Here is a 57252-nt window from a genome sequence, read left to right on the forward strand (position 1 = left end):
CGACCCGGCGCAGCGGGATCGTCAGATGGAGGCCAGTTCCCGCGCCTCGACCTGCGTGCGCACGGCCCGGTTGACCGCCGAGACCACTGCCTTGAGCGAGGCCGTCGCGATGTCGCCGTCGATCCCGACGCCCCAGAGGCGCTGGTCGTTCACCTGGAGCTCGACGTAGGCGGCCGCCTCGGCGTCGCCTCCGGCGCTCAGCGTGTGCTCGACGTAGTCGTACAGCGTGACCTCGATGCCGCGCCCGGAGAGCAGGTTGAGGAAGGCCGCGATCGGGCCGTTGCCGGTCGAGGTGCGCTCCTCGACCTGCTCGCCGTCGCGAAGGGCGACCTCGAGGACCACGGTGCCGGTGAGGTCGCTCGACGTCTTCGTGGACTGCAGTTCGAACCGACCCCACTTCGCGTCCGCCACCGTTGCCGGCAGGTACTCGTCCTGGAAGATCGACCAGATCTGGCCGCTCGTCACCTCGCCGCCCTCGGCGTCGGTCTTCGCCTGGACGACGCCGGAGAACTCGATCTGCAGGCGACGCGGCAGGTCGATCGCGTGATCGGTCTTGAGCAGGTAGGCGACGCCGCCCTTGCCCGACTGCGAGTTCACGCGGATGACCGCCTCGTAGCTGCGCCCCAGGTCCTGCGGATCGACCGGCAGGTACGGGACGGCCCACTCGAGGTCGGCGACGTCCTTGCCCTGCGAGACGGCGTCGACGGACATCGCCTCGAAGCCCTTCTTGATCGCGTCCTGGTGGGAACCGCTGAAGGCCGTGAAGACGAGGTCGCCCGCCCATGGACTCCGCTCGTGCACCGGCAGCTGGTTGCAGTGCTCGGCCGTCCGCTTGACCTCGTCGATGTCGCTGAAGTCGATCTGCGGGTCGACACCCTGCGTGAACATGTTGATGCCGAGCGCGACGAGGTCGACGTTGCCGGTGCGCTCACCGTTCCCGAAGAGGCACCCCTCGATCCGGTCGGCGCCGGCCAGGTAGCCGAGCTCGGCCGCCGCGATCGCGGTCCCGCGGTCGTTGTGCGGGTGCAGCGAGATGATGATGTTCTCGCGGTTGGCCAGGTTGCGGCTCATCCACTCGATCGAGTCCGCGTAGACGTTCGGCGAGGCCATCTCGACCGTCGACGGCAGATTGATGATGACCTTGCGGTCGGGCGTCGCCTCGAGGACCTCCACCACCTGGTTGCAGATGTCGACGGCGAACTCGAGCTCGGTACCGGTGTAGCTCTCCGGCGAGTACTCGTAGTAGATCTGCGTCCCGGGGACCGTCGACTCCATCTCGCGACACTTCCGGGCGCCGTGGAGGGCGAGGTCGATGATGCCCTGCTTGTCGCTGCGGAACACGACGTCGCGCTGCAGGATGCTCGTCGAGTTGTACAGGTGCACGATCGCCTGCTTCGCGCCGCGCAGCGACTCGTAGGTGCGTTCGATGAGGTGGTCGCGTGCCTGGGTCAGCACCTGGATGGTGACGTCCTCGGGGATCGCACCCTCGTCGATGAGGCTGCGGACGAAGTCGAAGTCGGTCTGGCTCGCGCTCGGGAACCCGACCTCGATCTCCTTGTAGCCCATCTTCACGAGCAGGTCGAACATGATGCGCTTGCGCTCCGGGCTCATCGGGTCGATGAGGGCCTGGTTGCCGTCGCGGAGGTCGACGGCGCACCAGCGCGGGGCCTCGGTGATCCGACGGTCAGGCCACGTGCGGTCGGGCAGCGAGACGTCGAACTGGTCCTGGTAGGCGCGGTAGCGATGGACCGGCATGCCTGATGGGGTCTGGGTGTTCTTCATGATCCTGGGATCTCCTCGTGGGATTGGGGGTGAGCCAATGACGAACTCCGCGACGAGGGAGGCCTGGAACTAGGACTCGTCGCGGCAGCTAAGGAGGAGCAGACCGGAGAACACGTCGTCAGCATAGCACTCCCCCGGGCGGCCGATCAGGTGACCAGTGAGGCGAGGTCTCGCACGGACACGTCCGGGAGGTACGCGCGCCCGACCGCAATGCCGATCGCCGGCAGGGTCAGCGGGTCCGCGTAGCCGAGGACGAGCGGACGCTCCTCCGGCTGGAACTTCCCCTTGAAGGCGAGGAGCGACCGGAACCCGTACACGGGTTCGAGCACGTTCCCGAGGTAGGTCAGGACGCGGTCGATCCCGTCCGTCTCCGGCTGCTCGGTGCTCCTCGAGCGGGCGAGTGGAGCCCCGGAGAGGCTCATCTCCTCGATGCCGTCCTCCTTGAACCGAGCGGCGGCTTCGGCGATGAGGAACTCCATGACGCCGTTCATGCCGTCCGTCCGACGCCGCATGAAGTCGAGGGTCCAACCGACCAGCTCACCATCGCGCCGCACCGGAAGCCAGCTCGTGACGCCGTGCAGCCGTCCTTGCTCGTCGACCGCGAGCAGGAGCCGGACCTCCTCGTCGACGAGCTCGTCGATCCCGCCGAGGGTGAACCCCATCTCGGGCAGCTTCCGCTCGGCGACCCACTCCTCGGAGATCTCGGCGATCTGCGCCGCGAGCCCGACGCCGAGCGCCCCGTAGGTGGACCAGACGGCGGTGATCCCCGCGCGGTCGGCCCGGTTGACGGAGGACCTGATGTCCTGCCAGCGCTTGCCGACCATGCTCCAGCCCTGCGGGTGCAGGACCGTCTCCTCGGCGACCTGGACGGTGCGCCAACCGATCCGGTGGAGCGCTCCTGCGGTCTGCTCGTCCACGCTGTACAACGCCACCGTCAGGCCCGAGTCCTCGCAGTGCTCGATGAACCGCTCGAGGACCCCCTGCTCGTGGCGGTCCCTCCCGAAGAAGCCGCCCGTGGTGACGGCGACCCCGGCGACGATCCGGTAGGCGACACCCGCGCTGCGCTGCGGGTCGAACCAGGTGAGGTTGCCCGGCCAGGTGGCCATGTGCCCGATGGAGTCGCTGCCCTCGGCCAGGAGCTCGCGCAGGCGGCGCTCGTCGGCCGGCGCGATGGCGTTCGCGACCCGGCTCAGCGGCCAGACCGCGCCGAGCAGGATGATGCTCCACCAGACGGGTCCGACGGCGTGGAACACCACGCCGGTGAGCGGGGCGACCGGGACGAAGCCCGGAAGGACGTTCCGCAGGTACGCGGCGGGGACGAAACGCTCCGGTGCCGCGCGGAGGACCTCCCACACGTCGGGCCTCGGCGAGAATCCCCCGGGCTGGAGCAGGGCGACGACCACGAAGAGCGCGGCGAGCACGACCCAAGACGCGCCGACCAGGGCCAGGTACCCCCAGGCACTGCGCCGGGTGGCCCGCACGGGGAACCCACGACGGAGCACGACCAGGAGCGCCGCCACGACGAGCGGGAGCAGGATCGCCGCCCACAGCGCGATCGCGATCTCGACGGACCGCTGCTGCGCGCCGTGTCCCGTCCCGAGCAGCGACGAGGGGTGCCCCGTCGGGTGGAGCCGCACCCCCGCCCCGAGCGACAGCGCACTCAGGACGGCGAAGGACACCATGATCGCCGTGGCGAACCAGACCGCGAACCGTCTGCCGCGGAGCAGTCCCCACGCTGCGAAGAGCAGGGCGATCAGGGGGACCACCGACAGGAGCACCGCTCCGAAGCCGTCGACGCGTACCAGCGTGAGGTCGCGCAGGCACTGTGCTGACACGCCGACCGTGCGGCATTGCCCGATGACCCGTCCGGCGTCGGGGATGTTCTGTTCGAGCAGGAGCACGAGCGGCGCGAGCGGACCGAGGTGCCGGCCGGACAGGAAGGTGATGAGCGGTCCGACTCCCATCATCGCGACGACGGACGCCAGGAGCACCCGGGTCTCGTGATGCGAGCTCCGCACGCGTCGCACCGACGGGGTGAGCCCGGCGAGCACAATCCCGAGCAGGACGCCGACCAGCGCTGCGAACAGTCGTGCGAGATCCTGCGGGAGTCCCGAATACAGCAGCACGATCAGGGCACCGACGACGACGAACGCGCGGATCCGTCGACGCCAGAGCGGCCCGTGGAACGCACTCGACGCGGCGAGGGCGCCGAGCGCGCCGGCCACCGGGTCGAACGCCACGATGCGGGCGACCTCGCCGCTCCAGAACTCGCCGCCGAGCGTGCCGAGGAGTTGGAGCCCGATGGCGAGCGCGTTCCCGGCGACCGCGGTCACCAGCACCGCCAGGAGCGTCTTGGCGGCACCGAACCGTCGCTCGGCGAGCACGAGTGCAGGGACGCCGATCAGCAGGAAGGCGAGGAGTCCGAGCACCCCGTCGGTTCCCAGGGCGCCGGTCAGGAGTGCCCACCAGTGCCCGTCGACCACGACCTGCTCGTACCCCACGCCGGCCGCCTCACGGATCGCCGACCGCCAGGCCGGGGTCGCCACCGGCGGTGTCCGCCACACGAACGCGCTGACCACGAGCACCAGCGCCGTGATCCCGATGCTCATCGGCACCGACCGGAGCACGCCGGTCACGAGTCGACCGAACGGCGTCGCCCTCCCCGCGCGCATCAGGCGAGCCCGAATCGTGCGGCGATCACGGGGAGCGCTCGGTCGAACACGGTGTGGACGGTGTGCCAGTCGTGCGCCGTCCCGTCGGAGACGAAGGTCGTCGTCCGCATGCCGGCGGCAGAGGCCATCGCGGCCACCCGCCGGACGCCGGGACCGTAGCGACTGTCGTCGCTGCCGTAGCCGAAGACGCCGATGGTGTCCGCATACGGGGTGTGCGCGGCGAGGATCGCGGAGGGGGCCGCAGCCTCGTACGCCGTCGCCGACCCGCCGAAGCCCTGTGCGATCGTCGTCGGTCCGATGGACGGGACGACCTCACCCGAGATGTCGAGGATGCCGCCGTAGCGTTCGGGGTGCGCGGCGCCGAGCTGGATGGAACAGGTCCCTCCCTGCGAGAACCCTGCGATGAACCAGTCCGTCCGCGATGTGGACACCGGGAGGTGCGCCGAGATCCACGCGGGAACGTCGACCGTGAGGTAGCTCGCCGAGTTGCCGAGCGGCCCGTCGACGCACATCGGGTTGCGGTCGGGAGCGCCGAGCTGGTCGGGCACGACCACGATCGGTGCGAGACCCGCATGCGAGGCGGCGAAGCGGTCGAGGATCCCCGCGATCCCAGCCGACGCGAACAGGTCGGCAGGCTCTCCCGGCTGACCGCTGAACGCCTCGACGACCGGCAGTGCCGGCGGGTGGGCGGTCAGCGCGGCCGGCGGCAGGTAGACGAGCGCGTCCCGGTGGGCGAACCCCGATGTCGTGGCCGGGATGTCGACATGTTCGACCCGGCCTTCGCTCGGCAGGTCGGCGGGTCGCTGCCACGTCGTGGTCGTCCCCCGGGCGGCCGGCAGGGCCGAGAACGACTGGTACGGGCTGATCCCCAGAGCCGCCCGCACCGTCGCGAACTCACCGAAGTCCTGGTTCACGCCGACCGCCCCGATGAGCAGGAAGGCGGGGATGGCGAGGCTCGCCACGACGACCCGCCACGCCCGGGTCCGCACGATCGCCGCGATCGCGAGGGCGGCACCGGAGAATCCCACCGCCGCCCACGCACGAGTGATCGGCGTCAGTTCGATCCCGAAGACGTCGAACACGTCACCGAGCAACCAGGCCGTGGCATAGGCGAGGAGCGCTCCACCGCTCGCCACGAGCAGCATCGTCAACCAGCCGCGGACCGTTCGACGCCCGGTCAACAGGATGATCGCCAGGACGACGGCGGCACCGCCGACCCAGACGAGGAGCTCCGGACGATCCAGCCTGATGGCCAGCAACCAGTCGAACACTCGGACTCCTTCTCGCGACCCCGAGGACCAGTATGTCCGCGGGCCCGCGAGCCTGTCGGCCACACGACGGGTTCCACAGCGGGCCCAAAGCAGACACGCAAGTCACGTTCAGGTAACGGAGACAGCCCACACGGATCAGCGCGAGTGCACCGCCCCGGCGGTCGACCGGATCCGGGTCAGAACCCCAGGCGACCGAGCAGTTTCGGGTCGCGCTGCCAGTCCTTCGCGACCTTGACGCGGATGGAGAGGAAGACCCGCGATCCGACGAGTGGCTCGATCCCGGCGCGGGCCCGGGCGCCGACGTCGCGGAGCCGGGAGCCGCCCTTCCCGATGATGATCGCCTTCTGGCTGTCGCGCTCCACGAACACGTTCGCGTAGATGTCGAGCAGGTCGGACCCCTCGCGCGGGATCATGTCGTCGATGGTCACCGCGAGCGAGTGGGGCAGCTCGTCCTGGACGCCCTCGAGCGCGGCCTCACGGATGAGCTCGGACACGCGGTCGACGACCGTCTCGTCGGTGGTGGCCTCGGTCGGGTAGAGGCGTTCCGACAGCGGCATGAGCTTGGTGACCTCGGTGACGAGGATGTCGAGCTGGTCGTCGGTCACCGCGGACAGCGGGATGACCGCGTCCCAATCCCGGAGCTCCGAGATCGCGAGCAGCTGCTCGGCGATCGTCGTCCGGCTGGCGGTGTCGGTCTTCGTGACGATCGCCACCTTCTTGGCGCGCGGGAAACCGTCGAGCGACTCGTTGATGAAGCGGTCGCCGGGGCCGAGCTTCTCGTTGGCGGGGATGCAGAACCCGATGACGTCGACGTCGGAGAGCGTGGACTGCACGAGGTCGTTGAGCCGCTGCCCGAGCAGGGTGCGCGGGCGGTGGATACCGGGGGTGTCGACGACGATGAGCTGGCCGTGGTCGCGGTGCACGACTCCGCGGATCGCGCGACGCGTGGTCTGCGGCTTCGAACTCGTGATCGCGACCTTCTCGCCGACGAGGGCGTTGGTCAGCGTGGACTTGCCGACGTTCGGACGCCCGACGAAGGACACGAACCCCGCTCGGAAGTCGGACGGAGGGGTGGTGTCGTTCATGGGTGCTCCCGGTGGTCGTTGGACGCCTGCTGGGCGTCCTGCAGCTGGTCGTCGCGCTGGGCGATGACGGTGAGGATGCGTCCCCGCCGCCCCTCGACCCGTTCGGCGGTGAGTTCGAGGCCGTTGGTCGACACCGTCGATCCGACGACGGGCAGCCGACCGAGGGCTTTCGCGAGGAGGCCGCCGACGGAGTCGACGTCGTCGTCGTCGAGTTCGAGGCCGAACAACTCCCCCAGCTCGTCGACCGGCAGGCGGGCGTCGACCCGGAACCGTCCGTCGTGCAGGTCGGTGATCTCGGGGGTGTCGGTGTCGTACTCGTCGGAGATGTCGCCGACGAGTTCCTCGATGAGGTCCTCGAGGGTGACGAGACCGGAGATGCCGCCGTACTCGTCGACGACCATCGCGATGTGGTTGGACTCCTTCTGCATCTGCTGCAGGAGCGAATCGGCCTTCTTGGACTCGGGTACGAAGCTCGCCGGCCGCAGGAGTGGCTCGATCGAGCCCACCTCGGTGACGCCGTCGCCACCGAACATCGCTCGCACCAGGTCCTTCAGGTACAGGATGCCGACCAGGTCGTCGATGTCGCCGTCACTGACGGGCGCCCTCGAGATCCCCGTCTCCAGGAACACCTCGAGCGCCTCGCGGACGCTGAGATCGCGCTGCAGACTCACGAGGTCGGTGCGCGGGATCATCACCTCGCGGACGAGCGTCTCGTTGAACTCGAAGATCGAGTGGATGAGCTCGCGGTCGTCCTCCTCGAGGACCGAGTGCGCTGCGGCCTCGTCGACCATGCTCAGTAGTTGCTCCTCCGAGGTGAAGGAGACCGAGCGGGGCAGCCCCGGGGTCACCCGGTTGCCCAGGGAGACGAGGACGTTCGCGACCGGGCCGAGGACCACGCGTGCGGCGCGGATGGCCGGGGCGCTGAAGCGCAGCACTGCGCTCGCGTGGGTCCGTCCGACGCCTCGGGGGCTCGCGCCGACGAGCACGAAGGAGGTGCCGGTCATGATGACGACCGCGAGGACGAGGACGACCCACAACTCGTCGATCGACGAGGCCAGTGCGAGGGTGACGAGGACGGCGGCCGTGGTCTCGGCCAGGATCCGGATGAAGTTGATCGCGTTGACGTGCGCACCCGGATCGGCCGCGATTGCGCGGAGCGCGGATCCCGAGCGGGCGCCCTCCGCCAGGTCGAGGATGTCCGCGCCCGACTGCACGCCGATCGCGGCGTCGGCTGCAGCCATGAGACCCGCGAACGCGACGAGCAGGAACGCGACGATGACGAAGATGGCGACGAGGGACATCAGCTGGTGCGTCGTCTCTCCTGGAGCGCGAAGGCGAGGAGGATGTCCCGCTGGATGCCGAACATCTCCTTCTCCTCGTCGGGCTCCGCGTGGTCGTACCCGAGCAGGTGGAGCACACCGTGGCAGGTGAGGAGCTGGAGTTCGTCCATCGTCGAGTGCTTCGCGGCGGCCGCCTGCGTCTCGGCGACCTGCGGGCAGAGCACGATGTCACCGAGCAGCCCGGGCGGCGTCGGGTTCTCCTCGGTCCCGGGACGGAGCTCGTCCATCGGGAAGCTCAGGACGTCGGTCGGTCCCGGCTCGTCCATCCACTGGACGTGCAACTGCTCCATGGCGCCCTCGTCGACCAGGACGATGGCGAGCTCGGCATCGGGGCTCACGTGCATCGCGTCGAGCGCGAACGACGCCAGGGCGAGGATGCGCGATTCGTCGACGGCGACGCCGGACTCGTTGTTGATCTCGATGGTCATGAGCGTCCTCGCTTCGGCTGGTGGTCTCTGGCTGCGCCGCGACGCTCGGCACGGTTGGCGAACTCGGCGGCCTGCTCGCGCTCGAACCGCTGCGCCTGTCGGACGGCGTCGTACTCGCCGTAGGCGTCGACGATCCGACCGACGAGGGTGTGGCGGACGACGTCCTCGCTCGTGAGGTGGGCGAAGTGGATGTCGTCGACGTCCTTGAGCACGCGGGTGACGAGCCGCAAGCCGGACGCACCGGTCGGCAGGTCGATCTGGGTGACGTCGCCGGTCACGACGATCTTGGACCCGAACCCGAGCCGGGTGAGGAACATCTTCATCTGCTCGGGCGTGGTGTTCTGCGCCTCGTCGAGGACGATGAACGAGTCGTTGAGCGTCCGGCCGCGCATGTAGGCGAGCGGAGCGACCTCGATCGTGCCGGCCGCGAGCAGCTTCGGGACGATCTCCGGGTCCATCATCTCGTTGAGCGCGTCGTAGAGCGGGCGCAGGTACGGGTCGATCTTGTCCGTCAGTGTGCCCGGGAGGTACCCGAGTCGCTCGCCGGCCTCGACGGCCGGGCGCGTCAGGATGATCCGGTTGACCTCCTTGCGCTGCAAGGCCTGCACCGCCTTCGCCATCGCGAGATACGTCTTGCCGGTACCGGCCGGGCCGATACCGAACACGATCGTGTTCTCGTCGATCGCGTCGACGTACGCCCGCTGCCCGACGGTCTTCGCCTTGATCGTCTTGCCACGCGAGGTGAGGATGACCTGCCCGAGCACCTCCGACGGGGAGGCCGAGCCGTCCTGCCCGAGCATACGGGCGGAGGTGCTGACCTCCGCCGGCCCCGGGTCGTGTCCTTCTCGGACCATGGTGATGAGTTCCTCTACGAGTCGTCTGGCGGCGTCGGCCTGCGGCGCCGGGCCGGTGATGGTGATCTCATTGCCGCGCACGTGCACCGAGACACCAGGGTGTTCGCGCTCGACGGTCGTCAGGAGTCGGTCCTGTGGGCCGAGGAGACGGACCATGGCGAGCCCGTCCACCAGGAGGACGTGCTCGACCTCCTCCGTCCGCGCAGCGGCGGGTCGGTCTGGGTTCGAGGACTCAGGCTCCGCCAAGGGTGCCCTCCTGCAGGGAACCGCCGAGGACATGCGCGTGCACGTGGAAGACCGTCTGCCCGGCGGACTCGCCGGTGTTGAAGACGAGTCGGAACTCGCCACCGGTGTGCTCCTTCGCGAGCGACGACGCCACCTCGACCATCTCGGCGAGCAAGGAGGGGTCACCAGCGGCCAGCTCCACGACGTCGCGGTACTCGGCGGTCTTCGGGACGACGAGGAGGTGCACGGGCGCCTGCGGTGCGATGTCGGCGAACGCGATCACCCGATCGGTCTCGGCGAGGAGGGTCGTCGGGATCTCCCCCGACACGATGCGGCTGAATACCGACGGTGCTTCACTCATGTCCACCAGTCTAAGGTTCGTGGCGGCCTCATGCGCGGGCTGGTGGATCGTCACCACCGACCGAGCAGCACGTTGAGCGCGGCGATCGCCGCCGGTCCCGCCGTCGAGGTGCGCAGGACGCCCGAGCCGATCCGGACCTCGATCGCGCCGGCCGCTTCGAGCCGCTCCCGCTCCGTCGGCGAGATACCGCCCTCCGGACCGACGACGAGGACGAGTTCCTCGGCGAGCAGTGCCGACGGGTCGAGCTCCGAGAGCGCGAGTGCCGCACTCGGTTCGAGCACGAGGACGGTCCGGCCGGCGACGATCGTGGCGAGACCACGGGTGTCGACGACCTCGGCCACCTCGGGCACCCGGGCGCGGATCGACTGCTTCGACGCCTCGCGCACGATGAGCTGCCAGCGCGCACGGCCCTTGACCGCTTTGTCGCCCTGCCATCTCGAGATGCTGCGCTCGGCGCCCCACGGGACGATCCGGTCGACACCCAGCTCGGTCGCCGCCTGGATGGCGAGTTCGTCGCGATCGCCCTTGGCCAGCGCCTGCACGAGGACGAGCCCAGGACGGTTCTCCGGGTGCACCACGACCGATTCGACGCGGATCTCCAACTCGCCCGGCTCGCTGCGCACGACCGGTCCGGTCGCGATCAGGCCCCGGCCGTTGCCGATCGAGGTGGTCTCGCCGACCCGCAACCTGCTCACGGCGACGGCGTGCTTCGCCTCGGGCCCGCGGAGGGTCACCGAGTCGCCGACACCGGTCGATTCGAGATCCTCACGGAGGTACAGCGAACTCATTTCAACCGACGCCGTGGAAGCGGTCGCGGATCTTCGCGAACAGGCCCTGCTGGAACTGCGCGAGCGCCGGAGCACCCTGGCGTCGTCCCGAGGCGAAGCTCTTGATCAGTTCGCGTTCCCGGTGGTCGAGCTTCGTCGGGGTGACGACCTGGACGCCGATCTTGAGGTCGCCCCGGCTGTTCCCGCGGAGGCGGGTGACGCCGCGGTCCTTGACCGTGATGACCTCCGAGCTCTGCACGCCCGGCCGCAGCTCGACCTCGACATCGCCGTCGAGCGCGTGGACGGTGACCTGGCGGCCGAGGATGGCGTCGGTCATCGGGACTTCGAGCGTGCACAACAGGTCGTCGCCGTCGCGGCTGAAGACGTCGTGGTGCTTGACCTTCATCTCGAGGTAGAGGTCGCCGTTCGGGCCGCCGGCCGGGCCGACCTCGCCGCTCCCCGGCATCTGCAGACGCAGACCGGTGTCGACGCCGGCCGGGATGTCGACCGAGACGGTGCGGCGGGCACGGAGCCGGCCCTGACCCTGGCACGTGACGCACGGGGTCGCGATGATCGTGCCGTAGCCGCGGCAGGTGCCGCAGGGCGCCGAGGTCATGACGTTGCCGAGCAGCGAGCGGACGGCCCGCTGGATCGAGCCGGTGCCGTGACAGATGTCGCAGGTCACCGGTGAGGTGCCGGGCTGGCAGCAGGAGCCGTTGCAGGTGCTGCAGAGCACGGCGGTGTCGACCTCGAGGTCGCGGTGGGTGCCGAAGATGACCTCGTCGAGGTCGAGCTCGACGCGCAACAGGGCGTCTTCGCCGCGTGCGCGACGGGACTTGGGTCCGCGCTGCTGGCCGCCCCCGCCGAAGAAGGTGTCGAAGATGTCGCCGAAGCCGCCGAACCCGGCGTCGCCGCCACCGAACCCACCCGCCTGCGGACCGAGGTCGTACTGCTGGCGCTGCTTGGGGTCGCTCAGCACGTCGTAGGCGTGCGTGACCTCCTTGAACCGTTCCGAGGCGTCGGAACCCGGGTTCACGTCGGGGTGCAGTTCGCGTGCGAGGCGGCGGTACGCCTTCTTGATCTCTTCGGGCGTCGCCTCCTTGGCGACACCGAGTGCTGCGTAGTGGTCGGGGTAGTCAGCCACTGAGGGCCTTTCGTTCGAGGTGCGGAAGGTGTTGGGGGACGCGACGAGGATGCGTCACTCGGCGTCGAGGATGCGCGAGAGGTACCTGGCGACGGCGCGGACCGCAGCCATGTTGCTCGCGTAGTCCATTCTCGTGGGGCCGAGGACGCCGAGCCGGGCGATTTCGCCACCAGAGGAACGGTAGTTCCCGGCGAGGACACTCGTGGTCTCGAGGCCGAACGACGCGTTCTCCCGCCCGATGCTGGCGACCACGCTGTCGCGCTCGGACTCCATCTCGCCGAAGAGCCGGAGCAGCACGACCTGCTGCTCGATGGCGTCCAGGACCGGATAGATGCTGCCGGGGAAGTCGTCTTCGGTGCGGGCGAGGTTGGCGGCACCGGCCATGACGAGGCGGTCCTGGCGCTGCGCCGAGAGCTGTTCGCGCACCGCGTCGACGATGCGGACGGCCGCCGCGCGGTCGAGGTCGGCGATGTCGGCGGGGACGTCGCCGATCGCGTCGTGGGCGTCGAGGAGTGGACGGCCCGCGACCGCCTCGTTGCACAGCGAGCGGAGCCGCGAGATGAGGTCGTCGTCGACGGGGCTCTCCGTCTCGATGAGCCGCTGCTCGACGCGACCGTTGTCGAGGATGATGACCGCGAGCACACGGTTCGGGGTGACGCTCACCAACTCGAGGTGGCGGACGCGTGCCCGGGAGAACATCGGGTACTGAACGAGCGCGACCTGGTTCGTCAACTGTGAGAGCAGCCGCACCGTGCGGTGCAGGACCTCGTCGAGGTCGCCGGACGCGCCGAGGAAGGTCTCGATCGCCGTCCGTTGGGCGTTGTTCAGCGGACGGCGGTCGGCCAGGTGGTCGACGAACATCCGGTAGCCCTTGTCGGTCGGCACCCGGCCGGAGGAGGTGTGCGGGGCGGCGATGAGCTCTTCGTCCTCGAGCTGCGCCATGTCGTTGCGGATGGTGGCTGCGGAGACCCCGAAGGAGTGGCGGTCGACGATCGTCTTGGACCCGACGGGCTCACGCGAGGCGACGTAGTCCTGCACGATGACCCGGAGCACTTCGAGACCGCGATCCGACACCATCTCGATCTCCTCCCGTCATCCACCTCGGAGCACCGACCATCAGCACTCGAAGACCCTGACTGCCAATCATATCGTGGCCTCCGCCCAGCCGTCCCTTGCGCGGCCCCGTGCCGCGGGAATACCGTTGGCCGCAGGCGTGGGTCCCTGATGAGCGACACCTGGTGCGATACGCTCAGCTGGACCAATTGAATATCACTCTCCGTGAAAGGTGCGAAGATGTCCGATCCGAACGCTCAGCCGCCCGTCGACCCAGCGAAGGGCGGGCCGGTTCCGCCTGCAGGAGACGGCGCGACGCCCCCTCCCGCAGCTCCGCAGCAGCCGCCCGCAGGCGCCTACCCGCCCCCGCCCGCCGGTGGCTACGCGCCGCCGCCTCCCGCTGCCGGCTCCTACCCGCCGCCGCCCGCAGGCGCCCCGCAGTACCAGCAGCCGTACGCCGCCGCTCAGCCCATGAGCCCGTCGGATGAGAAGCTCTGGTCGACGCTCATCCACATCGGTGGGATCTTCTTCGGATTCATCCCGCCGCTGATCGGCTACCTGGTCCTCAAGGACCGCGGCCCGTTCATCAAGGCGCACACGCTCACCGCCCTGAACTTCCAGCTGACGATGCTGATCGCGCTCGTGGTCGGCTCGATCCTGACGATCGTCGTGGTGGGTCTGTTCATCATCATCGCCGTGTACGTCGTCGTGATCGTGTTCAGCATCATCGCCGCGATCAAGGCGAACAAGGGCGAGCTGTACAGCTACCCGCTCACGATCCAGTTCATCAAGGCCTGATCCGTCGAGTCGCACGAGAACAGCCCCGTCCGGTCCGCCGGGCGGGGCTGTTCTACGCCTCGGGCAGGGTCAGTCGCCGACCAGACGGCGGACGACCGCGTCGGCGAGGAGCCGTCCGCGGCGCGTGAGCTCCAGCCGTCCGAGCAGGGCCTGCCGTGCGTCGATCAGTTCCTCGGCGATGAGCCCGGCGACCGCCGTGCGAGCCTCGGGGGCGAGCGTCCGGATCGGGATGCCGTCCCGCGTGCGGGTGAGCAGGAGGATGCGTTCGAGTTCCCGCGTCTCGTCGTCCAGGGTCTCCCGGCCGGCGGCCGGGGACTCCCCCGCCGCGATCCGCTGCGCGTACGCCGCCGGGTGCTTGACGTTCCACCAGCGCACCCCGCCGACGTGACTGTGCGAGCCCGGGCCGACACCCCACCAGTCCTCGCCCGTCCAGTAGGAGAGGTTGTGCCGGGAGCGGTGCGTGTCGTCCGTCGCCCAGTTGCTGACCTCGTACCAACCGTAGCCGGCCTCGGTGAGGAGATCGTCGGCGAGCTCGTACATGTCGGCCTGGAGGTCCTCGTCGGGGGTCCCCACCACGCCTGAGCGGATCTGGCGCGCGAGTTTCGTTCCGGGTTCGACGATGAGCGAATAGGCCGACACGTGGTCCGGAGCGCAGGCGATCGCCGTCTCGAGTGAGACGCGCCAGTCGGCCAGGGTCTCCCCCGGCGTCCCGTAGATGAGGTCCAGGCTGACGCCGAGGCCGGCCTCGCGAGCCCACTGCACGACGAGCGGCACCCGAGCCGGATCGTGCGTGCGCTCGAGGGTGGCGAGCACGCTCGGCACCGCGGACTGCATCCCGAAGGACACCCGGGTGAATCCGGCTTCGGCGAGCGTGCGGAGGTAGGCGGCGTCGACGGAGTCGGGGTTGGCCTCGGTCGTCACTTCGGCGCCGGGCGCGAGGTCGAAGTTGTCCGTCACGCCACGGAGCATCCGGACCAGGTCGTCAGCAGGCAGGAGGGTCGGCGTGCCGCCACCGAAGAACACGGTCGAGACCGGCCGATCGGGGACGGTCGATGACGCCAGGACGGACTTGCCGAAGCGGAGTTCCGCGACCGCCTCGTCGGCGTAGTCCGATTGCTTCGCGCCGCGGAGCTCGGTCGCCGTGTAGGTGTTGAAGTCGCAGTAGCCGCACCGGACTCGGCAGAACGGCACGTGCAGGTAGACCCCGAAGTTGCGTTCGTGGGCACCGACGGCCGCCGTCTCCGGGAGGATTCCGTCGGACGGGGCCGGATCGGCGAGTGGGAGGGCGCTCGGCACGGTCCGTCGCTCAGACGCCGCGCGACGGCAGGAGTGCGCGGAGGTAGGTGTCGTTCATGGTCTTGCGGCGGCGCTTGGAGCCGACGAGCTTCGCGGCACCCTTCGTCGGGCGGAAGAACGAGCGCACGACGATCCAGACGGAGTCGTCCTCGCGCTGCTCGATCGTGAAGGACTGCTCACCGCTCTCCGGATCGCCCTCCATCGTGCCGATGGCCAGGCTCACATGACCCGGCTCCTCGGTGACGGAGATGACGCGATGCGGCCCGACGAGCGGTTCCCCGCCGACGGTGCCGGCGAAGACGACCGTCGTGCCCGGCGTGATGAACGGCGTGCCGTCCTCGGCGAAGCGCTGCTCTTGGTGCGTCTCGATGGGTTCCAGCGGCGTACCGTCCTCGGCGAAGGCGATGCCGCCGTACTGCACGCCCGTGCCGGGGTGCACCTCGGAGATCTCCACGCCACTCGAGCGGTGCAGTCCCCAGGTGAGGAGTGCGCTGCTCGCGAGGGCGAACCGCTCCTCTCCGCTCCCGAGGCGGAATTCGTCCTCCGACGGCACGTAGCCCTCCGGCGGGTACTGCATGAGGTCGGTCCGCTGGGTGGCGCCGACGGCCGCGTAGTCGACCGCTTCGTCCTCGAACGAACTGCGTCGTGCGTTCACTTCTTGTCCTTCGTCTCCACGTCCCCGGAGAGCGCTGCGATGAACGCCTCCTGAGGCACCTCGACCTTGCCGACCATCTTCATCCGCTTCTTGCCCTCCTTCTGCTTCTCGAGGAGCTTGCGCTTGCGGGTGATGTCACCGCCGTAGCACTTGGCCAGGACATCCTTGCGCATGGCACGGACCGACTCGCGGGCGATGATCCGCGCACCGATGGCGGCCTGGATCGGCACCTCGAACTGCTGGCGCGGGATGAGCTTCTTCAGGCGCTCGGTCATGAGGACACCGTAGGCGTACGCCTTCTCGCGGTGGACGATGGCGCTGAACGCGTCGACCTGGTCGCCCTGCAGGAGGATGTCGACCTTCACGAGATCCGCGGCCTGCTGGCCGGAGGGCTCGTAGTCGAGCGAGGCGTACCCCTGTGTGCGGCTCTTCAGGTGGTCGAAGAAGTCGAACACGATCTCACCGAGCGGCATCGTGTACCGCAGCTCGACGCGGTCCTCGCCGAGGTACTCCATACCGAGCAGGGCGCCGCGTCGGCTCTGGCAGAGCTCCATGATGGTGCCGACGTAGTCCTTGGGGGCGAGGATGCCCACCTTGACCATCGGCTCCGACACCTCGAGGATCTTGCCGGAGGGGAACTCGCTCGGGTTCGTGACGGTGACGACCTGCTTGTCCTCCGTCTTCACCTCGTAGGTGACCGACGGCGCGGTGGCGATGAGGTCGAGGTCGAACTCGCGCTGCAACCGCTCGGTCACGATCTCGAGGTGGAGCAGGCCGAGGAAGCCGACGCGGAACCCGAAGCCGAGGGCGACGGAGGTCTCCGGCTCGTAGTTGAGCGAAGCGTCCGAGAGCTTCAGCTTGTCGAGCGCGTCGCGGAGGATCGGGTAGTCGCTGCCGTCGATGGGGTACAGACCGGAGAAGACCATCGGCTTCGGGTCGGTGTAACCCGGGAGTGCGTCGGTCGCCGGCTTCACCGCGGTGGTGACGGTGTCGCCGACCTTCGACTGCCGGACGTCCTTCACGCCGGTGATGAGGTAGCCCACCTCACCGACGCCGAGGCCCTTCGTGGGCGTCGGCTCCGGCGAACTGACGCCGATCTCGAGGAGGTCGTGCACCGCGCGCGTCGACATCATCTGGATACGCTCACGCGGACTCAGCTGGCCGTCGATCATGCGGACGTAGGTGACGACGCCGCGATAGGTGTCGTAGACGGAGTCGAAGATCATGGCGCGCGTGGGTGCGTCCGGGTCGCCCACGGGGTTCGGGATGCGGCCGACGACGCGGTCGAGGAGGTCCTCGACACCCATACCGGTCTTGCCTGACACCCGCAGGACGTCTTCGGGCTTGCCGCCGATGAGGCTCGCGAGCTCCTTCGCGTACTTGTCGGGGTCGGCCGCGGGGAGGTCGATCTTGTTGAGCACCGGGATGATCTCGAGGTCGTTCTCGAGGGCGAGGTAGAGGTTCGCGAGTGTCTGCGCCTCGATGCCCTGTGCGGCGTCGACGAGGAGGATCGCGCCCTCGCACGCGGCGAGCGACCGCGAGACCTCGTAGGTGAAGTCGACGTGCCCGGGGGTGTCGATCATGTTGAGCGCGAAGGTCTCGCCATTGAGCGACCACGGCATGCGCACGGCCTGGCTCTTGATGGTGATGCCGCGCTCGCGCTCGATGTCCATGCGGTCGAGGTACTGCGCCCGCATGTCGCGGTCCGAGACGACGCCGGTGATCTGCAACATGCGGTCCGCCAGGGTCGACTTGCCGTGGTCGATGTGGGCGATGATGCAGAAGTTCCGGATGAACGCCGGGTCGGTCGATGCCGGCTCGAGGGCCTTCACTGCTTGGGGGCTCACGCGTTCCTCGGGGTCAGGGGTGGAATCGGGCAACCCTCATTGTCCCACGGCGGGGAGCACCCGCGCTGCGGTACCCTGGATTGCCAGAACTCAGCCCGACTGGTAATGTTGCCTGTTGGCTTGCGTGTGAGTTGAGACCACACGAGAACTCGCTTGAAGACGCCCTCTTCCGTCCGACGGCACCGAACATCATTTCCTCGAACCGAAAGTTGACCCAACGTGGCAAACATCAAGTCGCAGATCAAGCGCATCGGCACCAACAAGAAGGCCAACGAGCGCAACAAGGCCGTCAAGAGCCAGCTGAAGACCGCCATCCGCGCAACCCGTGAGGCCGTCGTCGCCGGCGACAGGGCTCAGGCTGAGTCCGCTCTCAAGCTCGCCTCGAAGAAGCTCGACAAGGCCGTGAGCAAGGGCGTCATCCACGAGAACCAGGCAGCGAACCGCAAGTCGGCCATCGCCAAGCAGGTCAACGCGCTCTAAGCGACACCAGCTGCAAGGCCCCGGCGTTCCTCGGAACGTGCGGGGCCTTTCGCGTTCCCGGGGCATTCCGTTCCCTGAGCACACAGCGGTCCCTGAGCGCACACGGGTCCCTGAGCGCACACGGGTCCCTGAGCTTGTCGAAGGGCATCCCGCCCGCCGCCACGGCCAGCTCGGCGGGCTACCGCTCCGACAGATCGACCCCGCGTGCCGCGATGACGCCGACGAGCCGCTCGAGTGCGAACACCGGGTCGCGGCTCGCGCCCTTCACGCCGGCGTCAGTCTCGGCGAGCATCTGCACCACGCGGCCGATGCCGGCGTCCGTCCAACCGGACAGGTCCCGACGGGCGCGGTCGACCTGCCACGGTGCGAGGCCGAACTGCTGCGCGATCTGCCCGGACCCGCCGCGTGCCGACGACACCTTGGCCATCGTGCGGATCTTCATCGCGAACGCGGCGACGATCGGCACGGGGTCGGCACCCGAGTCGAGCGCCTGCCGCAGGGCGAGCAGCGCATCCCCGTGTCGTCCGGCGATCGCGGCGTCGGCGACGTCGAACGCGCTCGTCTCGAGTCGACCGCCGTAGTACTTGTTGACCGTCTGCTCGGTGATCTCCTCCGACGCGTCGGCCATGAGCTGACTGCACGCGGCTGCGAGCTCGGCGAGGTCGTCGGAGAAGGCGCCGACGAGCGCCCGGAGCGCCTGGGGCGTGATGCGACGACCGGCCGTCTTGAACTCCGCCGCGGCGAAGTCGGCCTTGTCGCTGTCCCGCTTGAGTTCCGTGCAGACGATCTCGACACCGCCACCGGTGCCTGAGCGGATGGCGTCGAGCAGCTTCTTGCCGCGCACGCCTCCGTTGTGCCGCAGCACGAGGTAGGCGCCCTCCGGCGGTGCTTCGAGATAGCGGATGGCTTCGGTGAGGAACTGATCGGAGCACTTCTCGACCTGGCTGACGCGGACGAGCCGGGGCTCGCCGAAGAGCGACGGGCTCGCCACGGTGAGCAACTCCCCCGGGGCGTAGCTGTCGGCGGCGACGTCGTTGACCTCGAGCGAGGGGTCTTCGGAGACGAGGAAGTCGCGCAGCCGGCGGATCGCCCGGTCCGCGAGGAAGGACTCTGTGCCGGACACCAACACGATCGGAGCCGGGCGGATCTCGGACCAGCCGAGCTGCGGGATCGCCGCCGAGGCCTTGGCCGCCGTCTTGGCCTTGCCGCGACCGGCGGAACGTGGTGCAGCCACAGCGGCTCCTCTCGACCGTCCGAGTCTACCGGCGACCGCCGACGCCAGACGGGTCGGGGACGGCAGCTCACCCGCCGCGCTCCGACCACACGCGGAACCCGCCGCCGTCGTCCGGGCCGAGGACGATGGTCCCAGACTCGTCCGTGCGGAGGACCTCGGCCCCGGTGGCCTCGTAGAGCTCGAGCGCTGAGCGCGTCGGATGCCCGTAGCCGTTGTCGGCCCCGACGGAGACGAGCGCCACCGTCGCGCCCACCCGGCGTGCCAGGCGGTCGCTCTGATCGGCGGAACCGTGATGCGACACCTTGACGATGTCGACCGCGTCCCCGAGCGCGTGCCGTCCGAGCAGCCGGTCCTGTGCTTCCTCACCGAGGTCGCCGAGCAGCAGCACCGATGCGGCGAGGAGGTCGAACCGGACCACCACGCTCGAGTCGTTCCCCGGTTCGACGCCACCTGCCGCGGGGTCTGGCCACAGGACGCGCCACGGCGCCGCGCTCTCCGGATCCCCCAGCACCCCCTGGTCCCCGGCGCCGGCCTGTCGCACCTCCGCACCGCCCGCTCGGAGCACTCGCGCGATGCGCTCGTCCTCCGGGTCGTCGACCGGCCCGAGCAGCACCTCGTCGACCCTGCCGACGACCGCGTCGAGGCCTCCGACGTGATCGAGGTCGTAATGGGTGAGGACGAGCAGCTCGATGCGGGAGACCCCGAGTTCGTCCAAGCACGCGCGGAGCGGTGCGGGGTCGGGCCCGACGTCGACCAGGGCGGTGGCGCCGCCCTGTCGCAGGAGGACCGCGTCGCCCTGACCGACGTCGCAGGCGGCGACGATCCAGTCGCCCGGCCGATGCAGGGCCGGGCCGAGTCCGTCCCCGACCGCCCGACCGCACAGTGCAACGAGCGACACGACCACCGCCACCCCGATCGTCCTCGACCACCGCGGGGGCAGATCCCGACGGAACAGCAGGAGCGTGGCGATCAGGGCCGTCGGCACGGCGACGAGCACGACGCCGAGTGGCCCCTCTGGCCACGGCACCCGCGCAGCAGGGACGCCCTCGAACCACCGGGCCACTGCGGCGATCCACGTCGCGGGCACCCACCCGAGCCATGCGACGAGCAGCGCGAGTGGTGGTGCGAACGGGACCAGCAGGCAGGCGAGCAGCCCGAGCATGGTCGCGGGCGCGGCGGCAGGGCCAGCGAGCAGGTTCGCGGGGACGCCACCGAGCTGGATCGCCGGGTCGAGGAGGACGAGCATCGGCTGGCAGGCGAGCTGGGCGGCTGCCGGGATGGCGATGAGGGCCGCTATCCCCCGCGGCAGCCACCTGCGGAGTACGTCCGTCAGCGGTCCGCTGAGCAGCAGGAGGCCGGCGGTCGCGAGCACCGAGAGCCCGAACCCGTACTGCCCTGCCAACCAAGGGTCGGCGACGAGGAGCACGACCACCGCCAACGACAGCGCGGCGAGGCCACGGATCGGCCGCCCGAAGCCGCCCAGCACCAGGACGAAGGCAGCCATGAGTGCCGCCCGTTGCACGCTCGGTTGGGGCGTCACGAGGACCACGAAGGCGACGAGGCACAGCAGGGCACACGAGATCCTGAGCTTCCGTCCACCACCGACTGCCGCGACCGCCGTGCTGACGAGCCACACGATGACCGCACAGTTCGCTCCGGACACGGCCGTCAGATGCGAGAGTGAACTGCGCTGCATCGACTCCGTGACCGCGTCACTCACCTGGCTCACATCGCCGATCGCGAGGCCGGGTAGCAGCTCCCCGCCCGGGCCGGGCAAGGTGGACGCGAGCCCGACGAGGCCGGAACGGAGCGACGCCGACCAGTCGAGGACCGCCGGCGGCTCCCCCAGCAGCTCGGGTTCCTCCCGTGCGAAGAGCAGCGCTGCCCGCGCATCACCCGGTGCATTCCAGCGGAGCGAGCCGTCGACGTGCCAGCGCTCGCCGATCCTCGGTGCCCGATCCGCCGGGACCGGCGCGAAGACGAGGACCGGGACCGAGAGTTCCTCCAGGGCTCCCCCGTCGTCCGAGACCGTCACAAGGTCGGCTGCGAACCGAACCGTGGGTGCAGCCGTGACCGACCCGGTAGGAACCGCGTCACCGGTCACCACGACCTCGGCATCCACGGGAGCGTTCCCGAATGCTTGCAGCAGCTCCGGCTGCCGGTCAGGAGCGCGTGCGGCGATCGTGGCGGCGACCATGCCGAACAGCGCCGCGGAGCACGCGCAGAGCAAGAGTGTCGTGATGAGGACGGACCCTGTCCGACGCTCCCCGGGGCGATGCTCCGCACGGCGACGCCGGACGACCGTGCTGCACCAGAGGCAGGCGGAGGCGACGAGGAACGCGACCAGTACCCCACTCCAGGCCAGCGTCGGAGCCGCGCTGCCGACGGCCGCACCGACCCAGGTGACCGCCGCCGGGATGAGCAGGCGTGGGAACCGCATCGCGCTCCCACCTCGCCCGGGCGTCGGTCCGGTGGCCGCGTCTGTGGTCACACCGTCGCCGCCGCGCGCAGCCCCTCGAGGGTCTTCGCGCCGATGCCTTCGACCGCGCTCAGGTCGTCGAGGGTGGCGAACGGTCCGTTCGTGTCCCGCCAGGCGATGATGCGCGCGGCCAAGGCCTCCCCGATCCGCGGGAGTGCGGTGAGTTCGGTGGCGGATGCCGTGTTCACGTTGACGAGCTGGGAGCCGGACGGACTCCCGGCAGCCGACCCGCTCGTGCCTCCACCAGGTGGCACCTCGCCGACCACCGGGACGTACAGTTGCTCGCCGTCGTTCACGAACCGTGCGAGGTTCACGGCGCTGGTGTCCGCTTCCGCCATGAGGCCGCCGGCGGAGGCCACCGCATCGAACGCGCGTGATCCGTCCGGCAGCCGGTAGACACCAGGGGCCGCGACCGCTCCGAGCACGTGGACGAAGAGCTCCCCCGTCGCCGCGCCTGCGGGCGCGGTCGATCCCGGTGTCGCGGCGGGCACGGGGCTCGCGTCAGCCGACAGCTCCGCCCCACCGATCGTCCTGACCGCCCCGCCTGAGGTGAACAGCGAGACGAGGATGGCGACGACGAGGGCCGCGATCACCAACACGACGACCGCCCCGGCACGGAACTCCGGGCGCGGTAGCTCACCGAGCGAACGGCGCGTCGACGAACGCCTGGACGGCACCGGGTGGGACGTGGGTTCCGGTTCGATGGTCATCCTCGAACGCTACGAGCCCGGACACCCCGAACCACATGCTCGCCGTCCCCACGGGCACCGAACGCACCGCGACGACCCCTGTGGAGCGCGTTCGCATGGGATGCAGAATGCAGTCAGCTCACCGAGCGCCTCGGTGTTGACCGGTCGTCTTCCGACCGGGGCGTCAGGCCACTCTGGCCGCCTCGGCCCGCTCTCGCGTCGAAGATCGCCCGAACCAGATCCACAGGGGGCGAGCCGTGGCGAGGATGAGCACCGCGAACAGGCTCTGATTGATGACGCCGAACCACGAGAGTCCGCCGAGCAGAACGAAGACGGTCCAGTTCACGGCGATGTCGGCGACGATCACCGCGATGCCGAGCACGATGCCGGAGCGCCGTCGAAGGATGATCAGCACCGCGGTGATGGGGTCCAAGACCGTGAGTGTCACCCAGAACAGCCGGACGCCGGGCGGGAAGCCGCCGTAGACGTCCAACCCGCCGAGGATCAGATCCGCGGTGTGCGTGGTCGTTCCGATTAGGAAGCCGATCACCCACAGGATCTGGAACACGCGGAGCGTTCGTACTGATGGGGCGAGAGCGATCACCCGGTCATGCTACCGAGGAAGCACAGGCAACGGCTCGGGGCCCGATCTGAGAATAGGTTGCCATCGGCTAGGGCATGGGGTCCGACTCGATGGTCGTGCCCGAGCGCCCCGAACGCGTTCGGGGCAGGCCGCAGGGCCCGCCCCGAACCGCATCAACCCTTCGTGGCGATGCTCACCACGCGCGGGGCACGCACCACGACGTTGACGATCTCGCGGTCGCCCACGGAACGCTGCACGGCCGCACTCGCGCGTGCGAGCTGCTCGAGCTCCTCGCCGGAGATCTTCGGCGACACCTCGAGCCGGTCGCGGACCTTGCCGTCGACCTGGACCACCGCGGTCACCTGGTCCTCGACCAACAGCGACCGGTCGGCCTTCCGCCACGGCACCAGCGAGATCGACGGCTGGTAGCCGAGCTTGGCCCACATGTCCTCGGCGGTGAACGGTGCGAAGAGGTCGAGCGCCATGGCCGTCACCTCGGCGGACTCGCGCACGGCGGGGTCACCCGCGCCGGGCCCGGCGTCGATCGTCTTCCGCGTCGCGTTGACGAGCTCCATGAGCCGTGCCACGACGACGTTGAACTTGCCCGCCTCGATGAGCCCGGGAGCCTCGGCGAGGAAGTGATGCGTGACCTTCCGCAGCTTCTCGTCGCCGTCCTTCCAGGCGACGTCGGGTGAGCTGGTGACGTCGTGCGCGACCCGCCAGGCGCGAGCCAGGAACTTGGCCGAACCGGCCGGCGAGACGTCCGCCCAGTCGATGTCGTCCTCAGGAGGACCGGCGAACGCCATCGTGACGCGCAGGGCGTCGGCGCCGTACGACCGCAGCTCCTGGGCGAACTCCACCAGGTTGCCCTTGCTCTTGCTCATCTTCGAACCGTCGAGGATGACCATGCCCTGGTTGAGGAGCGCGCTGAAGGGCTCGGTGAAGCCGACCTTGCCGAGGTCGAACAGGACCTTCGTGATGAACCGCGAGTAGAGCAGGTGCAGGATCGCGTGCTCGACACCACCGACGTACTGGTCGACCGGGGCCCACTTGTCGGCCTCCTTCGGGTCGAACGCGATCTCGTCGGAGGTCGGGTTCAGGAACCGGAGGAAGTACCAGGAGCTGTCGACGAAGGTGTCCATCGTGTCGGAGTCGCGCTTCGCAGGCTTCCCGCACGACGGGCAGTCCACGTTGATCCAGTCCTCAGCCGCCGCGAGCGGGCTCATGCCCTTCGGACGCAGGTCGAGACCCGCGGCATCCGGCAGCCGCACGGGGAGCTGGTCCTCGGGGACCGGCACCTCGCCACAGGCGTCGCAGTGGATGATCGGGATCGGCGTGCCCCAGTAGCGCTGTCGCGAGATGAGCCAGTCGCGGAGGCGGTAGTTCTTCGTCTTCGCGCCGAGGCCGCTCGATGCGAGCGCAGCCGTGACCTTCGGGATCGCGTTCGCCTTGCTCAGGCCGTCGAAGGGGCCGGAGTTCGTCAGGCGACCGTCGCCCGTCAGCGCGACGCCCGTCTTGGCGGGATCGATCGACGGGAGGTCCTCCGGCAGCTCACCGTCGACGATGACCGGGATGGCACCGGTGACGGGCTGGGTGGTGTCCACCACGACGCGCACGGGCAGGTCGAACGCCCGCGCGAAGTCGAGGTCGCGCTGGTCGTGCGCGGGAACCGCCATGATCGCCCCGTAACCGTAGTCGGCCAGGACGTAGTCGGCCGCCCAGATCGGCAGGCGCTCGCCACTCAGCGGGTTGATCGCGTAGCGCTCGAGGAACACGCCGGTCTTCTGGCGGTCGGTCGCGAGCCGAGCGATCTCACTCTCACCCTTGACGCTGTCGAGGTAGGCCTGGAAGCGCCCCTTGACCTCGTCGGAGGTGTCGGCGACGAGCTCGGCTGCGAGCTCCGAGTCGGGCGCCACGACCATGAACGTCACGCCGTACAGCGTGTCGGGGCGGGTCGTGTACACGGAGACCGGCTCGGCACGACCCTCGATGGAGAACGAGACGTCCGCACCGTTGGATCGACCGATCCAGTTCCGCTGCATGCTGAGGACCTTGGCCGGCCAGGTGCCCTCGAGCTGGTTGAGGTCGTCGATCAGGCGGTCCGCGTAGTCGGTGATGCGGAAGTACCACTGGGTGAGCTTCTTCTTCGTCACCTCGGCGCCGCAGCGCTCGCAGTGTCCGTCGACCACCTGCTCGTTCGCGAGCACGGTCTGGTCGTTCGGGCACCAGTTGACCGGGCTCGCCTTGCGGTACGCGAGGCCCTTCTCGAACAGCTGGAGGAACAGCCACTGGTTCCACCGGTAGTACTCGGGGTCGCTCGTGTGGAGCTCGCGGTCCCAGTCGAACGAGGGGCCGTACTGACGGAAGCTGGCCTTCTGCTGCGCGATGTTCGCGTAGGTCCACTCGCGCGGGTCGACACCGCGCTGGATGGCCGCGTTCTCGGCGGGGAGCCCGAACGAGTCCCAGCCGATCGGGTGCAGGACGTTGAAGCCCTGGTGACGCCAGTACCGCGCGACGATGTCGCCGAAACCGAACGCCTCGGCGTGACCCATGTGCAGGTCGCCCGAGGGGTACGGGAACATGTCGAGCACGTACTTGCGCGGACGTTTGTCGGCAGGATCGCCTGCCGCGAAGGGCTTCAGCTCGTCCCAGACGGGAAGCCACTTCTCCTGGATCGCCTGGAAGTCGTACCGCTCGCCGTCTCGGCGGTCGTCGGTGTTGCGCTCGTCTGACACGTCACTCTCAATCACTGCAGGTGCTGGGGGTGGAATCCCGTGGGTTGCTCGCACGGCGCTCGGCCGCAGGATGGACGGGGTGGAACGCACGACGGCGCTCCGTCCAACGGTCAAGCCTACCGGGATTCGGCAGGCGGACGTCCGACGCCGAGTGCCGCCAGCGGGGCCGCCGCCTTGGTCCACGTCTCCTCGAGCTCCTCCCGGGCGTCGGACAGCGCCGTGATGCCACCACCCGTGCCGATCGACGCACCCTGCGGATCGATCACGATCGAGCGGATGACCATGGCGAGGTCCATCGATCCGTCCGCGGACAGCAGGCCGAAGGCACCGGCGTACACCCCGCGCGGTCCCGCTTCGAGGTCGTACAGCAGCTCCATCGCCCGGCGTTTCGGGGCCCCGGTCATCGATCCGGCCGGGAACGCGACCTCGACGACGTCGAGTGCGTCCAGTCCTGTGCGCAACCGTCCTTCGACGGTGCTGACGAGTTGGTGCACCTGCGGGTAGCTCTCGACGTGATGGAGCGCCGTGACCGCCACGGAACCCAGCTCGCAGACTCTGGAGAGGTCGTTCCGCATCAGATCGACGATCATGAGGTTCTCCGCGCGCTCCTTGGGACTCGCGATCAGATCGGCGCGCTGACGGGCGTCCTCCTCGGGATCGGCACCTCTCGGCCGGGTCCCCTTGATCGGCTTCGTCCGGACGCGGCCGTCGGCCGAGACCTCGAGGAACTGCTCCGGAGACGCGCTCGCGAGACTGATCGAACCGAACCGGAGGAAGCCGCCGTGGTGCGTGGGGCTCGTCCTGCGCAGCCGCAGATAGGTCGCGAGCGGGTCGTGGACCCCGTCGACGCGCAGGTGGTTCGTCAGGCACAACTGGTAGGCGTCCCCACGGGTGATGTGCTCCTGGCACCGCTCGACGAGCCGCACGTATGCGGCATCGCTGTGACGGGGCGCGCAGACTCCGCCGGCCGCCCCGGCCACGGGAGGAGGCTCGGTCGCCGTACTCAACCGCTCGACGGTCGTCGCGATCCAGTCGGGATCGTCCGACGAGATCGTCACCGTCCGCGCCGCATGGTCGAACCGCACCTGGTCGTCGAGGCGCAGGAAGAGCGCATCCGGGGAGGCGGCCGCGTGTGCCGGAACCCCGACGAGCCCTGCCCCCGACTCGTAGCCGAACCACCCGACCCAATCGCCCGGGTCGCCCTCCGCGCGCACGGTGCGGAGGGCGTCGAGGATCGTCGTCCGGTCGACCGAGGCGGACACCGGGGTGACTCGCTCCACCGTGCCGAGCCGGACGTCCGCGGCGAGGCGTTCGGTCCCGCGTCCGATGAGACTGACGCCGGTCCTGGCGCCCTGGCCCGAATCCAACCAGGCCGCCCAGGGCTCGTCAGCGAACACGCGTCGGTAGACGTCCTCCGGCTCGAACCAGGCCGGGAGGACGACCTGCCGGCGTGCTCCGGTGGATCGCATCAGCCGACGGCCGCGATCGGCGGCGCGACGATCCGGAGGCGACCGGTCACGAGGTCGTCGGGAACCGGCGTGTGCGAGATCACGATGACCGCACGACCCTCGGATCCCGCGACACCGAGCAGGTCCTCGAGCAGGGCGGTCGCGCGCTCGGGATCGACGTTGGCGGTCGGCTCGTCGAGCACGAGCACGGGGAACTCGCGGAGGAGCGCACGGGCGAGGGCGATTCGTTGCGCCTGCCCCCCGGAGACGAGCGCGCCGTGCTCCCCCACCGGGCGGTCGAGTCCGCCACGTTCGGCGAGCCAGGACGAGAGCCCGACCCGCTCCAGCACGGCCTCGAGCTCAGCGTCGTCGGCCGTGTCCCTGGCGAAGAGGAGGTTCTGGCGGATGTCGGCGTCGAAGAGGAACGGACGCTGCTCGACGAGCCCGACCGACTCGCGCAACGTGTCCGGGCGGAGGTCGCGTGCCTCGACACCGCCGACGCGGTACCCACCCTCGTATTCGAGGAAGCGGACGAGGGCGTGCGCCAGGGTGGTCTTCCCGGCTCCGCTGTCACCTTCGACGAGCAGCCGGTCGCCGGCCGACAGCCGGAAGCTGATCGGCGCGAGAGCCGCCGCCGTACTCCCGGGCCACCGTGCGCTGAGGTTCTCCGCCTCGAGCATGACGCCGTCGAAGGTCGGCGTGAGGATGCTGCCGCTGTCCTCGTCCGGGATCTCGTCGGGTCGATCGCTCGGGACCGCGTCCGCCACGCGCTCGGCGCTCGCGACCGCCTCCCGCCAGGCCCCGAACGCGAGGGGCACCATCGCGCAGACCTCGAACACGGCGAGCGGGACGAGGACGATCACGGTGAGCGCGGGGCCGCCGATCGTCCCCAGCGCCGGCGTGCCTGCCCAGAGCGCCGCGACGACGGACGCCCCGGAAGCCAGGGAGAGGACGGCGCCGGCGACCCCGGCGCCCGCGGCCCGCCGCACCATTGCGCGCGTGAGTGCCGCGTCGGCGTGTTCGATCCGTGCCCGCGCGGCGTCGACCGCGCCGTAAGCGGTCAGCACGTCGAGACCGGTCACGAGCTCGAGCAGGGCTTCCGACAGCGCACCGCGCAGCGGCGCGAGTTCGCGTTCGGCGCGCGCCGCCACCCGACTCACGAGCAACCACGAGACGAGGAACGCTGCGATGAGGCAGACCGCGAGCGCGATCCCGGCGGCCGGGAGCAGCGCGGTCGTGAGGATGACGGAGGCTCCGGCGACGACACCCGACACCACCAGTGGTTGCACGACCCGCAACGGCACGTTCTGCAGCTCGTCCACATCGGTCACCAGGCGGGTGAGGAGGTCGCCCCGGCCGGTCAGCTGCAGTCCGTCGGGAGCCACCGGGATGACGCGTTCGATCATGCCGGCGCGCAGCTGCGCCAATTGACGGAATGCAGCATCGTGGCTCAGCAGGCGTTCGAGGTACCGGAAGGACGCCCGGGCCAGCGCGAACGCGCGCACCCCGACGACGGCGACACCCAGCTCGACGATCGAGGGCTGCTCGGCGGCCTTCGTGATGAGGAACGCGCTCGAAGCGAGGAGGGCTACGGCGGCCCCAGCGGAGAGGATGCCGGCCAGGAGTCCAGGGACGAAGCGGCGCGCCGGCGGCTGCGCCAGTCGGATGATCTGTCGGACGCGCTCATCCATGGAGCATCACCTCGTCGTCCTGGACGCGTTCCGACCGCACGCGGATCTCGAGCACGGCATCCGCGTGTTCGACGATCGACGGTCGGTGGGTGATGACGATGACGGCCGCCCCGGCCCGAGCGGCGTCGCGCGCGGCGTCGATGACGAGCGCCTCGGACGCGGCGTCGAGCGCCGAACTCGGTTCGTCGAGCAGCAGCACCGGCGTTCCGGCATCCGCCGGGGTGCGCCGCAGCCGGTAGAGGGCCCTCGCGATCGCGATCCGTTGCGCCTGCCCACCGCTCACGCCGTCGCCGACCGCGCCGATGGGGTGTCCGAGCGGCAGCGCGGACAGCCCGAGTGCCGACAACGCCTCGACGATGAGCGCCTCGTCGGGTGCGTCATCGCCCAACGCGACGTTGCTGCCGACCGTCCCCGCGATGAGGACCGGACGCTGGGGCGCCCACGACAGCCAGCGTCGTCCGCCGGGCGCGGGCGGCACGCGTCCGCCGTCGTGCAGGATCGATCCGGTGGCGTTCACGAATCCGAGGATCGCCGACGCCATGCTCGTCTTCCCGGCTCCGCTGGCGCCGACGACAGCCGTCACCACGCCGGCCGGGAACGTCGCGTCGAGGTCGTCCAGTACCCGCAGCTCGTCGTACTGCACGCCGAGACCGTCGAGTACCAGGCCAGACGTCCGGCGAGCGGATTCGCCGACCGTTGCCGAATCGCCGACCTGATCAGGAGCCGACGGCGATTCGCGCACGGCCTTCGCTTCGTCGAGGATCTCGAAGACCTCGTCGGCGGCGGTGACGCCCTCGGCAGCCGCGTGGTAGTTCGCACCGACGTTCCGCAGTGGCAGGAAGGCCTCCGGGGCCAGGATCAGGACGAAGAGCCCCGTTCCGAGGAGGAGCGAGCCGTCGAGGAGCCGCAGGCCGATGCCGACCGCGACCACGGCGACGGCGAGACTCGACAGCAGCTCGAGGGCGAAGCCGCTCACGAACGAGAACCGCAGGACCTTCATCGTCTCGACGCGGTACTCCTCGGTGACGGTTCGGATCCGCTGCACCTGCCGGTGCTGCCGTCCGAACAGCTTGAGGGTCGCCATGCCCGCGACGAGCTCTAGGAACCCGCGCGACAGGTGGGCCAGGGTCTCCCACTGGCGCCGCTGCACCGCCTGGGTCGCGAATCCGATGAGGATCATGAAGACGGGGATGAGCGGGAGCGTCACGATCACCGTGATGCCGCTGAGCGGGTCCTGGATGAAGATCACCGCCGCGATGATCGGCATGGCGATCGCCGTGAGGATGAGCTGCGGGACATAGCGACCGAAGTACGCGTCCAGGGCGTCGAGCCCGCGGCCCGCCACGGTCGTCAGTGAAGCTGAGCTCCGACGCGAGACCCAACCCGGCCCGAGCGTCTCGAACGCACCGGCGAGGGCCCGCCGCAACTGACTGCGGACGATCGCGGAGCCACGGGCGTTCACCGAGTCGGATGCCAGGACGGTCCCGGCACGCAGCACCACGATGCCGATCAGCAGCCAGAGCGACGGCAGGAGCTCCTCGACCGGATCCCCCGCGATCGACCGGGACACGAGCTGCGCCACGAACCACGCGAACCCGAGCGTGCAGGCGGTCTGGACGAGCGCGATGACCGCGCCGAGTCCGAGGATCGACCGGGCTCCGCGGGCATAGCGGAGCAGTCGCGGATCGAGGGGGCGCACGATGACAGGTTAGTGCGCGGCGGCTTCGATGTGCTTCCGCGTGATGCGCTTGCGGAACACCCAGTACGTCCATCCCTGGTAGGCGAGGATCAGCGGCAGGAAGATCAGGGCTGTCCACGACATCACCGTGAGGGTGTACTCCGTCGAGGAGGCGTTCGCGATCGTCAGGCTGTTCGCCGGGTCGTTGCTCGCCGGCATCACCGCTGGGAAGAGCGCGGTGAACAGGGTGAGCACGGCCGCGGCGACGGTCACGGCCATGAGCGCGAACGCACGGCCTTCCAGCCCTCGGCTGTTCGCGAACCAGGCGCTGATGAGCGAGACCGCGGCGATGGCCGCGAGGATCAGCACCGGGAGCGAGAAGTGCGCGAGGACGGTCCACCCGAGGAACGACGCGGCGAGGAGGATGGCGACGAGCCCGGCTCGGCTCGCGAGGCGGCGGGCGCGCTCGCGGATGTCGCCCTCGGTCTTCAGCGAGGCGAACACGGCTCCGTGGGCGAAGAAGAGCACGAGCGTCGTGAGACCCCCGAGGATGCCGTACGGGTTGAGCAGGGTGAAGAGCGTGCCGGTGAAGTTGTGGTCGGCATCGAGCGGGACGCCCTGGACGATGTTCGCGAAGGCGACGCCCCAGAGGAAGGCCGGCAGGGCTGAGCCGACGATGATCATGAGGTCGAAGCGCCGCTTCCAGGAGGCTTCCGGCCGCTGGTGCCGGTACTCGAACGACACCCCTCTGATGATGAGCGCGAGCAGGATGAACAGCAGCGGGAGGTAGAAGCCGCTGAACAAGGTCGCGTACCACTCGGGGAAGGCGGCGAAGAGGCTCGCACCGGCGACGATCAGCCAGGTCTCGTTGAGGTCCCAGACCGGCCCGATGGTGTTGATGAGCATCCGGCGGTCGGTCTCGTCCTTCCCGAGGAAGGGGATGGTCATGCCGACGCCGAAGTCGAAGCCGTCGAGGACGAAGTAGCCGACGAACAGTGCGGCGATGATCCAGAACCAGAGAATCGTGAGGTCCATGATGCGCTCCTAGTAGACCGTGGTCGCGGGGGCGGCGGGCTTCTGCACGCCGTCCTCGTCGGGTTCGGACAGCTCGATCGGGTCGGGCCCGGCCTTGATCGTCTTCTTCAAGAGGCCGAACTCGACGACGAGCAGCGACCCGTAGACGACGGTGAAGGCGATCAACGAGATCAGGACGTCGAGGCCGGTGGTGTTCGGCGAGACCGCGTCCTCCGTCTTCAACAGGCTGAAGACGATCCACGGCTGGCGGCCCATCTCGGTGAAGACCCAGCCCATGGTCATGGCGAGGAACGGCATCGGGACGGCCCAGACCGCGACGCGCCACATCCAGCGCTTCGGCTCGCGGCCCTTGCGGGTGAACCAGAGACCGGCGGCCGCGACGAGCATCGAGGCGAGGCCGAGGCCGATCATCCAGCGGAACGCCCAGTAGGTGACCCAGATGACGGGCGAGTAGTCGCCCGGTCCGTAGAGCTGGGTGTACTGCGCCTGCAGGTCGTTGATGCCCTCCACCGTGCCGTCGAAGGTGTGGGTCGAGAGGAACGACAGGAGGTACGGGATGCGGATCGAGAAGAGCTCGTGGACGCCGTCGGGTGTGCCGAGGGTGAAGATCGAGAACGAGGCGTCGGCACCGCTCGCCGTGTTGTACATCGCCTCCGCAGCGGCCATCTTCATCGGCTGGGTCTCGACCATGGCCAGGCTGAGCTGGTCGCCGGCGAGCATGGTGGCACCTCCCGCGAGGAGCATGCTCCACGCACCGACCTTGAGCGCCGGGCGCATCGCCTCGACGTGCTGGCCCCGGGCGAGGTGCCAGGCGGCGGCGGTGATGATGACGGCTGCGGAGACCATGAAGCACGCGAAGATCGTGTGCGGGAAGGCGGCCAGGGCGACCTTGTTGGTCAGCAGCTCCCAGATGTTCGTGAGCTCGGCGCGGCCGCGCTCCTCGTTGATCCGGAAGGCGACCGGGTTCTGCATGAAGGCGTTCGCGGCGATGATGAAGTAGGCCGACAGCACGGTGCCGAGCGCCACGATCCAGATGGTGGCGAGGTGGAGCTTCGGTGACAGCTTGTCCCAGCCGAAGATCCAGAGTCCGATGAACGTCGCCTCGAGGAAGAACGCGAGCAAGCCCTCGAGTGCGAGCGGGGCGCCGAAGACGTCGCCGACGAACCTGGAGTAGGTGGACCAGTTCATGCCGAACTGGAACTCCTGGACGATGCCCGTCACGACGCCCATGGCGAAGTTGATGAGGAAGATCTTCCCGAAGAATCGGGTGAGCTGCAGGTAGTGCAGCTTGCCGGTCCGGACCCAGGCGGTCTGGAACCCGGCGACCGTCACCGCCATGCCGATGGTGAGCGGCACGAAGATGAAGTGGTAGACGGTGGTGAGGCCGAACTGCCATCGGGACAGCAGTAGCGGGTCGAGAAGGTCGTTCACGATGAACACTCCATTTTTCGCGGCATCCAGGGAAGGCGGCGCAGGTGCGGCCCGTTCGGGGTGGTCATCCCCGTGGCTTCGATCCATGTCGTCGAAACCAATCGTACAGGACTTCTCGCCTGTGGTCAGACCACACATCCAAGGGTGTCCTAACAGGGGTTTCCGAGCCGCTCGCACATCCACGGCAGTAGGCTCTGAGCCGTGAACGACGTGCTCGGCTGGCTGCTCGACCTGGTGCAGAGCGTCGACCCCGTGACGCGCACGATCCTCGCCGGCGTCGGCATCATGCTCGAGACCTCGGTCCTCGTCGGCCTCGTCGTCCCGGGCGACACGGTCGTCATCGTCGCGAGCACCGCCGTCGTCGGACCCGTCCAATGGATCTCGATGATCCTCGTCGTCATCACCGGCGCGCTCATCGGCGAGTCGGTCGGCTTCGCGCTCGGCCGCTGGTTCGGCCCGCGCATCCGTGCCAGCAGACTCGGCCGACGGATCGGCGAGCGGCACTGGGCCCGTGCCGAGCGCTACCTCGACCGGCGGGGTGGCATCGCCGTCTTCATCTCGCGATTCCTCCCGGTTCTGCACTCGCTCATCCCCCTCACGGTCGGGATGAGCACGATGAGCTACCGACGTTTCATCTCCTGGACGCTGCCCGCCTGCGTCATCTGGTCCTCGGCCTACGTCTCCGTCGGCGCACTGGCTGCGGGCAGCTATCGCGAGCTGTCGGACCGCCTCCATTGGGCGGGCTACGTCTTCGTCGGCATCATCGTCGTCTTCGCCGTCGTGGTCCTCGTCGTGAAGCGACTCCTCCAGCGGAGCGAGGAGCGACACATGCTGGCCCAGGAGGACGCGACACCACCCGACGACGGCTCGACGCCCCAGTAGCAGACGACCGTCATCGCCGCGAGACGGCGGGCCGGACGCACCGGCATGACAGACTGAACGGGTGAAGGCATCCGACGATCGTCCAACGGCCTCCTCCGACGCCGCCGAGCAGATCCGGCACTTCGCCGCACGGATGGAGGACGCCGTCCAGTTGCGCCGCCAGCGTCGTGCGAGGCGGCACGGACGCGAGGCGGCGGTCATCCCCTTCACCGGCTACGGATCGACGTCCTGGATCCGTGTCCTGGCCAGGGTCGTCCTGGCGGAACCGGGCAAGACCACCGTCCAACCGCAGCAGAAGGTGCGCGGCTGGAAGAGCTTCTTCGCGCTGAGCATCGCCGACCCGACGGTCGAGGTGGAGGTCGACGGGCAGCGTCACACGGTCACGGGCGACCGAGGTGGCGTGGTCGACGCGGTGGTCCAGGTCTCGCTCACCCCCGGCTGGCACACCCTCAGACTGAGCTCGGAGGGCAGCGACCCGGTCGAAGCCCCGGTCTTCATCGTCGCCGACGACATCGAGTTCGGCATCGTGTCCGACATCGACGACACGGTGATGGTGACGGCGCTCCCCCGCCCGCTCGTCGCGGCCTGGAACACCTTCGTCCTCGACGAGCACGCCAGGACACCGGTGCCCGGCATGGCGGTCTTCCTCGAGCGCACGGCCCGCGAGCACCCGGGCTCCCCGATCATCTACCTCTCCACCGGTGCCTGGAACGTCGCGCCGACGCTGACCCGGTTCCTCTCGCGCAACCTCTACCCCGCCGGCGCCCTCCTCCTCACCGACTGGGGTCCGACGCACGACCGCTTCTTCCGCAGCGGTCGCGAGCACAAGCGGAACAACCTCGACCGGTTCGCCGAGGACTTCCCGCGTCTGCGGTGGCTCCTCGTCGGCGACGACGGACAGCACGACGAAGCCCTCTACCGGAGCTTCGAGGAGCGCCACCCCGACCGCGTCGCCGCCGTGGCGATCCGCCAGCTCTCCCCCGGTGAGGCGGTACTCGCCGGTGGACGCTCGAAGGTCGGCGCCCAGCACGCGGGCGCCCCCTGGGTCTACGCGGGGAACGGCGCGGAACTGCTCGACCAGCTCCACGACAAGCTCTGACGGCACCGATGTCCGTCGTCCCCGTCCTGCGCACCAGATCGCGGCTGCCCCTGCTCCAGGTGCTGAAGACGGCGCTGGCCGCCGTCGCGTCCTGGATCGTCGCGATCACGATCATCCCGGGCCAGCTCCCGGTCTTCGCGGCCATCGCGGCGATCCTCGTGGTGCAGCCGAGCGTCAACCAGTCGTTCGGGAAGGCGCTCGAGCGCAGCCTCGGGGTCATCACCGGCGTCATCCTCGCGACGGCCATCGGGATCGTCTTCGGACACTCCGCCTGGATCGTGCTCCTGGCCATCGTCATCTCCATCCTGCTCGGATGGGTCCTCCGCCTCGGGCCCGGATCCGCGAACCAGATCCCGATCAGCGCGATGCTGGTGCTGTCGATCGGCGCGGCGACCCCGGACTACGCGGTCGCGCGGATCGTCGAGACCGTGCTCGGCGCGGGCATCGGGCTCCTCGTCAACGTCGTCCTCGTCGCACCGGTCCTCCTCGGTCCGGCCAAGGCGGCGGTGACCACCCTCGCGCTCGCGTGCGCCGACACCCTGGATCATCTCGCCACGTCACTCACGCGTGCGAACTCGGACGCGGAGCTGGTGGCGCTGCTCCAGGAGGCTCGGGCGCTGAAGCCCCTGCGGGACCGGGCGATCGCGGCGGTGAAGGAAGGCGATGACAGCCTGCTGCTCAACCCCCGTCGGTCGAGGCACCGTGACGAGCTCGACCGGCAGCGCCTGCTGCTGCGTCGACTCGAGCCGGTCGTCACGCGGACGCTCGGCATGGCGCGTTCGGTGCACGACCACGACGACCCGACCCTGCACGAGGAGCCGACGGTGGCGGACATCGCTGTCGAGCTCGCACGGGCGGCCCACGACCTCAGGCTGCTCGTGAACGATCGTGCCGCGTCCGACGAGCCGCCGACCGAGACCGCGGAGATCCCGGCGCTGACCGCTCCCCTCGTGATCGCCCGCCCGCACCCCCAGCACTGGATCCTCATCGGATCGCTCATGGAGGACCTCCGTCGCGTGCGCGACGAGATCGTCGGCGAGCCGACCTGAGTCGGCCGGATACACGAAGGGCCGGTGGAGCGATGCTCCACCGGCCCTTCGAGGTCCTGGGACTACGCCTGGTGCGCGGCCTGCAGTTCGATGGTGATCGTGACGTCGTTGCCGAGCAGCACGCCGCCGGTCTCGAGCGCCGCGTTGTAGGTGAGGCCGAAGTCCTCGCGGTTGATCTTGGTGGTCGCCGTGGCGCCGAACTTGTAGTTGCCGTAGGGGTCGGTCGCGAAGCCGCCGAACTCGACGGTGAAGGTGACGGGCTTGGTCACGCCCTTGATCGTGAGGTCGCCGTCCACGAGGAAGTCGTCGCCCTTGGCGCGGGCGCCGGTCGAGACGAAGTCGATCGTCGGGTAGGTCTCGGCGTCGAAGAAGTCGCCGGTGCGGAGGTGACCGTCGCGGTCGGGCTGGTTCGTGTTGATCGATGCGACCTCGGCGGACGCGGTGACCTTCGTCTCGAGGGGGTTCTCCGGCGTGACGAACGTCGCGTTGAAGCGCTCGAACTTGCCCTTGACCTTCGAGACCATGATGTGGCGGATGCTGAAGCCGACCTCGCTGTGCGTGGTGTCGACCTCCCAGGTGCCAACCTTGTAGCCGGGAATCGTCAGGGTGTCGGTCATGCGGTACTCCTTGCGTCGATGTGCGGCGCGCTCGCGCCACGTTCTATTCAAACGCACGGACCTGAGAGCTATTCCCGCATCCCCGAGAAATTCTCCTCACCGACATCAGCGCGACATCGGCCGCATGGACGCGACGCCGAGTCGGGCGCGGAGGAGCTGGTGCGCCGCCTCGGCGACCGTCGACTCCGGAATCCTGGCGGACCGGACCGCGGCGGCGATGTCGGCCACGAGCACGGCCGGGTCGACACCGGTCGACGACGGGTCCGCCCCGAGGACGTAGAGCAGCATCGTGTTGCCGGCGGCCACGGCGCGGATCGCGTTCTCCGAGGGGTCCTGATACTCCGGCAGACCCGTGTGCTGCAGCATGAGCATGTCATCGGTGATCGTGATGCCGGTGAAGCCGAGGTCGTTCCGGAGGCGCTCGTGCCAGACCGCCGACAGCGTCGCCGGTGCAGCGTCGACAGCCGAGTAGACCAGATGGCCGAACATCACGACCTCGGCCCCGGCGTCGATACCGGCGACGAACGGCAGGGCATCGGTCGCAGCCCAGTCCGCGGCACCGATGGCCGTCGTCGGGACCGTCGAGTGGGAATCCCCCGGCGCCTGTCCATGGCCAGGGAAGTGCTTCAGGGTGCTGAGCACCGCACCCCGCTCACCGTGGACGGCCGCGGCCACCCGCTCCGCCGACGCGTCCGGCGTCGTCCCGAGGGCACGGTCGTAGATGAAGGAGCTCGGATCGGCGGTCTCGTCCGCGACGATGCCGAAGTTCACGGTGCAGCCCGCATCGGCCAGCATGGCCGCTCGTTGGCGGAACGCCTCCTCGCTCGCAGCGGGCGGTTGCGACTTCAGGGTGTCGGCTGCGGCGAAGACGTCCTCGTCGATGCGCCGCACATCGCCGCCCTCCTGGTCGATGCCGATGAGCAGCGGCATGGTCGGGTCGGGGCTGAGGGCGCTCGTCACCGCGGGCAGCCCTGCGAGGCCCGGCACGTTGTCGCCCATGATGATGAACCCGCCCGGCTGATACCGCTCGACGAACGCCCGGAGGGTGCCCGGGTCGGTGCCTGGAGCGTGGAGCATCAGCATGGATGCGATCCGCTGTTCGAGGGTCATCGCGGCGAGTTCGGCGGCCGCACGCTGGTCGGCGGCATCCGGAGCCGTGCTCGTGGGACGTTCCGAGGGCTTCGAGGATCCTGGCCCGGTGCACCCGGACAGGCCGAGGACGGCACCCGCCGCCATCGAGGCGCCGACTGCGAGAAACCCTCGTCGTCCCAGCTGCACCGACCCACTCTAGGCTCGGATCTTCCACGCAGGCTGGGCGTCGCTCCCGGTGTGGCAGGAGTGACGAATGTGACATCGGCGGCTACACTTGCGTGGGTGACCGCCAGGATGGACGCATGCGCAAGCCGCTGACAGCCCTCTCGCCCCGCTCGAGGGGCGTCTCGCGAGCCGCCGCCCTCGGAGCCGCGCTCGTCATCGCGGTGTCGGTCGCAAGCCCGGCGGCCGCCGTGACCCCCACATCATTCCGGACCGCCGACTACCCGAGCTGGGACGACGTCCAGGCGGCAAAGGCGAACGAATCGACCGCTCAGGCCGAAGCCGACCGGATCGTGTCCCTCCTCGACGGACTGCGCGACGAATCCGCCCGGCTCGGCGACGAAGCCGTCCGCCAGGGTGCGGCGGCCGGTGAGGCCAAGGCGGCGTTCGACGCGCAGGCCGCCGTCGCGGACACGATCAGTGCGCAGGCGACCGCCGCAGCGTCGGCAGCGGCATCGAGCAAGCGTCAGGCCGGAGCGGTCATCGCGCAGATGACCCGCACCGGCGGCGTCGATCCGACGCTCTCTCTCGTCCTCTCCGGTGCAGCCGACGACGACCTCCTGTCCAAGCTCAGCGCGATCAGCAAGCTGAGCGAGACCTCGGCTCAAGACCTCGCGTCCGCGACCGCCGCGAGCAACACGGCGACCGCGCTCGCTGAGCAGGCGACGGCGGCCGAAACCGAACGTCAGCGACTCTCGGAGGCGGCTGATGCCAGCTACGAGACGGCGCAGTCCGCGAGCGATGCCGCCGATGCGGCGGTCGCCGAGCAGCAGGCCAACCGCGACCGGTTGTACCAGCAGCTCGCCGTCCTCAAGAACACCACCGCGGCGGTCGAACAGGCCTACGCGCAGAGCCAGGAGGCGATCGCCGCAGAAGAGCAGCGACGCAACGAGGCCACCGGTGGCGAGGGATCCACGAGCGCCCCGCCGCCGGACCTCGCGGCCGACCCGGCCGGAGCGAAGGCGTACGCACAGTCCGCGATCGGCGCCTACGGCTGGGGTAGCGGAGAGTTCCAGTGCCTGCTGCAGCTGTGGACCCGGGAGTCGAGCTGGCGCGTCAACGCCTACAACGAGTCCAGCGGCGCCTACGGTATCCCGCAGTCCCTGCCCGGGAGCAAGATGGCGAGCTCCGGCGACGACTGGCGAACCAATGCGGCGACGCAGATCAACTGGGGCCTGAACTACATCGACAGCCGCTACGGCTCCCCCTGCGGCGCATGGGCGCACTCCGAAGCGACCAACTGGTACTGACGCCCCGTCTCACCCGACGTCGGCGACTCCGAGGTTTGTCCCGGCCACCGCCAGCACCACGGTCACGAGCAGGGCGGCTCCGATGATCAGTCGGAACAGCAGACGGTCCGGCGCTCGGGTTCCGACGAGCACGAGCCCCCACACGACGAGCGCGAGGACGCCGACCGCGCCCAGCACCCCGACGATCGGCGGTGCGATGGGCCTGCCCACGAAGATCCCGCTCTGTCCGAGGACGGCGACCATACCTGAGACGCCGAGGGCGACGAAGGCCGTCCGACCAGCGGTCCGCGCGCCGAGCCGGTGCGGCAGACCGCGGACGCCGGTCTGCAAGTCGTCCTCGAGATCCGGTAGGGCGTTCGTGAAGTGGATCGCCACGCCGAACAGACCACCGACGGCGAGCGTCCACGCGGCCGGCACGATCGGCGGGACAGCCGCGAAGGTGACCACGGCGGGCAGTGCGCCGAACCCCACGATGAACGGGACGACCGACCAGGCCGTCGACTTGAGGCCCAGGTTGTAGGCCCAACCGCAGACGAGGAAGAGCAGGTGCGAGACCGCCGACGCCCAGCCGAGGGATGCCGAGAGCGGAATGCTCGCCGCACCGGCCAGCAGCGCCGCCGCCCGGACTGCCGAGACGCTGAGGTCGCCGCGTGCGACCGGTTTGTCCTGTCGTCCCGAGCGACGATCGCGTCTGGCGTCGAGCCAGTCGTTGGACCAGCCGATCGAGAGTTGTCCGACGAACACCACCACGGCGAGCAGGGCCGTCCGGAGGGGTGGCAGGCCGACGGCCGATCCGAGCACGACGGCGAGCACGGTCACCGCGACGGTCGGCCCGGGATGCGAGGACGCGAACAGACGGCGGGCCATGGAGAACACCGCCTCAGCTTAGGGTGACACCCGGGTTACGGCGCTACACTGCAGCATGACCGTCTCCGTGAGGGCGATCGGCGTGGCCGTTCCTCAGACCATCCTTCATCAAGACGAGATCAGGGATGTGTTCCGCGACCAACCCGGGCGGAGCCGTCTCGCCCAACGTCTCATCGGCGCCGCGTTCGACGCGTCCGCGATCGACACCAGGCACACCGTCATCGACGCCTTCGACCAGGAGGTCGAGACGACCACGGCCGCCTTCTACGACGCGGCTCAGCGGCAGGTGCTCTCCCCGCCCACCGGCGTGCGGAACGACGCCTACATCGAGCACGCTCCCCCGCTGCTCCTGGAAGCCGCACGGCGGGCATTGGACGCCGCCCCCGGTCTGTCGGCGGCGGACGTCACCCACGTCGTGACCGCCTCCTGCACCGGGTTCTTCGCGCCCGGCCCGGAATACCTCCTCGTGCGCGACCTCGGGCTCGACCCGGGCACGGAGCGCTACCACCTGGGGTTCCAGGGGTGTTTCGCCGCGTTCCCCGCCCTTCGCGCCGCAGAGGCGTTCTGCACAGCCGACCCCGACGCCGTCGTCCTCGTGGTCTGCATCGAGCTTTGCTCCATCCACCTCCGTTCCTCCGACGACCCCGACGTGATCCTCGGTTCCTCGGTGTTCGCCGATGGTGCCGCGGCTGCCGTCGTGACCGGTCGGGACACCGGATCCTCCGCGCCCGTGCTCGAGTTCGACGGCTGGTCCACCGCGCTCGTGCCGGACGGCGAGACGGAGATGGCCTGGACGATCGGCGATCACGGGTTCGAGATGGTCCTGAGCGGCGCCGTGCCCAAGCTGATCGGCGAGCACCTCGAGATCGCCCTCCGCCCACTCCTCGCCGCAGCCGACGACGCCCCGGTCTCATCGATCGACCGCTGGGCGATCCATCCCGGTGGCCGGAGCATCCTCGACCGGGTCCAGCGCGGATTCGGGCTCGACGACGAACTGCTGGCTCCGTCACGCACGGTGCTCCGCGAGTACGGCAACATGTCGAGCGCGACCGTGCTGTTCATCCTCCAGCGCCTGCTCGACGGCGCGCCGGCCGACGCCGATGAACGGGTGTGCGCCCTCGCCTTCGGTCCGGGACTGACGATCGAGAGCGCGCTGCTCCGGCTCCGGGCCGGTCGAGCCTGATGCTGCCCGACCTCGGCCGCCGTGCGACGGATCTCCTCGAACTGATGGACGATCCCGACTGCGATCCCGTGCTGCTGGACGCGACTTACGCCAGGTTCGCGACGGTGAACCGGCTCGTCTCGGGCTGGCGTGGTCTGTACCGCTCGCGCATCCGTCCACTCCTCCACCACTCCCGGACCACGACGATCCTCGACATCGGCTTCGGAGGCGGCGATGTCGCCGTGGCCATCGCCGACTGGGCGAGGGCCGACCACCTCCCCGTGCAGGTCGTCGGGATCGATCCAGACGAGCGGTCCGTGGCCTTCGCCCGGCGCCGGTATCCCGATGGCCCCGTCATCTTCCGTCCGGCGCACAGCAACGACCTCGTCGCCGCTGGCGAGCGGGCCGACATCGTCCTGTCCAACCACGTGCTCCACCACCTCGATCCCGAGGGCATGTCGAGCCTGCTCGCCGACAGTTCGCGGATCGCCAGACGACTCGTCCTACACAGCGACCTCGAGCGCAACCGACTCGCGTACGCGGTCTACGGTCTCGCCACCCGTGCAGGGCGACGGCGCTCCTTCCTCCACGTCGACGGGCTCCGATCGATCCGTCGCAGCTATCGCCAGGAGGAGCTGCAGCGCGTCGTGCCGAACGACTGGATCGTCGAGCGCCGGTTCCCCATGCGACTCCTGCTCTCACAGATCGTCCCGTCGGCAGCGGACGGCCGCCGATGACCACCGAGGTGCTCGTCATCGGTGGCGGACCGGTCGGCCTCGTGTCAGCGATCCTCCTCGCTCAGGCCGGCGTCGACGTGACCGTCTGGGAGCGACGGTCGGACTCACCCTCCGGCACCCGGGCGATCGGGATCCACCCGCCGTCGCTCGACCTGTTCGAGGAGCTCGGCATCCTCGACGAGATCCGCCGCGACGCGGTCCGGATCGACCAGGGCGAAGCCTGGAACGCCGGACGACGCCTCGGGACGGTCGTGTTCCGTGATCGGCCCGTCCCACACCCCTACGTCGCCGCGCTCGAGCAGTGGCGGACCGAACGGATCCTCCGTGCTCGACTCGAAGCCGTCGCGCCGGGATCGCTCCGGACGGGGACGAGCTGCACGCGGTTGACTCCGGCCGAAGAGGGCGTCCTCGTGTCCGGCGAAGACGCCGATGGAACGGTGAGCATCCGCGCAGCCGTCGTGGTCGTCGCAGCAGGAGGACGCGCCACCGTCGCCGGGATGCAGGCTCCGGGCCCCGTGCACCGATATCGGGACCGGTATGTCATGGGCGACGTCGCGGATCGGAGCGGGGCCGGTTCCATCGCCAGGGTGCACCTGCACCACCGAGGCGTGGTCGAGTCGTTCCCGCTCCCTCAGGGCATGCGACGGTACGTCGTGCACACCGGGTACACGGACGATCAGGACGCGGCCCGTTCGGAACCCACCGCGTCCGACCTCGCGTCCCTCGTCGCCGACCGCACCGGTGACGACGTGGATCCGGCGACGAACACCATGCTCAGCGCGTTCGGCGTGCTTCGTCGACGACGGAAGCGCGTCGTCGACGGTCGGGTCGTCTATCTGGGCGACGCCGCCCACGAGATCAGCCCGATCGGCGGCCAGGGCATGAACCTGGGCTGGTCCGACGCACGGGTGTTCGCACCACTGATCGCCCGCATGACCACCGGGCATCTCTCGACACAGCGGGACGTGGCCGCGGCCGTCTCCCGCCAGCAGCGCGCCGTCCGTCGGGCCTCATGGCAGGCGGAGCTCAACATGCGCTTGGGGCGTCCGTTGCCCGGCCCGCTCGTCGGGATCCGAGACCTCGCGCTGCGAACCGCACTCGACGGCCCTGCGATGCCGATCCTCGCCGACGCCTACACGATGCGCTGGCTGCGCTGACGCCGTCGGAGGTCCTGCGTTTCAGTGACCGACGTGCACGCCCGTCGAAGCCTGGTCCGTCCGCCGGATGAGGAACGACGCACCGATCGCGAGCAGCGAGAGCACGGCGCCGCACATGAACGCAGCCTGCACGCCGGCTGCCGTCGCGCCGACCGCGGAACTCCCGGCCGCCGCACGAGCCGCCGCGGTGGTCGACATCATGGTGATGAACAACGCCGTGCCCGCTGCACCGGCCAGTTGCTGGACCGTGCCGACGATGGCGCTGCCGTGCGGGTAGAGCTCGGGCCGCAGTGAACCGAGCGCCGAGGTGAGGAGCGGTGTGAACATGAACGCGAGGCCGGCGCTCAGCAGCACGTGCACGGCGATGATCATGACGATGGCGCTGTCGACGCCGAGCATCGTCAGCAGCCAGAGCGCAGCACTCACGGCGAAGGCCCCGGGGATCACCAGTGGACGTGGACCGAACCGGTCGAACAGCGACCCGACCAGCGGCGCGAGAGCGGCCATCGTCAGGCCGCCCGGCAGCAGCATGAGGCCCGTGGTCAGGGTGTCGACCTGGAGGACGGTCTGCAGGTAGATCGGCAGGATGATCAGGGAGCCGAACAACGCCATCATGACGATCGCGACCAGGATGATCGAGACGGAGAACGAGCGGTTCGCGAAGGTGCGGAGGTCCATGAACGCCCGGTCGTCGCGTGCGAGAGCGCGCTGGCGGAGGACGAAGCCGAGCAGGGCGAGGACACCGACCGTGAGCGGGATCCAGACGGGCATGAGCGCGTGTCCCTCGGCGGACTCGCCGATGCTGCTGAGCCCGAAGATGAGGCCACCGAACGCGAAGGCGGAGAGGACGAGCGACAACACGTCGAAGCGGACCCGACGCGGCTCCGTCACGTTCCGCACGAGGACGGCACCGAGGACCAGCGAGGCGACGGCGATGGGGAGGACGATCCAGAACATCCAGCGCCAGTCGAGCACGCTCAGGATGAGCCCGGAGACGGTCGGCCCGACGGCCGGGGCGACCGAGATGACGATCGAGATCGCACCCATCGTCCGACCGCGCGCCGAGACCGGCACGACGTTGAGCACGGTCGTCATGAGCAGCGGCATCATGATGGCGGTACCGCTGGCCTGGACGACCCGACCGAGCAGGAGGGTGCCGAATCCCGGGGACAGCGCGGCGATGAGCGTACCGAGGCTGAACAGCACCATCGCGGTGATGAACATCGTCCGGAGGGAGAACCGCTCCAGGAGGAACCCGGTCGCGGGGATCACGACGGCCATGGTGAGCATGAAGCCGGTGGTCAGCCACTGCGCGGAACTCGCCGTGATGTCGAGGTCCTCCATGAGCCGCGGCAGGGCGACACTCATGATCGTCTCGTTGAGGATGACGACGAACGCCGACACGAGGAGTAGCCCGATCAGGAGCTTCGACCCGGGTGGAAGGCGGTCGTCCGAGGGCTTCCCGGTCGTCGGGACGGAACCGGTCGGATTCGGCACGGTTTCAGTCGTCATAGCGGTGTCATCCTTCTCAGGCCTCGGCCGTCGTGCGGGCAGACGCCTGCCCTCTCGAAACACAAGCGTCATGTCGCCGATGGTATTCCCATGCGTGTCGACCGGTTACGCGCAGGGCGAAGACCCGTTCCGGACGGACGGTTCCGGTGCCAGCATGAGGACATGACAGTTCCCACCATCACCCTGAACGACGGCCACACCATCCCTCAGCTCGGCTTCGGCGTCTTCCTCGTCGACCCGCAGGAGGCTGAGCGCATCGTCTCGGACGCGCTCGAGGTCGGCTACCGCCACATCGACACCGCGGCCATCTACAAGAACGAGGAGGGCGTCGGCGCCGCCATCGCGAAGTCGGGCATCCCCCGCGACGAACTCTTCATCACCACGAAGCTCTGGAACGACCGCCACCAGAAGGCGTCCGCGCACACCGCCATCGACGAGAGCCTCGACAAGCTCGGGCTCGACCACGTCGACCTGTACCTGACCCACTGGCCGACCCCGGCCAAGGGCGACTACCTCGAAGCATGGCTCGCCCTCGAGGAGATCAAGGCGGCCGGCAAGGCGCGTTCGATCGGCGTGTCGAACCACCAGGTCGAGCACCTCGAGAAGCTGATCGCTGGTTCCGAGACGGTCCCTGCGGTCAACCAGATCGAACTCCACCCGGCGTTCGCCCAGCGTGAGCTGCGCGCCTTCGGTGCCGAGCACGGCATCCACATCGAGTCCTGGGGCCCGCTCGGTCAGGGCAAGTACGACCTCTTCGGCGAGCAGGCCGTCTCCGCTGCAGCCGAGGCGCACGGCGTCACGCCGGCGCAGGTCGTCATCCGGTGGCACCTGCAGAACGGGCTCATCGTCTTCCCGAAGTCGAACTCGCGCGAGCGCATCGCCCAGAACTTCGACGTCTTCGGCTTCGAGCTGTCCGCCGACGAGATCGCGTCCATCGACGCCCTCGACTCGGGCAAGCGCGTCGGCAGCCACCCTGACGAGGTGAACTGACCTCAGGGTCCCGCCAAACCCAGGGTCGTACCAACGCAGAAGTCCCCGTCAGCTGTTCGGCTGACGGGGACTTCTCGGTGTTCGGGTGGATCTGAGGGGACTCGAACCCCTGACCCCCTGCATGCCATGCAGGTGCGCTACCAGCTGCGCCACAGACCCGTATTCAACTTGCTTGCCCCTGCTGTTTCAGCGGAAGCAACTTGAATAGGTTACTACATCTTGAGAGCGGTTGTGACCACTTTCGGTGCTCGGCACCGACGGGATGGTCAGTTCGCGGGCTGTGGTGCGGACGAGACCAGCGGAATCACCGGGCAGTCCTTCCACAGACGCTCCAGCGAGTAGTACATCCGCTCCTCCTCGTGGAAGACGTGGACGACGACCTCACCGAAGTCGAGCAGGATCCACCGCCCCTCGGACTTGCCTTCGCGTCGCAGCGTCTTCACGCCGCTCGCGTTCAGGCGGTCCTCGACCTCGCCGGCGATGGCGACGACGTTGCGCTCGCTCCGACCGGTGACGAGGAGGAAGGCGTCGACGAACGGCAACGGACCGGAGACGTCGAGCGCGACGAGATCCTCGCCGCCCTTGGACTCGGCTGCGGTCGCTGCGAGCTGGACGGCGTCCAGTGTGGTGTCGGACAGGGTCATGTGGTGTACTCCTCTGGCGATCGCATGGTGCGCGATCGGATGAATGCCGGCAGGGCTAGAACGCTCCGCCGAAGAAACCGATGATGAGCACCGCGATCACGCCGGCGGCGAGTACCGCGGCGGCGATCGCGAGCGTCATCAGCAGCTTGTTGCTCTGGTTGGTGGTGGCCGGGACGACGTCGCGGGTGGAACCGTGGCTGCTGACCGCGCGGCTGGCCGCGACCGGGGACGCTGCGGTGACCGAGGCCGGCAGCTCGTCGCCCTCGATGAGTCGGTCGATCCCTGCACCGTCGAAGTGGTTCGGGTCTTGACCGGCGGAACCCAGTCCGCGGGGCAGATCGATGGTTCCGGTGATGAGGATCTCGCCCGTGGAGTTGGACGTGGCGCCCGCCTCGGCCTGTGCCGGAGCGACGGGGATGATGAGCGAGCTCGTGGTGATCTGCCCCGTGCTCGTCATGCCGCTTCCGAGGAGGTCTTCGAACGCGACCTCGTTGTCGGCCTGCGAAGCCTTCTCCGCTTCGAGTGCCGCGACGAGCATGGAGTCGCGCCCGAACCCCTTCGACAAGGTCGACGCGGGGTCCTCGGAGATGTCGTCGCGGTCCGAGACGTCGAAGAGTGAACCAGTGGCCACCGGCGCCGCAGCGGCGGGGGTCGCGGGAGGCGTCGGCGCCTCGGCGGACCGGGCCTTGGCCGCGCGCTCGTCGGCGGCGGCCCGCTCAGCGGCCTTGCGTTCAGCCGCCTTGCGTTCGGCCGCCTTGCGTTCTGCGGCCTGCTGTTCTTCGGCCTTGCGCTCGGCGGCCTGGCGCTGCTCGGCCTGCTTGGTGGCCTCGGCTTCGCGACGTTCCTGCTCAGCTGCAGCGGCAGCCTTGGCGTCCGCTTCCTGCTGCGCGAGTTTCGCGGCCTGCTGACGGGCCGCCTTGTTCTGCTTCTGGGGCGGTGCGACCACCTGATCGGGCGTCCGTGGCGGCAGGGCGACCGAAGGGACCGGCTGCTCGACCGGAGGAGCGACCGGCGCTGCCGGGGAGCCCACCTGCTCGATCGAGCCGGTGCGCTCGAGTTCTCGCAACTGACGGCGCGTGAGTCCACCGGTCGGGGCCGGAGCCGGTGCGCCCGAGGCCGGAGCGCTCGATGACGGCGCGGGTGACGTGGACGCAGGTGCTGGAGCGCTCTCGTCGCGCGACGTGGTCTGCTCGGGGATCGCTCCCCCGGCGACGGGTTCGGATGTCGACGCGCGTCGTGTCCGTGGTGCAGCAGCGTCCGGTGTCGCTTCGTCAGCGGACGTCGACGGCTGCTGGCTCGCTCGAGCCTGTCGCCTGGTCAGGGGCGCATCCTCTGGCAACGCGGTCATGTGGCTTCACTCCGATACAGGTGGTGCTTGGTGATGTACTGCACGACACCGTCGGGAACCAGATACCAGACCGGAAAGCCTTTGCTCACCCGGCTCCGGCAATCCGTCGACGATATCGCTAGGGCCGGAACTTCCAACAAGCTTACGTCGTGCTGTGGTAATCCGGAAACGTTCAAATCGTGTCCCGGCCTACTCACAGCGACGAAGTGAGCGAGGTCCCAGACCTCTCTGACGTCTTTCCAACTGAGGATCTGGGCGATCGCGTCGGCACCCGTGATGAAGAACAGCTCGGCATCGGGGCGCTTCCGCCGCAGATCGCGGAGCGTGTCGATCGTGTACGTCGGTCCGGCTCGATCGATGTCGACCCGGCTGACGGTGAAGCGGGGGTTCGCTGCGGTGGCGATCACCGTCATGAGGTAGCGGTGCTCGCTATCACTCACGCCCGACTTCCGGTACGGCATGCCCGTCGGGACGAAGACGACCTCATCGAGGTCGAAGTGCTGCGCGACCTCCGAGGCGGCGACGAGGTGCCCGTGGTGGATCGGGTCGAACGTCCCGCCCATGACCCCGATCCGAGGACGACGGGTCTTCGTCTCGGTGACGGGCGCGCTCACGCCGGACAGCTTAGTGGCCGTGCTCGCCGTGAGCGGAGGCCGACTCGCCCTTGTCGGCATGACGGTTGGCGACGTCGCGGTAGCTGAAGGTCACGGCGCCGAGGATGGCGAACAGCACGAGGGCGACCGCGCCGAACACCCAGGTCGGTGCGGCGAGTTCGACGGCGTGCTCCGACTCGGCCAGGACGGCGGTGGCCAATACGGACGCGGCAATCGACATGATCTCTCCTTCTGTGCGACGCCTGGTGACGCCCGTACCAGTCTAGCGACTACCGACGGGTGTGGCCCGAACCACGCACGAGCCACTTCGTACTCGTGAGTTCCGGCAGCCCCATCGGTCCGCGGGCATGGAGCTTCTGGGTCGAGATCCCGACCTCCGCGCCGAATCCGAACTCGGCACCATCGGTGAAGCGGGTCGAGGCGTTGACCATGACGACGGCCGAATCGACCTCGGCGAGGAACCGGTCGGCGTTCACCACGTCGTTCGTGATGATCGCGTCGGTGTGTCCGGTGGAGTATCGATCGATGTGCTCGAGCGCGGCGTCGAGGTCGTCGACCACGCGCACCGAGAGCTCGAGCGACATGTGCTCGGTGGACCAGTCCTCCTCCACGGCGGGCACGACGTCGGCGAAGACCTCGCTGGCACGTTCGTCCGCGTGGATGAGCACCCCGTGCTCGCGCAGGTCGCCGAGCACGGCGGGCAGCAGGCGCGCGGCCGCAGCGCGGTGGACGAGGATCGTCTCGAGCGCGTTGCAGACCGATGGGCGCTGCACCTTGGCGTTGCGCACGATGTCGACGGCCCAGTCGAGTTCGGCACTCTCGTCGAGGAACACGTGGACGACGCCGGCACCGGTCTCGATCACGGGGACCGTCGACTCCCGGACGACCGTTTCGATGAGTGACGCGCTCCCCCGCGGGATGAGGACGTCGATCAGGCCTCTGGCGTTCATGAGCTGCTTCGCACCGTCGCGACCGAACTCGTCGATGGTCTGCACCGCATCCCCCGGAAGGCCGACGGACTCGAGTGCCGATCGCAGCAGCCCCACGAGGACCGCGTTCGAGTGTTCCGCCGCTGACCCGCCGCGGAGCACCACGGCGTTGCCGCTCTTGATCGCGAGGGCGGCGATGTCGACCGTGACGTTCGGGCGCGCCTCGTAGATCGCGCCGACCACGCCGAACGGGACGCGTACCTGCTCGAGCTTCACCCCGTCCGGAGTGTTGCTCCCGCGGACCACCTGGCCGACCGGGTCGACGATCGCGATGACGTCGCGGACGGCCACCGCGAGCCCGTCGATCCGGCCCCGGTCGAGGCGGAGACGGTCTTGCAGGCCGACACTGATGCCCTGCTCGCGTCCCGCGACGAGGTCGCGCTCGTTGGCGGCGATGACCGCATCCGCACCCTCGACGATCGCGACGGCGATGGCCTCGAGGGCGCGGTTCTTCTGCGCGGTGGTCGCCTGGGCGAGGACCCGGGAGGCACGCTTCGCGGCAGTGAGACGATCCACGAGTGGCAGCACGGTGGTGGTTGTCGACGACATGCGTCGATTCTACTCAGCGGCGTCTGGTGGACGCTCTCCGTGTCACGCCGGTTGGAACCAGGTGCCGAGGTGCTCACCGCGGAGGGCGGATGCGACGTTCGTCGTCGACGTCACGAGGACGGACGTCCCCGCCTCGGCGGCCAACCGGGCGGCCGACACCTTCGTGCCCGCTCCCCCGGTGCCGACGCCCGCGGAGCCGATGTCGCCGAAGGTGACGCCCGAGAGGGTGTCTCCGAACGGGACCTCCTCGATGCGCTCGGCACCCGCTTCGTGCGGAGGGCGGGTGTACAGCGCGTCGACGTCACTCAACAGGACGAGGACGTCGGCCGCGACGAGGACCGACACGAGGGCGGCAAGGCGGTCGTTGTCGCCGAACCGGATCTCATGCGTCGCGACGGTGTCGTTCTCGTTGACGATCGGCAGGATGCGCAACCCGAGGAGGCGTTCCATCGCCCGCTGGGCATTGCTCCGGTGACTGGGGTTCTCGAGGTCACCGGCGGTGAGCAGCACCTGGCCCGCGACGATGCCGAACCGGTCGAGGCTGTCCTGGTACCGGTAGATCAACACGTTCTGCCCGACGGCGGCAGCCGCCTGCTGCGTCGCAAGGTCGCTCGGACGGGCGTCGAGACGGAGGTAGGGCATCCCGGTCGCGATGGCGCCCGAGGACACGAGGATGACCTCGGTGCCTCGGGCGTGCGCCTCGGCCAGAGCCTCGACCAGCGCAGTGATCTGCCCGGCGTTGTCGCCACTGATCGAGGAGGACCCGACCTTCACGACGATGCGTCGCGCCGAGGGGATGCCACTGCGCTGGTGGATGGTCACCGGTCGTCGTCCTCCGTCGCGACACCCTCGTCCTGCTGTCCGTCGGCCGGCACGGAGCCGACCTCGAAGCCCTCGTCGTCGTTCCAGAGACCGGCCGCACGTTCGCGGAGCAGCTCGGCACGGGCCTCGGCCTTGGCGTCCATGCGCTCGAAGTACTCGTCGCGACGCTGGTTGCGCGTCGGGCGGTGGCTCGCGTCGAGACGCGGGTCCGTTCCACGCGGCTGCGTCAGCAGTTCCGCGGTGCTCGTGAGTGTGGGCTCCCAGTCGAAGACCACACCGCCACCCGCGCCGATCATCACGGTCGCGCCGGCGACGGCACCGGCCTTGAAGAGCGCCTCTTCGACGCCGAGCTTCGCCAGGCGGTCCGCGAGGAACCCGACGGCCTCCTCGTTGTTGAAGTCCGTCTGCTGCACCCAGCGTTCCGGCTTCGCGCCGAGGATGCGGTAGAGGTTGCCGTAGGTGCCACCCTCGACCGTGACGGTGAACTTGGAGTCGTCGACCGGCTTCGGGCGGAGCACGATCCGGGGCTTGGCGGCCTCGAGGGCTGCGCGGGCGCGGCTCTCCTCGACGAGCTCGCTCAACGCGAACGAGAGCTGTCGGAGGCCTTCGCGCGAGACCGTCGAGATCTCGAAGACCTTGTAGCCGCGCGCCTCGAGGTCAGGACGCAGGAACTCGGCGAGCTCCCTCGCCTCCGGGACGTCGATCTTGTTGAGGGCGATGAGCTGCGGGCGCTCGACCAGCGGCGTCTGCCCCTCCGGCACCGGGTAGGCGGCGAGCTCGGCCAGGATGATGTCGAGGTCGCTGATGGGGTCGCGTCCCGGTTCGAGCGTCGCGCAGTCCAGCACGTGGAGGAGCGCGGAGCAGCGCTCGACGTGACGCAGGAACTCGAGACCGAGGCCCTTGCCCTCACTGGCGCCCTCGATGAGCCCGGGGACGTCCGCCATGGTGTAGCGGACCTCACCGGCCTCGACGACGCCGAGGTTCGGGTGCAGGGTGGTGAACGGGTAGTCCGCGATCTTGGGCTTCGCCGCGGACATCGCCGCGATGAGGCTGGACTTGCCGGCGGAGGGGTACCCGACGAGCGCGACGTCGGCGACGGTCTTCAGCTCGAGAAGGACGTCGCCTTCCCAACCGGGCGTGCCGAGCAGCGCGAAGCCGGGGGCCTTGCGCTTGGTCGAGGAGAGTGCCGCGTTCCCGAGGCCGCCCTGGCCGCCGGGAGCGACGACGAACTCCATGCCGGGCTCGACGAAGTCGACGAGTTCGACGCCGTCGACGTCCTTGACGACCGTGCCGACGGGGACGGGCAGGATGAGCGTCTCGCCCTGGAACCCGTTGCGGTGGTCGCCCATGCCGAAGCCGCCGGTGTCGGAGCTCCGGTGCGGTGACCGGTGGTACCCGAGCAGCGTCGTGATCTGAGGATCGGACACGAGCACGATGTCACCACCGTGTCCGCCGTTGCCGCCATCGGGGCCGGCCAGCGGCTTGAACTTCTCGCGCTTCACGGAGACGCAGCCGTTGCCGCCGCCGCCCGCTCGCAGGTGCAGTGTGACCCGGTCGACGAATGTGACCATGGACGCTCAGCCCCTCTCTGGATCATGGAACTCGGTTGTACGACAGCAGGGGGCGGGCCGAAGCCCGCCCCCTGCTGGAAAGACGTTGTTGCTACTCTGCAGCAGCGACGATGTTGACGACCTTGCGGCCGCCCTTGTTGCCGAACTGCACGGAGCCGGCCTCGAGGGCGAACAGCGTGTCGTCGCCGCCACGACCGACGTTGGCGCCGGGGTGGAAGTGCGTGCCTCGCTGACGGACGAGGATCTCGCCCGCGAGGACGACCTGGCCGCCGAAGCGCTTCACACCGAGACGCTGTGCGTTGGAGTCACGACCGTTGCGAGTGGAACTCGCACCCTTCTTGTGTGCCATCTCTTCTTCTCCTCGATGCCTTACTTGATGCCGGTGATCTTGACGCGCGTGAGCTCCTGACGGTGCCCCTGACGCTTCTTGTAACCGGTCTTGTTCTTGAACTTCTGGATGATGATCTTCGGACCGCGGAGGTTCTCAAGCACCTCGGCCGTCACCGTGATCTTCGCGAGCGACTTCGCGTCGGAGATGATCTTCTCACCGTCGACGTGGAGCACCGCGGGAAGCTCGATGTTGCCATCCTTGTCGGCCTTGACCCGGTCCATCGTGACGATGGTTCCGATCTCGACCTTCTCCTGCCGTCCTCCGGCGCGCACAACTGCGTAAACCACTACGTACCCGTTCTTTGGGGAGCGAAACGCTCCGACTGACTGTTGCTGGAAGTTACTGCTCGGAAAGGCTCGAACACGTGGGACACCTTGATGGCAGAAAACCGTTGGGCGTGGCATTGAAAACTCAATGCACACCAACGGTCGAGTTTACTTCATCGTGCAGTCCAGGTCAAACCAGTGGGCACAGAACCTCGTGACCGAGGTTGCTCCTCACGGCTCCCACACCGGACGCACTCGACAAGTGTACCCCGGGGGCTCCTGAACGCCGGCCGGGTGCCCGGCGCGTCCGACCACGGACGGGAATCGCGATGGAGGCTCGATGGTTGGATGGAGGCATGACGGTGCTCATCGATCCCCCGCTGTGGCCGGCGCACGGCACGCTCTGGTCCCACGTGGTGAGCGACAGCTCCCTGGAGGAGTTGCACGCCTTCGCCGGACGCACCGGGCTCCCGCCGCGATCGTTCGATCTCGACCACTACGACGTCCCCGCCGAGCGCCATGCGTCGCTCGTGGCGGCCGGCGCCGTCGCGGTGACCGGCGGCGAACTGGTCCGTCGACTCATCGCCAGCGGCTTGCGCATCACCGCACGCGAACGGCGCGCCTCCCGAGGAGACGCGCCGTCCTGATACGACCGGACTATTCGGCCTGACGCTGCGCGCCGTCCGAGCCGACGGCCTGTCCGCCCGCGAGTGAGGCGGTCGACACCCGGCGGCTCCGGCCGCGACCCTGGCCCGGCTGCTTCGGCTCGGGGAGCGCGTCGAGGACGGATTCGAGCAGGTGCTCGGGGTCCGCGACGGCTGCGCGACGCGGCTTGTCGGCGACCGGTGCGATCGGCAGGTCGAGCAAGGCCAGCGTCGGGGCCGCGGATTCGGTCGGCGCCTCGGTGGGGCGTTCCTCCGAAGAACTCCGCCGGGACCCGTCCCCGCCACGACGACGCGGTTCACGCTTCTCGCGCCGGCTCCGACGACCGTCATGCGACCCGGACTGATCCTCCGGTGACGTCGTGGACTCGTCCGCGGCCGACTCCTCGGAGCCCTGCGCCTCGGTGTGCTGCGACTGCGTGTGCTGCGCTTCGGCCACGACGGCGTCGGCCACGGCCTCGGCAGCGGCGAGCTCCTCATGGTGCAGCGTGCGCGCCGCGATCAGGGCGAGCGCGTTCTTGGCGTCGTCGGTGATCCCGTGCGTCTGTCCGGCCGGCTTCTGCTGAGCGCTCTGGCCGTTCGAGGACGGCTGGCCGCCCTGGGACCCGCCCTTACCGCGCCGGCGCTGCTGCTCCGGCTGCGGCGTCTGGCGGTGCTTCACGACGGGGTCGTGATGCACGACCACGCCGCGTCCGGCACAGACCTCGCAGGGCTCGCTGAACGTCTCGAGCAGGCCGAGGCCGAGCTTCTTACGCGTCATCTGCACGAGACCGAGCGAGGTGACCTCGGCGACCTGGTGCTTCGTGCGGTCACGGCTGAGGCACTCCACGAGGCGGCGCAGCACGAGGTCGCGGTTCGACTCGAGCACCATGTCGATGAAGTCGACGACGATGATCCCGCCGATGTCGCGCAGCCGCAGCTGACGCACGACCTCCTCAGCGGCCTCGAGGTTGTTCTTGGTGACCGTCTCCTCGAGGTTGCCGCCGGAACCGACGAACTTCCCCGTGTTGACGTCGACGACCGTCATGGCCTCGGTGCGGTCGATCACGAGGGATCCGCCGGACGGCAGCCAGACCTTGCGGTCGAGCGCCTTCTCGATCTGCTCGGCGATGCGGTAGTCGACGAAGGAGTCGCCCGTGCCGTCGTACGGCTCGACACGCTCGAGCAGGTCGGGGGCGACGCCGCGCAGGTAGCTCTGGATGTCCTGCAGCGCGTCCGAGCCCTGGATGACGAGCTTGTGGAAGTCCTCGTTGAAGACGTCGCGGATGATCTTGATGAGCAGGTCGGGCTCGCTGTGCAGCAGTGCCGGTGACTGGACCGTCTCGATCTGACGGGAGATCTCCGACCACTGCGACTTCAGCCGCGTGACGTCGAGCGTGAGCTGCTCCTCGGTCGCGCCCTCGGCGGCCGTGCGGACGATGACGCCGACGTTCTCCGGAAGGACCTCCTTGAGGATCTTCTTCAGGCGGGCGCGCTCCGTGTCGGGCAGCTTGCGCGAGATGCCGTTCATCGAGCCGTTCGGCACGTAGACGAGGTACCGACCGGGGAGCGAGACCTGACTCGTCAGGCGCGCGCCCTTGTGTCCGACCGGGTCCTTCGTGACCTGGACGAGGACCTTGTCGCCGCCCTTGAGCGCGAGCTCGATCCGGCGGGGCTGGTTGCCCGTCTCCACGGAGTCCCAGTCGACCTCGCCGGAGTAGAGCACCGCGTTGCGTCCGCGACCGATGTCGACGAACGCCGCCTCCATGCTGGGCAGGACGTTCTGCACGCGGCCGAGGTAGACGTTGCCGATGAGCGACGCCTCCTGGCTCCTGGCGACGTAGTGCTCCACGAGCACGCCGTCCTCCAGCACGCCGATCTGCGTCTTGCCGTTCTTGGAGCGGACGACCATGACACGGTCGACCGACTCGCGGCGGGCGAGGAACTCGGCCTCGGTGACGACCGGACGACGACGACCGGCGTCGCGTCCGTCACGGCGACGCTGCTTCTTGGCCTCGAGCCGCGTCGAGCCGCGCACCTTCTGCGGTTCGGTGATGAGTTCCGGCTCACGCGGCGTGCGGACCTTGACCACGTTGCGGGTGTCGGGGCGCGAGTCGCCACCCCGCTCGCCCTGCTCCGGTCCGTCCTCGCCGGCACGACGACGCGTGCGACGCCTCGACGAGCTGAGCTCGGCCTCGAGCGGTTCGTCGTCGCGGTGGACGATCGGCGGCAGGTCGGGCGCCTGGAACAGCAGCATCGTGGTCGGTGGACGCACCGGTGCGGCAGGTGCCGACTGCTCGTCGGGCCCGGCCGCCTGGGCGTCCGTCTCGGTGCTGGTCGACTCGTCCGCCGTCTCGGGCGTCGTGAGGTGCTGGTCGGTCGGTTCGTGCTCGGTCCCCGGCGTGGCCGGATCCTCGGTGTGCTCTTTCACCATTCCTGGTGTACTCCCCTATGCCGGGTCGGTGGCCGCGCCACCCTCCGGTTCTTCGTCTCGTGCGTGCGGCCGCGGGTGCAGCCGTTCGCAAATCCTGTGTGATCGCTGGCTCTCGGAGCTCTCACGATCGTGCCGGCACGTGCCGGCGGGTCCTGGGCTCTCATTGCCCAACAAGCCTGTTGTGTCGTGCGGTCGAGCGCGGCTCGGGCACCACCCCACGATTATCGCACGAACAGGGCCGACGGTCCTGAGTACGGACCACCCGGGCATGTCCCGCCGCCGTTCAGGCGGGCGTGCGAGAATCAGGGCGTGTCAACTCCGGTCATCGACGCGCGCCCCAGGGGCCTCGCGATCTTCCTCATCGTCGCAGGCGTCATCGGGTGGATCGCGGCGTTCGCGCTCACCCTCGACAAGTTCCAGCTCCTGCAGGATCCGAACGCCCAGCTCGGCTGCAATCTGAGCATCCTCGTGCAGTGCGGGGTCAACCTGAACTCCTGGCAGGGTGCCATCCTCGGATTCCCGAATCCGATCATCGGCCTCGCCGCCTGGATCGCCCCGATCGCCGTCGGCGTCGCGGTCCTCGCCGGTGCGCAGTTCGCGCGGTGGTTCTGGATCGCCTTCAACATTGGGTTCCTCGGTGCCCTGGGATTCGTCATCTGGTTGATCTCGCAGAGCATCTTCGTCCTCGGTACGCTGTGCCCGTGGTGCATGGTCACCTGGTCGGTGACGATCCCCTCGTTCATCGCAGTGACCGCGTTCACCCTGCGGAACGGCATCATCCCGGCGTCCCCCGCCGTCCGCCGCGTCGCCGGGGTCGTGTCCTCCTGGATCGTGGTGGTGACGCTCGGGTGCTACCTCGTGGTGGCGGTCATCGCCCAGTTGCGCCTCGACGTCCTGTCCTACCTGTAGTGGCGGCGGCCCGAACGGCCGCCTGCAGCGCACGACGAAGCCCGCCCCCGGAATCGGAGGCGGGCTTCGTCGTGCGGAGTCGGTGCGTCAGGCGAACCAGAGCGCGAGCTCGCGGGAGGCGGACTCGGGGCTGTCCGAACCGTGGACGAGGTTCTGCTGGACCTTGAGGCCCCAGTCGCGGCCGAAGTCGCCACGGATGGTCCCGGGCGCGGCGGTGGTCGGGTCGGTCGTGCCGGCGAGCGAGCGGAAGCCCTCGATGACGCGGTTGCCGGCGACGCGGATCGCGACGACGGGACCGCTCAGCATGAACTCGACGAGGGGCTCGTAGAACGGCTTGCCCTCGTGCTCGGCGTAGTGGGCGGCCAGCAGCTCGCGGT

At 69.2% G+C, this 57252-nt stretch carries 51 protein-coding genes and 1 tRNA gene (1 of these 52 cut by a window edge); 12 read left to right on the forward strand and 40 right to left on the reverse strand.

The annotated features are described in order from the left end of the window. Nucleotides 1-21: 21 nt before the first annotated feature. The 11 genes from leuA to hrcA all read right to left on the reverse strand — a co-directional run bounded on the left by leuA (nt 22) and on the right by hrcA (nt 13006). Nucleotides 22-1782, reverse strand: coding sequence for a 2-isopropylmalate synthase (gene leuA / locus ITJ62_RS08780; protein ID WP_086473476.1), 1761 nt, complete (start codon nt 1780-1782; stop codon nt 22-24). Nucleotides 1783-1928: 146 nt separating this feature from the next. Next, a complete protein-coding gene (locus tag ITJ62_RS08785) occupies nt 1929-4454 on the reverse strand; it encodes a bifunctional lysylphosphatidylglycerol flippase/synthetase MprF (RefSeq protein WP_194601061.1) in 2526 nt (841 codons plus the stop codon). Next, on the reverse strand, nt 4454-5725 hold the full coding sequence (locus tag ITJ62_RS08790; protein WP_194601063.1) for an alpha/beta hydrolase-fold protein: 1272 nt from the start codon (nt 5723-5725) through the stop codon (nt 4454-4456). The genes ITJ62_RS08785 and ITJ62_RS08790 overlap by 1 nt, the downstream gene beginning before the upstream one ends. 176 nt (nt 5726-5901) lie before the next feature. After that, nucleotides 5902-6810 carry a GTPase Era gene (gene era / locus ITJ62_RS08795; protein WP_194601066.1) on the reverse strand — a complete coding sequence of 303 codons (909 nt, stop codon included), beginning with the start codon at nt 6808-6810 and terminating at the stop codon, nt 5902-5904. Next, entirely contained in the window at nt 6807-8111 is a 1305-nt protein-coding gene (locus ITJ62_RS08800; RefSeq protein ID WP_194601069.1) for a hemolysin family protein, read from the reverse strand. Before ITJ62_RS08800 ends, era begins: the two co-directional genes overlap by 4 nt. Further along, nucleotides 8111-8578 carry an rRNA maturation RNase YbeY gene (ybeY, locus tag ITJ62_RS08805; protein WP_079705750.1) on the reverse strand — a complete coding sequence of 156 codons (468 nt, stop codon included), beginning with the start codon at nt 8576-8578 and terminating at the stop codon, nt 8111-8113. Before ybeY ends, ITJ62_RS08800 begins: the two co-directional genes overlap by 1 nt. Further along, nucleotides 8575-9588 carry a PhoH family protein gene (locus tag ITJ62_RS08810; RefSeq protein WP_228498304.1) on the reverse strand — a complete coding sequence of 338 codons (1014 nt, stop codon included), beginning with the start codon at nt 9586-9588 and terminating at the stop codon, nt 8575-8577. Before ITJ62_RS08810 ends, ybeY begins: the two co-directional genes overlap by 4 nt. A 76-nt stretch (nt 9589-9664) precedes the next feature. Next, nucleotides 9665-10018: an HIT domain-containing protein gene (locus ITJ62_RS08815; protein ID WP_064293856.1), complete on the reverse strand. Its 354-nt coding sequence runs from the start codon at nt 10016-10018 to the stop codon at nt 9665-9667. 50 nt (nt 10019-10068) lie between these two features. Further along, nucleotides 10069-10806 (reverse strand): 16S rRNA (uracil(1498)-N(3))-methyltransferase, encoded by a 738-nt coding sequence (locus tag ITJ62_RS08820; RefSeq protein WP_194601072.1) that lies wholly within the window; start codon nt 10804-10806, stop codon nt 10069-10071. 1 nt (nt 10807) lies between these two features. Continuing rightward, nucleotides 10808-11929, reverse strand: a complete 1122-nt coding sequence (gene dnaJ, locus ITJ62_RS08825; protein WP_064293629.1) for a molecular chaperone DnaJ — start codon at nt 11927-11929, stop codon at nt 10808-10810. A gap of 54 nt (nt 11930-11983) precedes the next feature. Beyond that, entirely contained in the window at nt 11984-13006 is a 1023-nt protein-coding gene (gene hrcA / locus ITJ62_RS08830; protein ID WP_085510717.1) for a heat-inducible transcriptional repressor HrcA, read from the reverse strand. A 216-nt stretch (nt 13007-13222) separates the two neighbouring features. On the opposite strand from hrcA, the gene ITJ62_RS18990 reads away from it, so the two are divergent. Further along, entirely contained in the window at nt 13223-13780 is a 558-nt protein-coding gene (locus tag ITJ62_RS18990; RefSeq protein ID WP_228498130.1) for a DUF4870 domain-containing protein, read from the forward strand. A 69-nt stretch (nt 13781-13849) separates the two neighbouring features. Here the strand turns inward: ITJ62_RS18990 and hemW are convergent, their stop codons facing one another. The 3 genes from hemW to lepA are packed head-to-tail and all read right to left on the reverse strand — an operon-like array spanning nt 13850 to nt 17578. Further along, a complete protein-coding gene (gene hemW / locus ITJ62_RS08840; protein WP_194601075.1) occupies nt 13850-15076 on the reverse strand; it encodes a radical SAM family heme chaperone HemW in 1227 nt (408 codons plus the stop codon). A 10-nt stretch (nt 15077-15086) separates the two neighbouring features. Further along, entirely contained in the window at nt 15087-15731 is a 645-nt protein-coding gene (locus ITJ62_RS08845) for a DUF1990 family protein (protein WP_370581875.1), read from the reverse strand. Continuing rightward, nucleotides 15728-17578: a translation elongation factor 4 gene (gene lepA / locus ITJ62_RS08850; protein ID WP_191940946.1), complete on the reverse strand. Its 1851-nt coding sequence runs from the start codon at nt 17576-17578 to the stop codon at nt 15728-15730. Before lepA ends, ITJ62_RS08845 begins: the two co-directional genes overlap by 4 nt. Nucleotides 17579-17797: 219 nt before the next feature. Between lepA and rpsT the strand changes: the two genes are divergently transcribed. Then, the gene (gene rpsT, locus ITJ62_RS08855; RefSeq protein WP_194601078.1) at nt 17798-18058 is read left to right on the forward strand and encodes a 30S ribosomal protein S20; all 261 of its coding nucleotides are present in this window, start codon (nt 17798-17800) and stop codon (nt 18056-18058) included. A 178-nt stretch (nt 18059-18236) separates the two neighbouring features. Here the strand turns inward: rpsT and holA are convergent, their stop codons facing one another. The 10 genes from holA to ITJ62_RS08905 form a co-directional block, all read right to left on the reverse strand. Beyond that, nucleotides 18237-19292: a DNA polymerase III subunit delta gene (gene holA / locus ITJ62_RS08860; RefSeq protein ID WP_194601081.1), complete on the reverse strand. Its 1056-nt coding sequence runs from the start codon at nt 19290-19292 to the stop codon at nt 18237-18239. Nucleotides 19293-19359: 67 nt separating this feature from the next. Beyond that, a complete protein-coding gene (locus tag ITJ62_RS08865; RefSeq protein WP_194601085.1) occupies nt 19360-21732 on the reverse strand; it encodes a ComEC/Rec2 family competence protein in 2373 nt (790 codons plus the stop codon). Nucleotides 21733-21779: 47 nt separating this feature from the next. Further along, the gene (locus tag ITJ62_RS08870) at nt 21780-22481 is read right to left on the reverse strand and encodes a ComEA family DNA-binding protein (protein ID WP_194601087.1); all 702 of its coding nucleotides are present in this window, start codon (nt 22479-22481) and stop codon (nt 21780-21782) included. Between the two features lie 163 nt (nt 22482-22644). Beyond that, nucleotides 22645-23028 carry a hypothetical protein gene (locus ITJ62_RS08875; RefSeq protein ID WP_228498131.1) on the reverse strand — a complete coding sequence of 128 codons (384 nt, stop codon included), beginning with the start codon at nt 23026-23028 and terminating at the stop codon, nt 22645-22647. A 188-nt stretch (nt 23029-23216) separates the two neighbouring features. Continuing rightward, nucleotides 23217-25778: a leucine--tRNA ligase gene (gene leuS, locus ITJ62_RS08880; RefSeq protein ID WP_194601093.1), complete on the reverse strand. Its 2562-nt coding sequence runs from the start codon at nt 25776-25778 to the stop codon at nt 23217-23219. A 116-nt stretch (nt 25779-25894) separates the two neighbouring features. Then, nucleotides 25895-27247: an aminodeoxychorismate synthase component I gene (gene pabB / locus ITJ62_RS08885; RefSeq protein WP_194601096.1), complete on the reverse strand. Its 1353-nt coding sequence runs from the start codon at nt 27245-27247 to the stop codon at nt 25895-25897. Next, a complete protein-coding gene (gene cydC / locus ITJ62_RS08890) occupies nt 27247-28917 on the reverse strand; it encodes a thiol reductant ABC exporter subunit CydC (protein WP_194601099.1) in 1671 nt (556 codons plus the stop codon). The genes pabB and cydC overlap by 1 nt, the downstream gene beginning before the upstream one ends. After that, nucleotides 28910-30616, reverse strand: coding sequence for a thiol reductant ABC exporter subunit CydD (cydD, locus tag ITJ62_RS08895; RefSeq protein ID WP_194601102.1), 1707 nt, complete (start codon nt 30614-30616; stop codon nt 28910-28912). Before cydD ends, cydC begins: the two co-directional genes overlap by 8 nt. A gap of 9 nt (nt 30617-30625) precedes the next feature. Beyond that, the gene (gene cydB / locus ITJ62_RS08900) at nt 30626-31630 is read right to left on the reverse strand and encodes a cytochrome d ubiquinol oxidase subunit II (RefSeq protein ID WP_064295578.1); all 1005 of its coding nucleotides are present in this window, start codon (nt 31628-31630) and stop codon (nt 30626-30628) included. Between the two features lie 9 nt (nt 31631-31639). Then, the gene (locus ITJ62_RS08905) at nt 31640-33061 is read right to left on the reverse strand and encodes a cytochrome ubiquinol oxidase subunit I (RefSeq protein ID WP_079003899.1); all 1422 of its coding nucleotides are present in this window, start codon (nt 33059-33061) and stop codon (nt 31640-31642) included. Nucleotides 33062-33262: 201 nt separating this feature from the next. Here ITJ62_RS08905 and ITJ62_RS08910 point away from each other — a divergent pair, with 201 nt between their 5' ends. The 3 genes from ITJ62_RS08910 (at nt 33263) to ITJ62_RS08920 (ending at nt 36091) form a co-directional block, all read left to right on the forward strand. Further along, nucleotides 33263-33943 carry a DedA family protein gene (locus ITJ62_RS08910; RefSeq protein ID WP_137241811.1) on the forward strand — a complete coding sequence of 227 codons (681 nt, stop codon included), beginning with the start codon at nt 33263-33265 and terminating at the stop codon, nt 33941-33943. 133 nt (nt 33944-34076) lie between these two features. After that, nucleotides 34077-35042, forward strand: coding sequence for an App1 family protein (locus ITJ62_RS08915; protein ID WP_194602451.1), 966 nt, complete (start codon nt 34077-34079; stop codon nt 35040-35042). 8 nt (nt 35043-35050) lie between these two features. Next, complete coding sequence (locus ITJ62_RS08920) at nt 35051-36091, forward strand: aromatic acid exporter family protein (protein ID WP_194601105.1); 1041 nt, start codon at nt 35051-35053, stop codon at nt 36089-36091. Between the two features lie 62 nt (nt 36092-36153). Here ITJ62_RS08920 and ITJ62_RS08925 read toward each other — a convergent pair whose 3' ends face one another. After that, nucleotides 36154-36708, reverse strand: coding sequence for a YceI family protein (locus ITJ62_RS08925; RefSeq protein WP_064295582.1), 555 nt, complete (start codon nt 36706-36708; stop codon nt 36154-36156). A gap of 105 nt (nt 36709-36813) precedes the next feature. Then, on the reverse strand, nt 36814-37986 hold the full coding sequence (locus ITJ62_RS08930) for a glycoside hydrolase family 3 N-terminal domain-containing protein (RefSeq protein WP_194601108.1): 1173 nt from the start codon (nt 37984-37986) through the stop codon (nt 36814-36816). Nucleotides 37987-38102: 116 nt separating this feature from the next. On the opposite strand from ITJ62_RS08930, the gene ITJ62_RS08935 reads away from it, so the two are divergent. After that, entirely contained in the window at nt 38103-39272 is a 1170-nt protein-coding gene (locus ITJ62_RS08935; RefSeq protein ID WP_085510704.1) for a lytic transglycosylase domain-containing protein, read from the forward strand. Nucleotides 39273-39281: 9 nt separating this feature from the next. Here the strand turns inward: ITJ62_RS08935 and ITJ62_RS08940 are convergent, their stop codons facing one another. Then, nucleotides 39282-40139, reverse strand: coding sequence for a UbiA family prenyltransferase (locus ITJ62_RS08940; protein WP_194601111.1), 858 nt, complete (start codon nt 40137-40139; stop codon nt 39282-39284). Nucleotides 40140-40194: 55 nt separating this feature from the next. Between ITJ62_RS08940 and ITJ62_RS08945 the strand changes: the two genes are divergently transcribed. Genes ITJ62_RS08945 through ITJ62_RS08955 form a run of 3 tightly spaced genes read left to right on the forward strand, consistent with a single transcriptional unit; the run spans nt 40195 to nt 43195 of the window. Then, nucleotides 40195-41322 carry a type III polyketide synthase gene (locus ITJ62_RS08945; RefSeq protein ID WP_194601114.1) on the forward strand — a complete coding sequence of 376 codons (1128 nt, stop codon included), beginning with the start codon at nt 40195-40197 and terminating at the stop codon, nt 41320-41322. Then, nucleotides 41322-42038: a methyltransferase domain-containing protein gene (locus ITJ62_RS08950; RefSeq protein WP_194601117.1), complete on the forward strand. Its 717-nt coding sequence runs from the start codon at nt 41322-41324 to the stop codon at nt 42036-42038. Before ITJ62_RS08945 ends, ITJ62_RS08950 begins: the two co-directional genes overlap by 1 nt. Next, on the forward strand, nt 42035-43195 hold the full coding sequence (locus tag ITJ62_RS08955) for an NAD(P)/FAD-dependent oxidoreductase (RefSeq protein WP_194601120.1): 1161 nt from the start codon (nt 42035-42037) through the stop codon (nt 43193-43195). Before ITJ62_RS08950 ends, ITJ62_RS08955 begins: the two co-directional genes overlap by 4 nt. 21 nt (nt 43196-43216) lie before the next feature. Here the strand turns inward: ITJ62_RS08955 and ITJ62_RS08960 are convergent, their stop codons facing one another. Beyond that, nucleotides 43217-44707: a DHA2 family efflux MFS transporter permease subunit gene (locus ITJ62_RS08960; protein ID WP_194601123.1), complete on the reverse strand. Its 1491-nt coding sequence runs from the start codon at nt 44705-44707 to the stop codon at nt 43217-43219. A gap of 162 nt (nt 44708-44869) precedes the next feature. Between ITJ62_RS08960 and ITJ62_RS08965 the strand changes: the two genes are divergently transcribed. Continuing rightward, nucleotides 44870-45697 (forward strand): aldo/keto reductase, encoded by an 828-nt coding sequence (locus ITJ62_RS08965; RefSeq protein ID WP_194601126.1) that lies wholly within the window; start codon nt 44870-44872, stop codon nt 45695-45697. Nucleotides 45698-45783: 86 nt separating this feature from the next. Here the strand turns inward: ITJ62_RS08965 and ITJ62_RS08970 are convergent. The 10 genes from ITJ62_RS08970 to rplU all read right to left on the reverse strand — a co-directional run bounded on the left by ITJ62_RS08970 (nt 45784) and on the right by rplU (nt 52912). Then, a tRNA-Ala gene (locus ITJ62_RS08970) sits at nt 45784-45856 on the reverse strand. Nucleotides 45857-45963: 107 nt separating this feature from the next. After that, nucleotides 45964-46341, reverse strand: a complete 378-nt coding sequence (gene rsfS / locus ITJ62_RS08975) for a ribosome silencing factor (protein ID WP_079002329.1) — start codon at nt 46339-46341, stop codon at nt 45964-45966. A gap of 55 nt (nt 46342-46396) precedes the next feature. Further along, nucleotides 46397-47689, reverse strand: coding sequence for a hypothetical protein (locus ITJ62_RS08980; protein WP_194601129.1), 1293 nt, complete (start codon nt 47687-47689; stop codon nt 46397-46399). Further along, entirely contained in the window at nt 47686-48363 is a 678-nt protein-coding gene (gene nadD / locus ITJ62_RS08985) for a nicotinate-nucleotide adenylyltransferase (RefSeq protein ID WP_137241820.1), read from the reverse strand. Before nadD ends, ITJ62_RS08980 begins: the two co-directional genes overlap by 4 nt. After that, nucleotides 48314-48523 carry a hypothetical protein gene (locus tag ITJ62_RS08990; RefSeq protein WP_064295593.1) on the reverse strand — a complete coding sequence of 70 codons (210 nt, stop codon included), beginning with the start codon at nt 48521-48523 and terminating at the stop codon, nt 48314-48316. Before ITJ62_RS08990 ends, nadD begins: the two co-directional genes overlap by 50 nt. A gap of 49 nt (nt 48524-48572) precedes the next feature. After that, nucleotides 48573-49841, reverse strand: a complete 1269-nt coding sequence (locus ITJ62_RS08995; RefSeq protein WP_194601132.1) for a glutamate-5-semialdehyde dehydrogenase — start codon at nt 49839-49841, stop codon at nt 48573-48575. A 42-nt stretch (nt 49842-49883) separates the two neighbouring features. Beyond that, the gene (proB, locus tag ITJ62_RS09000) at nt 49884-50663 is read right to left on the reverse strand and encodes a glutamate 5-kinase (protein ID WP_079002325.1); all 780 of its coding nucleotides are present in this window, start codon (nt 50661-50663) and stop codon (nt 49884-49886) included. After that, nucleotides 50660-52234 carry a GTPase ObgE gene (gene obgE, locus ITJ62_RS09005; RefSeq protein WP_194601135.1) on the reverse strand — a complete coding sequence of 525 codons (1575 nt, stop codon included), beginning with the start codon at nt 52232-52234 and terminating at the stop codon, nt 50660-50662. Before obgE ends, proB begins: the two co-directional genes overlap by 4 nt. Nucleotides 52235-52325: 91 nt before the next feature. After that, nucleotides 52326-52583 (reverse strand): 50S ribosomal protein L27, encoded by a 258-nt coding sequence (gene rpmA, locus ITJ62_RS09010; RefSeq protein ID WP_056006626.1) that lies wholly within the window; start codon nt 52581-52583, stop codon nt 52326-52328. A 20-nt stretch (nt 52584-52603) separates the two neighbouring features. Continuing rightward, a complete protein-coding gene (rplU, locus tag ITJ62_RS09015) occupies nt 52604-52912 on the reverse strand; it encodes a 50S ribosomal protein L21 (protein ID WP_079002324.1) in 309 nt (102 codons plus the stop codon). Nucleotides 52913-53247: 335 nt separating this feature from the next. Here rplU and ITJ62_RS09020 point away from each other — a divergent pair, with 335 nt between their 5' ends. After that, nucleotides 53248-53538, forward strand: coding sequence for a DUF4031 domain-containing protein (locus ITJ62_RS09020; protein WP_064295598.1), 291 nt, complete (start codon nt 53248-53250; stop codon nt 53536-53538). Between the two features lie 10 nt (nt 53539-53548). On the opposite strand, the gene ITJ62_RS09025 is transcribed toward ITJ62_RS09020, so the two are convergent. Continuing rightward, nucleotides 53549-55966 (reverse strand): Rne/Rng family ribonuclease, encoded by a 2418-nt coding sequence (locus tag ITJ62_RS09025; protein WP_194601138.1) that lies wholly within the window; start codon nt 55964-55966, stop codon nt 53549-53551. A gap of 309 nt (nt 55967-56275) precedes the next feature. On the opposite strand from ITJ62_RS09025, the gene ITJ62_RS09030 reads away from it, so the two are divergent. Further along, entirely contained in the window at nt 56276-56875 is a 600-nt protein-coding gene (locus tag ITJ62_RS09030; protein ID WP_064295599.1) for a vitamin K epoxide reductase family protein, read from the forward strand. 87 nt (nt 56876-56962) lie between these two features. Here the strand turns inward: ITJ62_RS09030 and ndk are convergent, their stop codons facing one another. Next, a protein-coding gene (ndk, locus tag ITJ62_RS09035; RefSeq protein WP_064295600.1) for a nucleoside-diphosphate kinase crosses the window boundary here: on the reverse strand, nt 56963-57252 show its 3' portion. Its footprint extends 127 nt past the window's final position; only the last 290 of its 417 coding nucleotides appear in the window; its start codon lies beyond the right edge, outside the window; it ends in the stop codon at nt 56963-56965.

It is taken from the genome of Plantibacter sp. VKM Ac-2876, from assembly GCF_015350715.1.
GTDB lineage: Bacteria > Actinomycetota > Actinomycetes > Actinomycetales > Microbacteriaceae > Plantibacter > Plantibacter auratus.

What these genes read in the sequence shown, in the direction of transcription:
- leuA (WP_086473476.1), bottom strand. Translation starts at nt 1,782, where the DNA reads ATGAAGAACACCCAGACCCCATCAGGCATGCCGGTCCATCGCTACCGC.
- cydB (WP_064295578.1), bottom strand. Translation starts at nt 31,630, where the DNA reads ATGGACCTCACGATTCTCTGGTTCTGGATCATCGCCGCACTGTTCGTC.
- ITJ62_RS08925 (WP_064295582.1), bottom strand. Translation starts at nt 36,708, where the DNA reads ATGACCGACACCCTGACGATTCCCGGCTACAAGGTTGGCACCTGGGAG.
- ITJ62_RS08865 (WP_194601085.1), bottom strand. Translation starts at nt 21,732, where the DNA reads ATGCGGTTCCCACGCCTGCTCATCCCGGCGGCGGTCACCTGGGTCGGT.
- ITJ62_RS08980 (WP_194601129.1), bottom strand. Translation starts at nt 47,689, where the DNA reads ATGACCGCGTTGCCAGAGGATGCGCCCCTGACCAGGCGACAGGCTCGA.
- ITJ62_RS08920 (WP_194601105.1), top strand. Translation starts at nt 35,051, where the DNA reads ATGTCCGTCGTCCCCGTCCTGCGCACCAGATCGCGGCTGCCCCTGCTC.
- ITJ62_RS08810 (WP_228498304.1), bottom strand. Translation starts at nt 9,588, where the DNA reads ATGGTCCGTCTCCTCGGCCCACAGGACCGACTCCTGACGACCGTCGAG.
- ITJ62_RS08940 (WP_194601111.1), bottom strand. Translation starts at nt 40,139, where the DNA reads ATGGCCCGCCGTCTGTTCGCGTCCTCGCATCCCGGGCCGACCGTCGCG.
- ybeY (WP_079705750.1), bottom strand. Translation starts at nt 8,578, where the DNA reads ATGACCATCGAGATCAACAACGAGTCCGGCGTCGCCGTCGACGAATCG.
- ITJ62_RS08820 (WP_194601072.1), bottom strand. Translation starts at nt 10,806, where the DNA reads ATGAGTTCGCTGTACCTCCGTGAGGATCTCGAATCGACCGGTGTCGGC.
- rpmA (WP_056006626.1), bottom strand. Translation starts at nt 52,583, where the DNA reads ATGGCACACAAGAAGGGTGCGAGTTCCACTCGCAACGGTCGTGACTCC.
- ITJ62_RS08870 (WP_194601087.1), bottom strand. Translation starts at nt 22,481, where the DNA reads ATGACCATCGAACCGGAACCCACGTCCCACCCGGTGCCGTCCAGGCGT.
- ITJ62_RS08955 (WP_194601120.1), top strand. Translation starts at nt 42,035, where the DNA reads ATGACCACCGAGGTGCTCGTCATCGGTGGCGGACCGGTCGGCCTCGTG.
- ITJ62_RS08815 (WP_064293856.1), bottom strand. Translation starts at nt 10,018, where the DNA reads ATGAGTGAAGCACCGTCGGTATTCAGCCGCATCGTGTCGGGGGAGATC.
- hrcA (WP_085510717.1), bottom strand. Translation starts at nt 13,006, where the DNA reads ATGGTGTCGGATCGCGGTCTCGAAGTGCTCCGGGTCATCGTGCAGGAC.
- ITJ62_RS08990 (WP_064295593.1), bottom strand. Translation starts at nt 48,523, where the DNA reads ATGTCGATTGCCGCGTCCGTATTGGCCACCGCCGTCCTGGCCGAGTCG.
- ITJ62_RS08950 (WP_194601117.1), top strand. Translation starts at nt 41,322, where the DNA reads ATGCTGCCCGACCTCGGCCGCCGTGCGACGGATCTCCTCGAACTGATG.
- ITJ62_RS09020 (WP_064295598.1), top strand. Translation starts at nt 53,248, where the DNA reads ATGACGGTGCTCATCGATCCCCCGCTGTGGCCGGCGCACGGCACGCTC.
- ITJ62_RS08965 (WP_194601126.1), top strand. Translation starts at nt 44,870, where the DNA reads ATGACAGTTCCCACCATCACCCTGAACGACGGCCACACCATCCCTCAG.
- ITJ62_RS08915 (WP_194602451.1), top strand. Translation starts at nt 34,077, where the DNA reads ATGGAGGACGCCGTCCAGTTGCGCCGCCAGCGTCGTGCGAGGCGGCAC.
- ITJ62_RS08785 (WP_194601061.1), bottom strand. Translation starts at nt 4,454, where the DNA reads ATGCGCGCGGGGAGGGCGACGCCGTTCGGTCGACTCGTGACCGGCGTG.
- ITJ62_RS08960 (WP_194601123.1), bottom strand. Translation starts at nt 44,707, where the DNA reads ATGACGACTGAAACCGTGCCGAATCCGACCGGTTCCGTCCCGACGACC.
- obgE (WP_194601135.1), bottom strand. Translation starts at nt 52,234, where the DNA reads ATGGTCACATTCGTCGACCGGGTCACACTGCACCTGCGAGCGGGCGGC.
- nadD (WP_137241820.1), bottom strand. Translation starts at nt 48,363, where the DNA reads ATGCCGACAAGGGCGAGTCGGCCTCCGCTCACGGCGAGCACGGCCACT.
- ITJ62_RS08945 (WP_194601114.1), top strand. Translation starts at nt 40,195, where the DNA reads ATGACCGTCTCCGTGAGGGCGATCGGCGTGGCCGTTCCTCAGACCATC.
- ITJ62_RS08995 (WP_194601132.1), bottom strand. Translation starts at nt 49,841, where the DNA reads ATGTCGTCGACAACCACCACCGTGCTGCCACTCGTGGATCGTCTCACT.
- ITJ62_RS09025 (WP_194601138.1), bottom strand. Translation starts at nt 55,966, where the DNA reads ATGGTGAAAGAGCACACCGAGGATCCGGCCACGCCGGGGACCGAGCAC.
- ITJ62_RS08800 (WP_194601069.1), bottom strand. Translation starts at nt 8,111, where the DNA reads ATGTCCCTCGTCGCCATCTTCGTCATCGTCGCGTTCCTGCTCGTCGCG.
- pabB (WP_194601096.1), bottom strand. Translation starts at nt 27,247, where the DNA reads ATGCGATCCACCGGAGCACGCCGGCAGGTCGTCCTCCCGGCCTGGTTC.
- ITJ62_RS08935 (WP_085510704.1), top strand. Translation starts at nt 38,103, where the DNA reads ATGCGCAAGCCGCTGACAGCCCTCTCGCCCCGCTCGAGGGGCGTCTCG.
- cydC (WP_194601099.1), bottom strand. Translation starts at nt 28,917, where the DNA reads ATGGATGAGCGCGTCCGACAGATCATCCGACTGGCGCAGCCGCCGGCG.
- ITJ62_RS18990 (WP_228498130.1), top strand. Translation starts at nt 13,223, where the DNA reads ATGTCCGATCCGAACGCTCAGCCGCCCGTCGACCCAGCGAAGGGCGGG.
- rsfS (WP_079002329.1), bottom strand. Translation starts at nt 46,341, where the DNA reads ATGACCCTGTCCGACACCACACTGGACGCCGTCCAGCTCGCAGCGACC.
- era (WP_194601066.1), bottom strand. Translation starts at nt 6,810, where the DNA reads ATGAACGACACCACCCCTCCGTCCGACTTCCGAGCGGGGTTCGTGTCC.